General features: G+C 43.0%; 47 protein-coding genes and 2 pseudogenes (1 of these 49 running past the window's edge). 21 read left to right on the plus strand and 28 right to left on the minus strand.

Going from position 1 to position 57,671, the window contains the following annotated elements; translation table 11 throughout:
- The first annotated feature begins 259 nt into the window (after positions 1 to 259).
- The gene (locus tag AM228_RS07590) at positions 260 to 943 is read left to right on the plus strand and encodes a HEAT repeat domain-containing protein (RefSeq protein WP_054465530.1); all 684 of its coding nucleotides are present in this window, start codon (positions 260 to 262) and stop codon (positions 941 to 943) included.
- A gap of 86 nt (positions 944 to 1,029) precedes the next feature.
- Positions 1,030 to 1,569 carry a phycobiliprotein lyase gene (locus AM228_RS07595; RefSeq protein WP_054465531.1) on the plus strand — a complete coding sequence of 180 codons (540 nt, stop codon included), beginning with the start codon at positions 1,030 to 1,032 and terminating at the stop codon, positions 1,567 to 1,569.
- A 57-nt stretch (positions 1,570 to 1,626) separates the two neighbouring features.
- Here AM228_RS07595 and AM228_RS07600 read toward each other — a convergent pair whose 3' ends face one another.
- The 3 genes from AM228_RS07600 to AM228_RS29350 form a co-directional block, all read right to left on the minus strand.
- A complete protein-coding gene (locus AM228_RS07600) occupies positions 1,627 to 2,739 on the minus strand; it encodes a hypothetical protein (RefSeq protein ID WP_054465532.1) in 1,113 nt (370 codons plus the stop codon).
- A 41-nt stretch (positions 2,740 to 2,780) separates the two neighbouring features.
- Positions 2,781 to 5,084, minus strand: coding sequence for a DUF3769 domain-containing protein (locus tag AM228_RS07605; protein ID WP_054465533.1), 2,304 nt, complete (start codon positions 5,082 to 5,084; stop codon positions 2,781 to 2,783).
- Positions 5,085 to 5,302: 218 nt separating this feature from the next.
- Positions 5,303 to 5,419: a photosystem II reaction center protein I gene (locus AM228_RS29350; RefSeq protein ID WP_072160708.1), complete on the minus strand. Its 117-nt coding sequence runs from the start codon at positions 5,417 to 5,419 to the stop codon at positions 5,303 to 5,305.
- A 332-nt stretch (positions 5,420 to 5,751) separates the two neighbouring features.
- Here AM228_RS29350 and AM228_RS07610 point away from each other — a divergent pair, with 332 nt between their 5' ends.
- The 3 genes from AM228_RS07610 to AM228_RS34990 all read left to right on the plus strand — a co-directional run bounded on the left by AM228_RS07610 (position 5,752) and on the right by AM228_RS34990 (position 7,627).
- Positions 5,752 to 6,948 carry a DNA cytosine methyltransferase gene (locus AM228_RS07610; protein WP_054465534.1) on the plus strand — a complete coding sequence of 399 codons (1,197 nt, stop codon included), beginning with the start codon at positions 5,752 to 5,754 and terminating at the stop codon, positions 6,946 to 6,948.
- 19 nt (positions 6,949 to 6,967) lie between these two features.
- On the plus strand, positions 6,968 to 7,093 hold the full coding sequence (locus AM228_RS36070) for a hypothetical protein (RefSeq protein WP_255353164.1): 126 nt from the start codon (positions 6,968 to 6,970) through the stop codon (positions 7,091 to 7,093).
- Between the two features lie 294 nt (positions 7,094 to 7,387).
- Positions 7,388 to 7,627, plus strand: coding sequence for a hypothetical protein (locus AM228_RS34990; RefSeq protein ID WP_231636691.1), 240 nt, complete (start codon positions 7,388 to 7,390; stop codon positions 7,625 to 7,627).
- 150 nt (positions 7,628 to 7,777) lie between these two features.
- On the opposite strand, the gene AM228_RS07620 is transcribed toward AM228_RS34990, so the two are convergent.
- The 7 genes from AM228_RS07620 to AM228_RS07650 form a co-directional block, all read right to left on the minus strand.
- Positions 7,778 to 8,275: an HNH endonuclease gene (locus AM228_RS07620; protein ID WP_054465607.1), complete on the minus strand. Its 498-nt coding sequence runs from the start codon at positions 8,273 to 8,275 to the stop codon at positions 7,778 to 7,780.
- 120 nt (positions 8,276 to 8,395) lie between these two features.
- Positions 8,396 to 9,925 carry a CHAT domain-containing protein gene (locus AM228_RS07625; RefSeq protein ID WP_054465535.1) on the minus strand — a complete coding sequence of 510 codons (1,530 nt, stop codon included), beginning with the start codon at positions 9,923 to 9,925 and terminating at the stop codon, positions 8,396 to 8,398.
- Positions 9,926 to 10,494: 569 nt separating this feature from the next.
- Entirely contained in the window at positions 10,495 to 14,100 is a 3,606-nt protein-coding gene (locus AM228_RS07630; protein WP_054465536.1) for a PAS domain-containing hybrid sensor histidine kinase/response regulator, read from the minus strand.
- Between the two features lie 415 nt (positions 14,101 to 14,515).
- A complete protein-coding gene (locus AM228_RS34995) occupies positions 14,516 to 18,835 on the minus strand; it encodes a PAS domain S-box protein (RefSeq protein WP_231636692.1) in 4,320 nt (1,439 codons plus the stop codon).
- A 275-nt stretch (positions 18,836 to 19,110) separates the two neighbouring features.
- The gene (locus AM228_RS07640) at positions 19,111 to 21,276 is read right to left on the minus strand and encodes an EAL domain-containing protein (protein ID WP_054465537.1); all 2,166 of its coding nucleotides are present in this window, start codon (positions 21,274 to 21,276) and stop codon (positions 19,111 to 19,113) included.
- A gap of 136 nt (positions 21,277 to 21,412) precedes the next feature.
- Positions 21,413 to 22,237, minus strand: a complete 825-nt coding sequence (locus AM228_RS07645) for an A24 family peptidase (protein WP_054465538.1) — start codon at positions 22,235 to 22,237, stop codon at positions 21,413 to 21,415.
- A 41-nt stretch (positions 22,238 to 22,278) separates the two neighbouring features.
- A complete protein-coding gene (locus AM228_RS07650) occupies positions 22,279 to 22,545 on the minus strand; it encodes a hypothetical protein (protein WP_054465539.1) in 267 nt (88 codons plus the stop codon).
- A gap of 276 nt (positions 22,546 to 22,821) precedes the next feature.
- Here AM228_RS07650 and cydB point away from each other — a divergent pair, with 276 nt between their 5' ends.
- The 3 genes from cydB (at position 22,822) to hypD (ending at position 26,232) form a co-directional block, all read left to right on the plus strand.
- A complete protein-coding gene (cydB, locus tag AM228_RS07655) occupies positions 22,822 to 23,835 on the plus strand; it encodes a cytochrome d ubiquinol oxidase subunit II (RefSeq protein WP_054465540.1) in 1,014 nt (337 codons plus the stop codon).
- A 257-nt stretch (positions 23,836 to 24,092) separates the two neighbouring features.
- Entirely contained in the window at positions 24,093 to 25,031 is a 939-nt protein-coding gene (locus AM228_RS07660; protein WP_054465541.1) for an NAD(P)-dependent alcohol dehydrogenase, read from the plus strand.
- An 85-nt stretch (positions 25,032 to 25,116) separates the two neighbouring features.
- On the plus strand, positions 25,117 to 26,232 hold the full coding sequence (gene hypD / locus AM228_RS07665; protein ID WP_054465542.1) for a hydrogenase formation protein HypD: 1,116 nt from the start codon (positions 25,117 to 25,119) through the stop codon (positions 26,230 to 26,232).
- 283 nt (positions 26,233 to 26,515) lie between these two features.
- Here hypD and AM228_RS07670 read toward each other — a convergent pair whose 3' ends face one another.
- From AM228_RS07670 to xseA, 3 genes are all read right to left on the minus strand, one after another.
- Positions 26,516 to 26,887 (minus strand): SH3 domain-containing protein, encoded by a 372-nt coding sequence (locus AM228_RS07670; RefSeq protein WP_197285243.1) that lies wholly within the window; start codon positions 26,885 to 26,887, stop codon positions 26,516 to 26,518.
- Positions 26,888 to 27,305: 418 nt separating this feature from the next.
- A complete protein-coding gene (gene xseB / locus AM228_RS07675) occupies positions 27,306 to 27,545 on the minus strand; it encodes an exodeoxyribonuclease VII small subunit (protein ID WP_054465544.1) in 240 nt (79 codons plus the stop codon).
- 29 nt (positions 27,546 to 27,574) lie between these two features.
- The gene (xseA, locus tag AM228_RS07680; RefSeq protein ID WP_054465545.1) at positions 27,575 to 28,759 is read right to left on the minus strand and encodes an exodeoxyribonuclease VII large subunit; all 1,185 of its coding nucleotides are present in this window, start codon (positions 28,757 to 28,759) and stop codon (positions 27,575 to 27,577) included.
- A 206-nt stretch (positions 28,760 to 28,965) separates the two neighbouring features.
- Between xseA and recA the strand changes: the two genes are divergently transcribed.
- Complete coding sequence (gene recA, locus AM228_RS07685) at positions 28,966 to 30,051, plus strand: recombinase RecA (RefSeq protein WP_054465546.1); 1,086 nt, start codon at positions 28,966 to 28,968, stop codon at positions 30,049 to 30,051.
- A gap of 543 nt (positions 30,052 to 30,594) precedes the next feature.
- On the opposite strand, the gene minE is transcribed toward recA, so the two are convergent.
- The 4 genes from minE to AM228_RS07710 all read right to left on the minus strand — a co-directional run bounded on the left by minE (position 30,595) and on the right by AM228_RS07710 (position 33,668).
- The gene (gene minE / locus AM228_RS30775; protein WP_082348790.1) at positions 30,595 to 31,155 is read right to left on the minus strand and encodes a cell division topological specificity factor MinE; all 561 of its coding nucleotides are present in this window, start codon (positions 31,153 to 31,155) and stop codon (positions 30,595 to 30,597) included.
- A gap of 24 nt (positions 31,156 to 31,179) precedes the next feature.
- Entirely contained in the window at positions 31,180 to 31,986 is an 807-nt protein-coding gene (gene minD, locus AM228_RS07700; RefSeq protein WP_054465548.1) for a septum site-determining protein MinD, read from the minus strand.
- A 207-nt stretch (positions 31,987 to 32,193) separates the two neighbouring features.
- Positions 32,194 to 33,123, minus strand: coding sequence for a septum site-determining protein MinC (gene minC, locus AM228_RS07705; RefSeq protein ID WP_082348791.1), 930 nt, complete (start codon positions 33,121 to 33,123; stop codon positions 32,194 to 32,196).
- A 305-nt stretch (positions 33,124 to 33,428) separates the two neighbouring features.
- Positions 33,429 to 33,668, minus strand: a complete 240-nt coding sequence (locus AM228_RS07710) for an ISAs1 family transposase (RefSeq protein WP_054465549.1) — start codon at positions 33,666 to 33,668, stop codon at positions 33,429 to 33,431.
- A gap of 149 nt (positions 33,669 to 33,817) precedes the next feature.
- Here AM228_RS07710 and AM228_RS35000 point away from each other — a divergent pair.
- Positions 33,818 to 34,523: pseudogene (locus tag AM228_RS35000) on the plus strand (ISAs1 family transposase); the annotation flags it as partial.
- Positions 34,524 to 34,991: 468 nt separating this feature from the next.
- Here the strand turns inward: AM228_RS35000 and AM228_RS29375 are convergent.
- The 3 genes and pseudogenes from AM228_RS29375 to AM228_RS07735 form a co-directional block, all read right to left on the minus strand.
- A pseudogene (locus AM228_RS29375) lies at positions 34,992 to 35,153 on the minus strand (reverse transcriptase domain-containing protein); the annotation flags it as partial.
- A 120-nt stretch (positions 35,154 to 35,273) separates the two neighbouring features.
- Positions 35,274 to 35,555, minus strand: coding sequence for a hypothetical protein (locus AM228_RS07730; protein ID WP_156331613.1), 282 nt, complete (start codon positions 35,553 to 35,555; stop codon positions 35,274 to 35,276).
- 42 nt (positions 35,556 to 35,597) lie between these two features.
- Positions 35,598 to 35,921: a helix-turn-helix domain-containing protein gene (locus AM228_RS07735; RefSeq protein WP_054465554.1), complete on the minus strand. Its 324-nt coding sequence runs from the start codon at positions 35,919 to 35,921 to the stop codon at positions 35,598 to 35,600.
- A gap of 343 nt (positions 35,922 to 36,264) precedes the next feature.
- On the opposite strand from AM228_RS07735, the gene AM228_RS07740 reads away from it, so the two are divergent.
- On the plus strand, positions 36,265 to 37,704 hold the full coding sequence (locus AM228_RS07740; protein ID WP_054465555.1) for a DUF2157 domain-containing protein: 1,440 nt from the start codon (positions 36,265 to 36,267) through the stop codon (positions 37,702 to 37,704).
- A gap of 125 nt (positions 37,705 to 37,829) precedes the next feature.
- The gene (locus AM228_RS07745; protein ID WP_082348793.1) at positions 37,830 to 38,501 is read left to right on the plus strand and encodes a GDYXXLXY domain-containing protein; all 672 of its coding nucleotides are present in this window, start codon (positions 37,830 to 37,832) and stop codon (positions 38,499 to 38,501) included.
- Positions 38,502 to 38,838: 337 nt separating this feature from the next.
- On the opposite strand, the gene AM228_RS07750 is transcribed toward AM228_RS07745, so the two are convergent.
- The 3 genes from AM228_RS07750 to AM228_RS07755 form a co-directional block, all read right to left on the minus strand.
- Entirely contained in the window at positions 38,839 to 39,267 is a 429-nt protein-coding gene (locus AM228_RS07750) for a response regulator (RefSeq protein ID WP_054465556.1), read from the minus strand.
- Between the two features lie 192 nt (positions 39,268 to 39,459).
- The gene (locus AM228_RS32060) at positions 39,460 to 39,696 is read right to left on the minus strand and encodes a hypothetical protein (RefSeq protein WP_156331614.1); all 237 of its coding nucleotides are present in this window, start codon (positions 39,694 to 39,696) and stop codon (positions 39,460 to 39,462) included.
- A 50-nt stretch (positions 39,697 to 39,746) separates the two neighbouring features.
- Positions 39,747 to 40,703, minus strand: a complete 957-nt coding sequence (locus tag AM228_RS07755) for a DUF3153 domain-containing protein (protein ID WP_231636693.1) — start codon at positions 40,701 to 40,703, stop codon at positions 39,747 to 39,749.
- A gap of 422 nt (positions 40,704 to 41,125) precedes the next feature.
- Here AM228_RS07755 and AM228_RS07760 point away from each other — a divergent pair, with 422 nt between their 5' ends.
- A complete protein-coding gene (locus AM228_RS07760; protein ID WP_072160710.1) occupies positions 41,126 to 42,856 on the plus strand; it encodes a Na/Pi cotransporter family protein in 1,731 nt (576 codons plus the stop codon).
- Between the two features lie 81 nt (positions 42,857 to 42,937).
- Here AM228_RS07760 and AM228_RS07765 read toward each other — a convergent pair whose 3' ends face one another.
- From AM228_RS07765 to AM228_RS07775, 3 genes are all read right to left on the minus strand, one after another.
- Positions 42,938 to 43,645 (minus strand): ROK family protein, encoded by a 708-nt coding sequence (locus tag AM228_RS07765; RefSeq protein WP_054465558.1) that lies wholly within the window; start codon positions 43,643 to 43,645, stop codon positions 42,938 to 42,940.
- Positions 43,646 to 43,873: 228 nt separating this feature from the next.
- A complete protein-coding gene (locus AM228_RS07770) occupies positions 43,874 to 45,190 on the minus strand; it encodes a dihydrolipoamide acetyltransferase family protein (RefSeq protein ID WP_054465559.1) in 1,317 nt (438 codons plus the stop codon).
- Positions 45,191 to 45,536: 346 nt separating this feature from the next.
- Positions 45,537 to 45,986, minus strand: a complete 450-nt coding sequence (locus tag AM228_RS07775) for a YlqD family protein (protein WP_054465560.1) — start codon at positions 45,984 to 45,986, stop codon at positions 45,537 to 45,539.
- Positions 45,987 to 46,458: 472 nt separating this feature from the next.
- On the opposite strand from AM228_RS07775, the gene AM228_RS07780 reads away from it, so the two are divergent.
- The 3 genes from AM228_RS07780 to bchE all read left to right on the plus strand — a co-directional run bounded on the left by AM228_RS07780 (position 46,459) and on the right by bchE (position 50,522).
- Entirely contained in the window at positions 46,459 to 47,178 is a 720-nt protein-coding gene (locus AM228_RS07780) for a heme oxygenase (biliverdin-producing) (protein ID WP_054465561.1), read from the plus strand.
- Between the two features lie 156 nt (positions 47,179 to 47,334).
- Complete coding sequence (gene hemN, locus AM228_RS07785; RefSeq protein WP_054465562.1) at positions 47,335 to 48,720, plus strand: oxygen-independent coproporphyrinogen III oxidase; 1,386 nt, start codon at positions 47,335 to 47,337, stop codon at positions 48,718 to 48,720.
- Between the two features lie 203 nt (positions 48,721 to 48,923).
- The gene (bchE, locus tag AM228_RS07790; RefSeq protein WP_231636694.1) at positions 48,924 to 50,522 is read left to right on the plus strand and encodes a magnesium-protoporphyrin IX monomethyl ester anaerobic oxidative cyclase; all 1,599 of its coding nucleotides are present in this window, start codon (positions 48,924 to 48,926) and stop codon (positions 50,520 to 50,522) included.
- Between the two features lie 330 nt (positions 50,523 to 50,852).
- Here bchE and AM228_RS07795 read toward each other — a convergent pair whose 3' ends face one another.
- Complete coding sequence (locus AM228_RS07795; protein ID WP_054465564.1) at positions 50,853 to 51,242, minus strand: type II toxin-antitoxin system VapC family toxin; 390 nt, start codon at positions 51,240 to 51,242, stop codon at positions 50,853 to 50,855.
- Position 51,243: 1 nt separating this feature from the next.
- Entirely contained in the window at positions 51,244 to 51,489 is a 246-nt protein-coding gene (locus tag AM228_RS07800; RefSeq protein ID WP_054465611.1) for a DUF2281 domain-containing protein, read from the minus strand.
- Between the two features lie 596 nt (positions 51,490 to 52,085).
- Here AM228_RS07800 and psbA point away from each other — a divergent pair.
- From psbA to AM228_RS07825, 5 genes are all read left to right on the plus strand, one after another.
- Entirely contained in the window at positions 52,086 to 53,168 is a 1,083-nt protein-coding gene (psbA, locus tag AM228_RS07805) for a photosystem II q(b) protein (protein ID WP_054465565.1), read from the plus strand.
- A 201-nt stretch (positions 53,169 to 53,369) separates the two neighbouring features.
- Complete coding sequence (locus AM228_RS07810) at positions 53,370 to 55,766, plus strand: GUN4 domain-containing protein (protein ID WP_054465566.1); 2,397 nt, start codon at positions 53,370 to 53,372, stop codon at positions 55,764 to 55,766.
- Between the two features lie 233 nt (positions 55,767 to 55,999).
- Positions 56,000 to 56,305, plus strand: coding sequence for a hypothetical protein (locus tag AM228_RS07815; RefSeq protein ID WP_054465567.1), 306 nt, complete (start codon positions 56,000 to 56,002; stop codon positions 56,303 to 56,305).
- Positions 56,306 to 56,315: 10 nt separating this feature from the next.
- A complete protein-coding gene (locus tag AM228_RS07820; protein ID WP_054465568.1) occupies positions 56,316 to 57,074 on the plus strand; it encodes a GDSL-type esterase/lipase family protein in 759 nt (252 codons plus the stop codon).
- A 134-nt stretch (positions 57,075 to 57,208) separates the two neighbouring features.
- Positions 57,209 to 57,671 carry the 5' end (the start) of a TIR domain-containing protein gene (locus tag AM228_RS07825; protein ID WP_054465569.1) on the plus strand. It continues 4,346 nt past the right edge of the window, so only the first 463 of its 4,809 coding nucleotides appear in the window; it begins with the start codon at positions 57,209 to 57,211; the stop codon falls past the right edge of the window.

Below are 57,671 nucleotides of genomic sequence, written 5' to 3' on the forward strand. Positions count from 1 at the left end.
AAAACTTAATAGAATACAATGGTCTCAGGCTCGCACTTGAGGCCGCTTGCTTTCTTGATAAATTCTTTCTAGAAGTCTTTGGGTTTCTGGACTTAAATTCTGAATAAATCTCACTGTAGTGCCAAGCACCGGGGGATTTTCCCTGTCCTATTATACACGAATCACAAACAATGTGCAATTTATTTTACACCAGTGCTTACCACTTTGGCGGCATTCTGCTTATAATAGAAACACGGTAATGTAAACTTTTGTAAAGAAAATGAGTGCTTTAATGACCTTAGAAGAAATTTCTGCCAAGTTGGACAGCCCAAAAGTGGCCGATCGCATGGTGGCATTGGCGCATCTGCGGGATGTGGCGCCGGAAGATGCCATGCCTTTAATTAAGAAAGTTTTAGATGATGAAAGTCTGCAAGTGCGGGCAATGGCCGCGTTTGCGGTGGGACTGAAGCCCACCGACGAAAGTTATCCGATTTTGGTGCAACGGCTGGAAAGCGAACCGGACTACAGTGTGCGGGCAAATGTGGCGGGGGCTTTGGGTTACTTGGAAGACCCGCGAGCATTTCAGCCATTAGTCCGGGCATTTTATGAGGATACGGAATGGTTGGTGCGCTTTAGTGCCGCAGTCGCTTTGGGCAATTTGAAAGATCCCCGCGCCCGTGATGTGCTGATTTCTGCCCTGGATAGCCCAGAAGTGGTGGTGCAACAAGCGGCGATCGCGGCATTAGGGGAAATTCAATCCGTAGAATCCGTGGATCGGATTCTCCGGTTTATCCAATCCGAAGATTGGTTGGTGCGTCAGCGTTTGGCGGAAGCTTTGGGAAATCTGCCTACGGAGAAAAGTCTCTCAGCCTTGAAATTCTTAGAAAAAGATAGCCATCCCCAAGTGGCAGCGGCGGCTTGCTTATCCCTGGAACGTTTGGGCAAAATCAAAAATCAATCTTGATTCTTAATCTTGATTCTTTTTGATCCCCCAATAACTTGTACCATAGACCGATAGATATAAATATAGCGATCGAATTGCTTTAATTGATGGACATTATTGAGTTTTTTGAGCAGAGTGCTGGTAAATGGTTTTCTCAGCGCACCAGTCAACATATGGCAGAAACCAAATCTGTGGCAGATAGCACGGATCTATGGATTGACTCCTTAGAGAAAAATGACCAAGAGGTGCTGCAACTTTGTCAGGATCACAAAGTTAACCCCTCTTTGGCTTTATGTGCGGTGCGGGTACGTTGGGAAAATAAACCCTTGTACAAGGAACCGAAAAAGATGGGGTCTACGGTTTTGGTAGCGATCGCCTCCGACCCTCACGCCAAAGAAGGCAAGTTATTGAGAAAACCAGGCCCAGGAATCAGCGATCGCGCTGGCAATGTTAGTCGGTTTGCGATCGGCAATGATAACGCTGTCACCATTACTACCGAGTCCGATTCTTTGTTTGCGGAAGAAAGGCTCTGGTTTGCTGGAGATAATTTACGCTTGCGTACCAGTGCGGTAAAAGACGAAACCGGCTATAGTTTATTGTCATTTTGTAGCGAAATTCGCATGGGTGGAGTTAAGCCCAAGGAATGATCGGATCCCCCCAACCCCCCGATCCTCGGGGGGCTTTCGATTATCTGATTTAATCGTCTAATTTGATTTTTTCCGAGGTCGAGAGCGTCTTTTTCGCGGTTCTTCTTCGGGATGCTCTAACTTATTTTCTAACACCGCTTTTAGCTTCATATAAAACTCTGAAGCGGCTACATCTGGAGTAAATTGATGAATCGGCGGACGAGTTTCTTGCCAATTAAATTCAGAATTCACCGGGGCTGAGGGTAGTTGATCTGAGTCAAGGTTTAGGACTGTTTGCCAATCAAATGTTGGCAAATCAGAAGAACTCATAGAAGCATCGATCGCCGCATTAGCGGCATTGATAGAATCATTGAAAGAGGAATTTGTCGAAACATTGAGAATGCTTTGAATCGTCGCTTCATCTTCCTCATCTAGCCAAGGATCTTGGAGTAAATTATTAATGATTTGACGCTGAATTTCTTCGGTAGATAACTTTTCTTTTTCATCAGCTTTTGACTGAGCTTTTGAGTTAGCGCTATTCTCAGAAATCAAGGGCAAAGAATGAGCGGCATTTGATTCAAATGATTCAACCTCCGGGGAGGCGATGCCGTTTTTTTCCCCAGAATTTTCAGAGTTTTCAGAATTTTCAGCGGCAGATAGCAAAGCCACTGCGGGGGATTGTTCCGCAGTATCCACCATGATTCTCGGGACAGTTTCCCCGGTGGTTGGCAGGCTCAAATCAGGCTTATACTTAGCAATTATGGGGTGGATCGCGGGGTTATTTGTCAATAATTTATCCGGTTCCTCAATAATTGTATCGGGGATATTTTCTGCCAATTCAGGGGCTTCAAGCAGCGCCGATTGATGAGTCACTTGAACATCTTGTTCGGGAATATTTGCTTCTGGCAATTTCCCACAAATTAACTGCTCAAATTCCCAGTTAAAGTGATAAATTGGCCTAGATCGCCGCTGCCAGCAGGCTAAAATTTGTTCTACAGAAATGCTTTTATAACGGCCTTGATATAACGCTTCAATAATCGCTAACCGTAACCAGCGGGATGGATAATCTTGCAGCCATTTATGAATTAATTCTGCTGCGGTCCAATGACTCAGATCAAAACTATAGTGAACCAGCAGCGTTTCAGCAGTCATCGCTGCTGCATCATTATTTTTTGGATCTGGTCTAGTCATTTTTTTTGCAGAATTTCACCCATTATTTGTAATTGTCGGATTTACTGAATTTCTTGGTTAACTCGCCGGATCCCACCATCCACCGATCGCACTTCTGAGCGAGAAAAAGGTTCACCTCCACCCCTCCAGTTAAAGTCACTGATCCGCAAAGACAGAGAACCGAGTTGTTGTTCAGGATTATAGCGAATCGCTAGACCGTAACTACGCCGACTGTACTCCAGAATTAAATCAGTATTAATCGCTTCCTTGGTATCAAGATTAATCAGAGTTTGTACCCCGAAGCGAATTGGCCCATAAATTTGTTGGGTCAATCCGAGGGCAAGTACCTTAGAGTCAGCAATTCTATCAAATAAAAAGGGAGAAGCACCATCTTTCCAAATCCGGGATAAACTTACGCTCCAACCCGTATAGTCTAACCAACGACGGGAAAAATGACCAAATTGCCCTTGGATGCCAATACTTCCAGAGACAAAGTTTTGGGTATCGCCATTACTGTAGCCAGTCAAAGTGCCGTTGAGTCCCGTGAACAAGCGAATATATGGAATGACAGGACTGGGACTATATCGTAGTCCCTCTTGGGGATTCGCCGGTAACGGGGTTCCTTGCCAAAGTAAAAAGCCACGACTTAAAGCCGCACCCCCTTGAAATCGGGTTAAGCTGGTGCGATTATGCTCCCGGATCGGTTCGAGTAAGTCGATTTGATCGGTGTCCGCATTGATGGATTGAATGCTGCCTTCATAGCTGAGGTTGATGCCGGTTTTGCCCAAGGGGATAATGGGAGAATTTAATAGGACGCCCAGACTTTGTTGCACGGTTCTAAAGCCAAGAGAACCGTTGAAAATGCGATCGCGATAGGCGTATTCCCCTGTCAGAGAATGGGTGCCAATTTGTTGCCTTAGTAGTAGATTGGCTCTAGTTTTATCGTCAATAGTGTCAGGGTTGAGGGTGGTAAATGTGGCTCGTCCTTCTAGGTTGGTGGTGGGACTGAGTTTGCCATTGACTCTGGTTTTGAAGCCAAACAGGTCAGAAATGCTATCGGGGCCGGCGATCGCCTTTTGAATATAGAATTGGGGGCTAATGCTGAATTGGAATCGGTCATTGACGATGGGCTCTAAAGGCGTTTCGGCATAAAATCCCCCGCGATCGCCCCCATCATAGCCGAAACGAATTAAAGACGGGTCGCGTTCCCGGCGATCGATAATCACTCGTTCCCGCAACAGCGGAATCGATACTTTATTCTCGAAAACTAACCGAGGTCGTCGGGCAATCACTTCATCCTGTTCCGGGGACAACCGTCGCACCGTCACATGACGGGAGCGTAATTCTAATTCTGGGGGAGAATATGGATCGTTGGTAATTCTAACATTCGTCCCCTGCCAATCTTCCCCGGTAAAGGTCAGGTCATCGCTTTCAAACCGCAGCCGGTTGATGGTGCCTCCGGTAGTGGGCAGACCCACCCCTTGATTTAGTCCAGCCCCCACGCCGATCACTAGACCCCCTGTGTTCCTAACTCGGCGCGGCGGTTCTCCCGCCCGCAGTCTTTCCGTGAGCGCCCGTTCTTGTCCAGCCCCCGCCGTCACATCCGTGGGTAAGGTGGTGGCAACCGTCGAGGTCGCTTCATTCAAAACAATCTGACCTTTAGCCTGCTGCATTCCCCCTTGGTTTCTGACCACATCGTATTCCAAGCGATCGCCCTCGATCACCTGAGTGCCATTGGTTAAAAGCACTTGCCCTTGGGCTACGGCAAACCGGCTGAGTAAATTCATTTGCAGCCATTGGGAATTTAATACCGTATTCCCCAACCGCATAAACACATCGCCTTCCGCCGTCACCACCTGACGTTGCTCGTTATATTCCTGGCGATCGGAATTAATTTTTACTACATCCTCTGCACTCAACGGCAGAGGCGTTCCCTCCGTGGGTTGTGGGTTGGGGGTCACGGCTTCTCCTGGGGCCGGGGTTGGGGCTGGGGTGACTTGACCCGCTTGACTAATATTAATTTCTGAAAAGTTATTTTCTGAACAGTTAATTTTTGGAAAGTTAATCTCTGAAAAATTAATTTCTGACAGTTTTGGGGTCAGTTCGGAGGGCGATCGCTCCTTTGTTGATAAAGGCCAACTCACTTCTAAAGGCCCACCGAGTAAAAAAGCTTGCGGCGGTATTGCCCCATTAGCATCAGGGACAACTGGCAGCGCCGTTAAGCGATCGGCATCAACATTAAATAACCGCTGTGCTGGAGGTGCAATAGAAAAATTTTCTGCCGTAGTCAACTCCGAATCCTGGATTGGCGGCATTTGGTATTCAATGATCGCAGGCGGTTCAGAAGGGGGAACCGGATAGGACATATTTAATCACAACAGATATAAATAATCGTGGCAATTTACCCAAATCTCAGATAAAACTGCCAGCTTAAAACAATAGTTTCCAGGAGATTCATCTGAGAGGATAAGTTCCCAGGCAATTGACAATCATTATTATCCGGCATTATCCGGCAACTCTCCCCATTCGTGACAAACCCCCACTTAAGCGCGGGGGTTCAATCTTGGGATATTTCTTCCCTGAATTATTCCAAGTCGCGACGACCGGGGTTCCGGGATGGGTCAGAAGACAAAAATCCAAACACAAATAAGCCCACAAAGAACAGAACCACGATATTGACAACGATTTTCAACGTAACCATGAAAAAATCTCCGAATATATAGCAAAAGATAACAACAAAACCATCATCGATGGTTTAAGCATCCTTATCATATCGAAATCTGGTCATTTTTGAGCGCTGAATTTTCTCAAAATAAATTCGTTATTTGTTATTCGTTATTTATTGGATATTTATTGTTTATATGTTATATGTTATATGCGATAATATAAAATATGCAACCACCAACCAACAACCACCAACCACCAACCACCAACGAATAACCAACAACCACCAACCAACAACTTTTTTGGTAAAATCAGCACCGACGACCTGAGACAATCGTCAAGCATAAAGAGGATAAATGAGGCATTTCTGTGAGTGAAAAGACACAATTAAAAGCCATTGAATTATTTGCCGGGATAGGCGGTTTTCGCCTAGGCATGGCAGCGGCGAATATTTCTACAATTTGGGCTAATGATAGCAGTGAATTATCCAGTCAAGTTTATCGGAGTAACTTTGGCAAAAATTCTTTAGTTTTAGGCGATATTAGGGAAATTAATCTAGAAGAAATTCCCTGCCATGATATTTTAACTGCCGGATTTCCTTGTCAACCTTTTAGTCCCGCAGGAAAAAAGCAGGGAGTTCGCGATCGCATTCGGGGAACTCTGTTTGAACGGATTATAGAAATTTTGCATCATAGAAAACCGCAGTATTTCTTTTTAGAAAATGTTAAGCGTTTGTTGACAATGGAATCCGGTTATCACTTTCGCGCGATTTTAGATGCCCTGTCAGCTTTGGATTATTTTATAGAATGGAGAATAATTAATACTGTCAGCTTTGGTTTACCCCAGAATCGCGAGCGCATCTTTATTTTTGGCACTAGGATTAACCAAACAAACAGCCCGGAAATGCTAGAAATGCTAAAAATGCTAAAAATGCTAGAAAAATATTCCGTCTTTTTAACCCATGAAGATTTAAACTTCCTAGAAATTAATCCATCATTTACGGATAATTTAACGCCAATTATCCGCAGTCACAGCAAACCGGGAAATTGGGGAATTGCCTATCAGAAAAAAATCTACTCTAAGCAGATTCCTCCGTTACCAGACATCCAACCGAGAAAGAAACTCAGAGATATTCTGGAAAATGAATCCGATGTCGATCCGCAGTTTGATTTTACCACCGATACTGGGGAAAGAATCAAACAAAGTAAAGCCGTGAATCGCTATTGTAATGGAGTCGAAATCCTTTATAATCAAGGAGGAGGAGCGAGACTCGGTTATACTATTTTTGGGATTAATGGCATTACTTCAACCCTAACCGCTTCTACTTCCAGACATTATGAACGGTATCAAGTAGGGGATAAATATCGACGGTTAACCCCAGTGGAATATGCCCGATTGATGGGATTTCCCGATGATTGGTGTCGCGTTGCCAGAATTTACGATCGCTATGCATTATTTGGCAATGCGATCGCTCCTCCTTGTGTGGCATGGGTAGCCAATCGAATCGGTAAAAATAACCTTATCTTAAATCAGCCAAGTTTTCAGCAACTAACCTTAGCTTTGTAACCAGGATTAGCCTGAATCAATGCAACGATTAACCTTGACTAAATTAAAGACAGAAGTCCAAAAATTTGCCAGACAAATCAGTGATACTCCGATTCCAAGCTTATACGGAATTACTGACGAAAAAGCAGTCGAAACTTATGTATAAGCTGCCTTTAATCAATATTTAATTCGTCAATATTCTTACAGCAGCGGAAGTGCCGCCAGTGGCATAGATTTTCCCGATTTAAATGTTGATTTAAAAGTAACATCCATTCGACAGCCTCAGTCTTCCTGTCCATTTCGCGATGCCAGTCAGAAAGTATTTGGACTGGGGTATCATCTCCTGGTTTTAGTCTATGAAAAAACCGACGATAGAGCCTCTCATACTTGTGATCTAAAATTTTTACACATTGTTTTCTTAGAACAAAAACACACCGCTGATTATCAAACCACTTATGGATTGCGAGAAATTATACGGCGTCATGGTAATAAAGATGATATCATTGCGTTTTTAGAAGAACGGAATCTCCCTCTAGATGAGATAGGCCGTGAAATTTTAGCCGATCGCATAATCAGCCACCCTCCAGAACAGGGTTTCTTAACGATTTCAAATGCCTTGCAGTGGAGATTGCAATATAGAAGAATTATTGATCTAGCCAATTTGAGCACAACAGAAGGCGTAGAAAATTTACTAATCTAACCCAAAGATATAGCACCGCCCTGGATTAACTTGTGTTAATCCTTGTGTTAATACTTCAATTAAGAAACCAGGTTTATGAGTTTCTGGAAACCTGGTTTCTTTTCTGTGCGTAAGCAAAAACCCCTAGCACTTGAACTCATGCTAGGGGTTTTAACTGCCAATCACATACTTTTTCCATTCTTGATGCAAGCCACTCTTGACGTGCTTGTTCACCTCAAAGTAGAGGCTGCTGTGCGGTTTGCGCGGATGATGACTTAGAGGCATATTAGCTTCTTGGGGGGTACGATTTCCTTTTTTAACGTTGCAACGAATACAGGCAGTCACGAGATTGTCCCAGGTATCTCCACCGTGGCGCGATCGCGGCAGGACGTGATCCAGGGTCAAATCATCCCCAGAATATCCACAGTATTGACAAGTATGGTTATCTCGGTAATATATATTAGGGCGAGTCAGTGGGATATCTTTGTAAGGCACCCGGACGTATTGCCGCAACCGAATCACCGTGGGCAAAGGAAACTCAGCATAAACATATTTACCGTTATGTTCTACTTGCTCGGCTTTGCCTTTGAGCAATAAAACCACCGCTCTTCGCCAGTTGGTGATATTGAGCGGTTCGTAAGAAGCGTTAAGAACCAGAACCTTACTCATTGATTTGGGGGATTTGGAGATTAATTTTAGGGATTTTAAAAGCAAGTTTTCCCCCGATGCTAACACAAGTTGCAATTTTCGGCTGTTTTATCTCGGACTAGGGCCGCCCGATCGCCTGAATCAAGGTGCAGGGTGCAGTGCAGCACAACCAAAGAGAGTAAACCCTGCCCAATATCTAGGTTCTGGGAATTTTTCCCTGGTCGAGAGCATGGCTTGACGTAAAGATTGGGCTTTATCTCCAGTGCCTTGAAAATCTTGATAAAACTGTTTCATTAGTATGGGGCTGGAGTCGGTGGGGGGCAGCCACAGAGAGATGATTAATGTATTCGCTCCCGCGACTAAAAAAGCTTGGCTGAGTCGAAACACCCCGTCACCCCAAATCTGACCCCGGGCAATATCACAGGCACTCAAGCAAACCAGATCCGCTGATAAGGGCAGTTGGTGGCGATCGCTGCTTAAATGAAAAATATCTCGCAGGGTCAAAAAACCATTTTTTCCTTGGGAATTGGGTGCTAAGGCAACGACTCCTTCCATGCATTCCGTGGAACCCAGCCACCCATGAGTAGCTAAGTGAATAATTCTGGCTTTGGGCATTTGCTCCAAAACCACAGTTCTTGTAGCAGCATCATTGGTCAGGGGTGCCACATTCAGTACATCAGCCACCGCTTTAGCTTCGATTTCCGCTCCTGGTAAGCGGGTCATATAGACGGGAACCTCCCCAAATTGTAGGGAAAAACTGGGCATGGTGGGATTTCCCAAGACTAATGCCGGATAAAGAGTCAGGGGTAATTTAGCGGTCGGATCTGAGAGGCGAAGGAGCTCCGCTCCGCTGCCGCGATCGCTGCTTTTGGGGGTCAAAGAACTGCTGAGGGATTGATCGGGGGGGAGATCCTGCGGGACAAATGAGTGTTTTTGTCTTTTCCGAATCAGTTCGATCGCCTGCAAACTTGGCGCACTCAATAAAGTATGTTTTTCGATCAAATATTGACCATTTTGATCTTTCAGAGCGCCAAAGGGAAGTAAAAATAGGAAATCTTGGGGAATAATCATCACCCGTGAACTGGGATCCCTCGGCAACCAATCCGCGATCGGCGAAATCAAAAACCGATACAGTAATTGTAATTGTTCGTCCAGGGAATAGCGGCGAAACATTTGCGGTAACGTGGACAAATAATCTTTGCCAACGGCGATCGCCTCTCGCACCGTTCGCACCAAATTCGCCAAAGAAGTCTGATATTCTTCCAGCAAAGGTGTTAAGTCAACTTCTTGAAACCAAATCTGACCTTTGGGGGACACCACCCAAATCAGTAACTTCGTTGCATAAGCATAAATATCAGGGATGCCCCAATGAGTAGAACGAGTAGAACTTCCCTGATAAAACTGGTTGTAATCATAAATCAGGGAATATTCCACTAAAGTAGATGCCTGAGATTTGGCAATTTGTTTAATCTGGTAAATACTTAGGGGAGAAACCGATGGCAAAAAGGGCGATCGCATCCCTATATGGTTGGTCAAAAAATCCACAAATCCTTTCGCTCTGCCTTGTTCTGATACCTCCAAGGCTTTATCAACTCTTTGCTGCTCGATTAAAACCCGTTCAAATCCGCGATAAATATCGGGAAGCCCCTGGTCTTTGATATATAAATTCATTGTTTTGCCTACCCATTCCTATCAATTATTCTACGTCTTCAGTAGTCAGAGATCGGCGATCGGTCGTACCCATGCAAAAAAATTTTGTCAGCATTCAGCATTGACAGCGGCCAGTTCTCACCCATGAGCCTTGGGTTCCGAGCCTCAAGGTTAACGACTCACGGGTTGATGTAGAGAGGATAAATTGCTGCTCTTTACAAGCTAACCACTAATCCCTATAAATTATTTGATCCTTTATATATTCTTTACATATTATAGTTTATCTTATTCCTGAGAAACTGACCATTTTTTTGAGAAAATTTCCGCCCGAATTTAGCCCTAAAATTTGTTCCATAATCTTAAATTATTGTGAAATTATTTAAGTTTATTTAAAAAGCCACAAACTGCGCGAAATCTTTTAGCATAAAATAATCGCTATTTGTTAACAGGTATTCATTATTTGTTATTCGTTATATAATATTTGCTATTTAATAAAGCCAATGCCTACGCAAGCTTAATTTTCCCCCCTATTTCCCCTATCTCCCCTATCTCCCCTTATCATCTTCACAAGGTTGACAATGCCCACCCGACTACTTTTCAAGTAAAGCACGAGTTAATTGCATAACAATATCCGTATTAAAATTAATCACTAACTCTCTCAAGGCATTTGCTAAATTGGCTTCTGAATCAGGGATTTGTCTAATTAATTCCAGCATCACATCCGCATCCAAACAGTAAGCGGCTTGATACATTTCTTCTAGCCATTCCGGGGACATCACCCCTAAAGCTTCTGGGGATAAATTAGCCCCTGCAAAAGCTGGCTGTATAGGGGATGGAGTTTCATAAATATACTGCACCCCTAAATATTGAGAAATTTTGGCAAAAATCACCGATTCTTGGAAAGGTTTTCTCACCATATCGTCACAACCTGTCGCGAGAATTGCTTCCTGTTGTTCTTCCCAAACACTTGCGGTTAAAGCAATAATCACAGGTTTTTGTGTACCAGCAGCTTCGGTAATTCGTTGAGTGGCTTCATAGCCATTCATAATCGGCATCCTCAGATCCATCCAAATCAAATGGGGCGACCAAATTTCCCATAAAGCCACAGCTTCAGCGCCATTTGTGGCTTCTTTCACCTCAAAACCGATCGCCCGCAGCAGTTCAACCAATAAGCAACGACTTTCCCAAAGATCCTCCACAACTAAAATGCGATAATTCGGCTGTCCTGGGGCTAGTCCGACCACGGTTTGAGTCAATTTTTCCGGTTCACTTTTCGAGGCTAAACCTAATTGAACCGGAATAGCAAAGGAAAAAATAGTGCCTTCTCCTAAGACACTTGCAACTTGGATTTTACCGCCCATCAATTGCACAAGTTTTTGCGAAATCGCTAAACCCAGCCCCGCGCCTTGATTTAAATTTTTTCCCGCTTCTCCTTGCAAGAAAATTTCAAATAAACTGTCAATCTCATCCTGAGCAATTCCCACTCCGGTATCTTCTACGGCAAAGCATAGAGAGAAAGGGCAATAGTCATCAGTCATCAGTGAATCATTCGCCAGATTATTCGCCGGATTGATTTCATTTTCCCCTAGGCTAACGCTAACTCTTAAAGTCACGCTGCCTCGATCGGTAAATTTAATCGCATTAGTTAATAAATTAATTAAGACCTGACGCAATTTTTTCTCATCGATTTGAACCCACTGAGGCAGATCGAAAGCCCGGTCGAAAATTAAATTTAATCCTTTGGCTTGCGCTTTAGAGCGTAACATTTCTTCAACGGTGAGTAATAACCAGTGCAAGTCACAATCATTCCGGGCTAAACTCATTTGTCCCGTTTCAATTTTGGATAACTCTAAAATATCATCAATTAATCCGAGTAAATGTTCCCCGCTGCGATTAATAATCTGTAACCTTTCTTGATGATAAGCACTTAAAGAGCGATCGCGCCCTAAAAGTTGGGTAAAGCCCAAAATAGCATTTAAGGGAGTCCGCAGTTCATGGCTCATATTCGCCAAAAACATACTTTTAGATTGGTTCGCTAATTCGGCTTTTTCTTTGGCTTGTTTTAATTCTAACTCCGCTTGTTTGCGCTCCGTAATATCAAAAATAGTAGAGCGACTCATTAAGAAATTACCGGCGGCATCTTTCTGGGCTGTACCATTTAAACTCACCGAAAAAACTGTCCCATCAGAGCGAGTCATTTCCAAGTCTAAGTTATTGATAAAACCGCGCTGTTTAAATATGGGAAAATTTTCTTTAAAGATTTCAACACTTTCGGGGGTAAAGCATTGAGTAATGTTCATCTTTCCCACAACTTCTGCTCGCCTATAACCTAACCATTTCAGTTCAGTATCATTAATTTGAATAATTCTGCCCTGACTATCTAAGGAATGGTAGCCACAGGGGGCATTATTGTATAAATCCGTAATCTCTTCCGCATATTTTTGTAATTTTTTTTCAGCGTTTTTGCGCTGAGTGATATCTCTAATCACCACCATAAAACCAATGATCTGATTTTCACTATTTTTCACCATTGTCCCAATGGTTTCAGCCAGAATCATTCCCCCATCTTGGCGGCGAAACTCAATTTCCGATCGTTTTGGTTCGTCGGTTGCCGTCGGACTATAATACTTTTTCCAATGGGCATAATACATATCGGGTGTTTCATAAAGAAATTGGGGAGTTTTTCCCAACACCCGTTCGGCAGGATACCCTAATATTTTAGTAAATGCCGGATTAACTTTCCTAATTTTGCGACTGACATTGGTAAAGATAATTGGATCGGGAATCGCTAAAAAAATTGCTTCAATTTCCGCTTTCTTATTTTCTAAGCTCCGTTGAAACTGATGCCTCTTGATTAATTCTGCTTGTAGTTGATGATTCAGAGTTTGTAATTCCAGGGTTCTTTCCGCCACTCGGTTTTCTAAATTATGATTAGTTTCCCTTAATTCAAGTTCTAAATTTTTTCGATAGGTGATATCTTTGAGAATGCCAAGCATCTGTACTGCCGATCCGGTTTCGTCATACAAAAATTTACCGCTTGAGACAACCCAACGCTCCTTGCCAGTCGGATCAATAATTTCATGATCCATCAGCCAGGGAGTAGCGTTTAACCGGGATATTTCCAAGGAATTGGTAATCGCATCGAGGTCGCTATGATGGAGTAAGTTAATAAAGGCTTCATAAGTTCCCGGAAAACTGCCCGCCGCCAAACCTAACAGCCTTTCGCTTTGAGGAGATAATATGAGACTTCCGGTGATTAAATCCCATTGCCATGTTCCTAATTCCGCCGCTTCTACCGCTTGTTTAAAATGTTGTTGTGTCTGTTGAAGGGACTGGTTAGCCTCGGTGCGATCGCGCTCTATTTGATTTAACCAATAGCCATTCCAACAAACAATCACTAAAAAACAAACAATGGTAAACGTTACTTGAATGCCATAAGCCGCTTTCAGATCGTACCAGCCGAAATCATATCCTTCAAACACCAAAAAATTGAGAACTAGAGGAAATAAAATTACCCAAGGAATGAGCCAACGCACCATCAAACCACCGATAAAGGGACTGACAATGATTTCCATCAATCCGGCTTCGGGATTGGTCAACAAAATTCCACCATAGAGAAGCAAAAAAGCCAGAGCAGTATGGATTGCTTGAGTGGTTGAATAGGCGATCAAAGTAGCCAGAACACCCACATTAAACAAATGTCCCAATAAAGCCAAAAGAGAAATAATAGCGGCCACACTACTGAAAAATTGCGCCAACCAAATGCCACGATTGGTTTTGTTTCCCACCAACCATAAAGCTATTCCCATTAAGACAAAATTCAGGGCTGTATTAAACCCCATTCTCCCCGGAAAAGTTGTGGTAATTGCAGGGCTGACATCCTGAAAAAGCCACTCATCAATGCCTAAATTTATTTTCAAATAATATTGAATTATATTGACTACTCCCAGCAGGCTTACCAATAACGCTAACCCTTGGGCGATGCGATATTGCAGTCGGGTAATTCTTTGATATTGGAGAATTCTTAAGGATATTCCAGCTAATAAAAAAGCCAAAGCGGTGTTAGCTTTCATGGTTGATATACTACCGGGAAAACCTGTTTTGAGTAAAGGAATATCCCAGTACCAACCTAGAAGCACCAGACCGCCTATGGCCATGACCAAAAAACTCAAAAATTGACCGATTCGTTTGTTCATAAGTTTAACCAAGGGTAAATTTTGTATAACTGTATAACATAGACAAGAAAGCTTTTATACCAATCTTGATCCCCCCCAACCCCCCTTAAAACCGCCATCGGCTTTTTATACCAATCTCGATCCCCCCCAACCCCCGCTTCCAAGCTATTCTTTTAGGGGTTTGGAAACCCCGAAAAATCGTTCAACAGAAGATCGTTATTTCGTGTAGGGGCGAAGCATTCCCGTACAAAATTTACGCTTCTAACCATAAACTATCGGCGGGAATGCTTCGCCCCTACGGATCCCCGATGGATCCGACCAATATTTGTGGTCTATTCAATTGAAAAGTAAAATAACGATTTTTGAAGACAGGATTTCCCAAACCCTACAAGATTAGCTAAAAAAGGGGGTGTTTTTGATAATTTTGCAGTCTTGTCTAATAATTCACCTCCTTTAAAATTTTCAATAATTGACTAATGGTGTAAGGCTTTAACAAAAAGGCTTGGGCATCAGCTTGTAAAGCCAGTTGTTTATTGTCCAGGATGCCGCTGGTGGCAATAATCTTAACTGCTAGGTTCATTTTTTTCAGAGTGCGGATGGCGGTAAATCCATCTAAATTGGGCATCATCATATCCATTAAAACCACACTGATTTCTGCTTGATTTTTGGCATATATGGCCAGGGCTTCAATCCCATCACTCGCCAGCAGTATTCTGTAATTATACTTCTCTAAGGCAGTTTTGGTAATTTCTTGAATCGAGCTTTCATCCTCCACAATTAGAATTAACTCTCCGTTCCCGGAGGGCATTTCTTCTTCTAAGGTGGTCGTAATGATTTCTCCCTGAATAGCCGGTAAGAAAACTTCAAATTCTGTCCCCTTACCCAACTCACTTGTCACCCGGATAAAACCGCCATGATTTTTCACAATTCCCATCACCGTAGATAATCCCAGTCCGGTGCCTTTTCCCACTTCCTTAGTGGTGAAAAATGGGTCAAAAATTCGCTCTAATAGTTCCGACGGAATGCCGGATCCTGTATCAGAAACCGTAACCACCACATAAGGCCCCGGTTTGGCTTCTAAATTCAGCAGGGCATAATGTTCGTCTAAATAGCGATTTTCGGCACTTATGGTTAAACTACCTCCTTCGGGCATGGCATCCCGCGCATTAATCATCAGATTCATAAATACCTGATCCATTTGAGTGCGATCGGCGGAAATTGTCCAGAGTTCTCTGGTGGGGCTTTGATCGGAAATTTCTATCGATTTGGGAAAAGTCTGTTTGGCAATTCCGATCAATTCTCGAAACAGATACCTGAGTTGGAAGACAACGAATTCACCGTCACTGGCGCGACTAAACAGCAGAATTTGCTTGACCAAATTCACCGCCCGTCGGGTACTTGTAGTCAGGGTACTCAACAATTCTTGTGTCTTTTGATCAACATTCGTGAGTCGGAGAGGCAAGAGTTGACTAATTCCCAAGATGGGAGTCAGGATGTTATTAAAATCATGGGCAATGCCACTGGCTAAGGTGCCGATACTTTCTAAACGCTGGACATGGTAAAACTGTTTTTCCAGTTGTTTTTTCTCTGTAATATCGCTGTTGACGCTCAGGATTGATTTCGGTTGGCCTGATTCATTTTTTACCAATGTCCAGCGACTAGCTAGGATGATTTTTTTATTGCTTTTAGTCCCTTGTGCGATTTCCCCTTGCCAACTGCCCTGTTTCATTGTGATTTGTAAAGCTTGATTCAGGGCATCATCTTGATTAAATAGGGTTTGAGTTTTTTGCCCGATCGCTTCAGCGGTTGTCCAACCATATAACCGTTCAGCCCCTTGATTCCAGAAAACAATTTGCTGTTCTAGGTCTTGGACAAAAATCCCATCAGTGGCAATATCAATTAAGACTGCTTGTTCAGCAATTTTGCGCTCGGCTTTTTGCCGATCTAATAATTCTTGACGAGTTTTTTCATACAATTCTGATTGTTGAATGGCAATCCCTACCTGAATCGCTAATTGTTGCAGTAATTCAATTTCTGTGGTTTGCCATTGCCGGGGGGCAGAACATTGATGGACAATTAATAATCCCCATAAGCGATCGCCTTCCAAAAGCGGAACGGCTAAATTAGCCCTGGCTTGAAAAGATGCCATTAGTTCGCGATAACAGGGTTGAATGTCATCCGCATAAAAATCGCTGCGGTTGGTGACAATTCCCTGACGATAGGGTTCGATATATTTGTTCGCAAAGCAGGGATCGTAAATATGCCTGGACAGAATAGCAGGATAATCACTTAGCACCGATTCTGTAATCACTACACCAGTCCAATCCGGTTGAAAACGAAAAATAATCACGCGATCGGCGGTGAGAAATTCCCGCACTTGATCCACGGTTCTTTGTAATACTTGATTGAGATCCAAGGTTTGACGAATGTTTTGCGTGATATTGGTGATTAATCGCTCCCGTGCCATTCGTTCTTTTAAGGCGATTTCTGCCTGTTTGCGCTCTGTAATATCAAGATTTACACCTCCTCCATAGAGAGGTTTTCCATTTTCGTCAAAATAAAAACGTCCATAAGCCGCCATCCAGTGAATACTTCCATCTGGCCACTGAACACGCACTTCAAAATCGAGTTTACCCGTTTTCATGGCACGAGCAAAGGCATCATCCCAAATTTTCCGGTCAGCTTCCAAAATGTGCCGTCTAGCAATGGCTTCTCCCCACTCTATTTGGGGCGTATCATAACCAAAAATCTGGTCATGGCGTAGCGATCGCACCGAGGAAACATCATTAATTAAATCCAGATACCATGTACCCATTTGGGCGGCTTCAATGGCAATCATTAAACTCTCTTGAGTCTCTTGTAAAGCCATTTCTGCTTGTTTGCGCTCTGTAATATCGTCAACAAAAATCAGAATTCCTCCCACTTCCTCCGTATCAAGTCGCCAGGGTAAAATTTCCCATTTCAACCATTGCACAGAGCCATCAGGTAGGATAAAAGAGTCTTGATCGCATTTTTGCGTAGCACCTGCTAAACATTCTTGATGGATCTGTTTCCAAGTATCAGGAATATTCGGGAATACTTCATAGTGAGAGCGCCCTAATATCGCTGCCATAGAATCTAATTGATACAATTCTAGCCAGCGTTGACTGACATTCAGATAACGCATTTCGCGATCGAACATGGCCACACTGACAGGAGCATATCTCACAAACAAACTTAATTTTTTTTGCTCTTCCCTTAAGGCAATTTCCGATCGTTTGCGATCGCTGATGTCAATAATAGTCCCCATCATCCGCACAGCTTTTCCCGTTTGATCATAAATTCCTTGTCCTTTGCCTAACAGCCAATGGACAGAGCCATCTGAATGTATAACCCGATATTCTGCGGTGTAAACTGTGTGATTTTCTTGTGCTTGTAGGAGTTTCTTTTCTGTCTCAGTCACATCATCGGGATGAAGACGACATCGCCACGCTTCATAATCCGATATCACTTCCCCTGGTTGATAGCCTAATAAGGTATAATGACTCGGATTCCATTGAATAATTCCGGTGGTTATATCCCAAGTCCAAATACCAGTTTTAGTTAATTCTAATGCTAATCGGAATTGTTCTTGTTGTTGCTTGATAATATTTTCCGCTTCTTTCAGCGCTATTTCTGAATTTTTCCGTTGGGTAATATCCGTTAAAACCCCAGTTAAGAACCAACAATTATGAGTTGGCTCCCATTCAGAAAACAGGGAAGCGGAAATCCAGTGCCAAGTACCATCTTTGTGGCGGAAGCGATACTCTACATGGCTGATGGGTTTCACCCGATCTTCTTCAGTAATTTGAGCAAACAGGGGGTCTAAATCTTCAGGATGGATATTGTTTTTCCAGAGATTTGGATCGGCGATGAGTTCTTCTGCGGTATAGCCGAACAGGATTTCGCATCCCGGAGACCAATAATCATAAATACAAGTGCGATCGGGAAATGTTCGATAACTGGTAATCGCCGCGATCGCCCGATTCAAAATATTATTCAGTTTCGCTTCTTCCTGGCGCTTATAATCGGTGATATCTTTAAACACGATCGCCGCCCCAATCACCTGACCTTGGCTATCTTGAATCGGGGAGACTGAATCATCAATAGGAAATTGCTGGCCATTCCGGGCAATCAATATAGTATTTGGCGGCAGATTGACAATTTTAACTTGCTCTAAGGCTTGGATAATCGGATTTTTTACGGGTTCTTTTGTAATAGCATTAATAATCTGAAATACTTCAAATAAATGTAACCCTTGCGCCTCCTTTTGATGCCAACCCGTTAAAGATTCGGCGATCGGATTGAGATAGGTGACATAACCCTGGGCATCGGTGGTAATCACCGCATCCCCAATGGATTTGAGGGTGACTTGGGCTAATTCTTTTTCATAGAATAAGGCCGCTTGGGTGCGCTGATGTTCGGCGATTTCTTGCTGCAACCGTAAATTTTTTGCTTCTAGACTTTTTTGCAGGCGCTGAATGGATAAATGAGTTTCTACGCGGGCTAAAACTTCTTCAATTTGGAAAGGTTTGGTGATATAATCCGCCCCCCCAACGGCAAATCCTTGCACTTTATCTAAGGTACTATTCAGGGCACTTAAAAAGATTACGGGAATATGGGCCGTTTTCTCATCGGCTTTTAATTGACGACAAACTTCATAGCCATCATAATCAGGTAGTTTGATATCCAGTAAAATCAAGTCTGTCGCCGCCGCTTTCGCCCCTCTTAAAGCCATTGCCCCATTGGTACAGGAACGAAATAGCCTTCTGCTTGTAATGTGTCTCTCAGAACGCGCAGATTATCCGGTAAGTCGTCAACGATTAAAATACTCCTATGACCCATGTCATTTTTCATTAGATATCTCCAATATTTGTGATTATTTTGTGATAATTAGTCCTGCCATTATAGGTTGGAGCCTGGGAACATAATACCATGACTCATGTCATTTTTTTGCCCTCGTTCCCAGGCTAGATATGGGGGGAGAACGAGAAAACCATCAACGATTAACCATTAACCATTAACAAATGTTTTCCCAAAATCAAAAGGAGCAGGCTTTGAGATTTCATAGCCTTGAGCATAATCTACACCGATCGCCCCGATTTTATCTAAAATTGCGGCATTTTCCACAAACTCAGCGATGGTTTGCAAATTCATCACCTGCCCAATGCGATTAAAACTTTCCACAATTGCCAGATCGATCTCACTATTGACAAGATTCTTGACAAAACTGCCATCAATTTTCAAATAATCCACCGGAAAATGTTTAATATAATCGAAAGAGTTCAGGCCATGACCAAAATCATCTAAGGCAAAACAACAGCCCAATTGCTTCAGTTCATTAATTAATTTAATGGCTTGGTCAAAATTAGCGATCGCAGTAGTTTCGGTAATTTCCAAACAAATCGTCTGCGGTGGGACTTCCGCTTGCTGTAATTGCTCCTTGAAAAAATCAAGAAATTGCGGCTGATTAATACTAGATCCAGAAATATTCAGCGCATATAAATTATGCGTCTCATCAACCCGGTCAAAATTTTGCTGGTAGTAATGGCGATATTGACTGAAGAAAGTCTGAATGACCCAACGATCTATGGTTGGCATCAATCCATAGCGTTCTCCAGCGGGCAGAAACACTGCCGGGGAGAATAGTTGGCCATTTTCACTTAAGAAACGCAATAAAATTTCATAGTAAATCGGCTTATTTTGACCTTGAATGGGAGTAACTTTTTGATAATAGAGACAAAAGCGATTTTCCTGTAATGCCTGATTAATTTGGACAACCCATTGTCTTTCTTTCCGTTGTCTGACTAACTCATAATCATTATCTTGATAGACTTGAATACAGTTACGCCCTCGGTTTTTTGCCGCATAACAACAGGCATCGGCAATACTCAAAACCGTATTTTTATCTTTGGTATGCTGGTCGATCGCCACTACGCCGATACTCACCCCAATCTTAAAGGTTTTATTCTGCCAATAAAAGCGAAATTTTTCAACTTTTTGGCGATAAGATTCGGCGACTTCAATTCCTTTTTCCAGGGAACATTGATGAAGTAAAAAAGCAAATTCATCTCCGCCTAAACGAGCTAAAGTATCCGTAGACCGGATGCGCTGCTGCAATAATTGAGTCACTTGACGTAATAACTCATCTCCCGCTGCATGACCACAAGTATCATTCACCACCTTAAACTGATCTAAGTCTAAATAGCATAAAATATGGTTGTGTTGCTCATTTTTGGCAGAGGCGATCGCCTCCTCGAGTTCTTGTTCAAATTTCCGGCGATTCATTAATCCGGTTAAGGCATCGTGGCTGGCTTGCCAAGACAATTGACGGGTAAAATTATAGGATTCGGTGATATCCCGAAACACAATCACTGCCCCAATGACATTACCTTGACGATCTTGAATCGGCGCCGCTGAGTCATCAATCGGAAATTCTCGCCCATCCCGCGCTATTAACATCGTATTTTTAGCGAGATTAACTATTTTAACTTGCTCTAACGCCTCAAAAATCGGATTTTCCACGATTTTTTTCGTGAATTCGTTAACAATATTAAAAACTTCAAATAAATGTAACCCTTGAGCCTCTTTTTCATTCCAGCCGGTTAAATATTCGGCCATCGGATTGAGATAGGTGACAAAACCATGAGCATCGGTGGTAATCACCGCATCCCCAATGGATTTTAAGGTGACTTGAGCTAATTCTTTTTCAAAGAATAATGCTTCTTGGGTGCGCTGATGGTCGGCGATTTCTTGCCTTAAAAGCAAATTTTTTTCCTGGAGAATTTTTTGCAGGCGCTGAATGGATAAATGAGTTTCTACGCGGGCTAATACTTCTTCGATTTGAAAGGGTTTGGTGATATAATCCGCCCCACCCACGGCAAATCCCAGGATTTTATCGAAAGTATTCGCCAGCGCACTCAAGAAAATGATCGGAATTTGGGCAGTTTGCTCATCGGCTTTTAATTGACGACAAACTTCATAGCCATCATAATCAGGTAGCTTAATATCCAGTAAAATTAAATCTGTCTCCGCCGCTTTCGCCCCTCTTAAAGCCATTGCCCCGGTTGTACAGGAACGAACTTTATAGCCTTGTCCTTGTAATGTGTCTCTCAGAAGTCGAAGATTATCGGGTAAATCGTCAACGATCAAAATGCTACCTTTAGTACAGGAAGTCATGGTGATATCTCCCTAGGGAATATGGGGAAATTAGCTTAACTTTAGCAGAAACCCGATGAAAAATTACCCTAGGGCAGTCCAAGGGCATTTGATTCAGGGGAAAACCCCTTTCCGTTGGTATTTATTCCCGGTTGGATTAGCTGGGAAAAAATAACCGTAAATAACTGGATAAAATCACATCACCCCAAATGGCGCTGATGGCTCCACCGATCGCCAAAAATGGGCCAAAGGGCATGGGTTGTCGGCGATCCAACCAACCCAGAGCGATCGCCCCTCCGCCGAGAAATGCGCCCATGATACAAGCCAGAAAACCCGCCACGAGCATATATTTCCAGCCCAACCAAGCTCCCATCATAGCCATCAGTTTGGCATCTCCTGCGCCCATTGCCGCTTGTCCAAAGGCGATCGACCCCACCACGCCAATAATATCTAATAACCAAATTCCCAAGACCATGCCGATAATTCCTGGCATCAAATAATCGTGGAGTCCGGCGGCAAAATTCGGGGCTTGCAAAAAACACCGGGCTACCTGAAACCCCAAACCCACAACTAAACCTGATTTCGTGAGGACATTGGGCAGGGTCATGGTATCCAAATCGATCAGAGATAGGGCGAGTAACCAGCTAAAAAATGCCCAATTTGCCACCATGTCCAAGGGAGTCGCCAAAGAAGTTAAGCAAATGAAGACAAATAATAAACCTGTGGCGGCTTCTACCAAGGGATATCGGATAGAAATTGGACTGCGACAGTGGCCACAGCGTCCCCGCAATCGGATCCAACCCCAGACCGGAATATTTTCGGTCTTGCCCAGTTTATGCAAACATTGGGGACAACGGGACGGAGGCCAAAGAATTGATAAGCCAGCAGGCACCCGATAGACGACGACGTTGAGAAAACTGCCAATGGACGAACCCAAGATAAACACGATCGCGATCGCTGGCAAATAGTAGATCCATTCCATGTGAGTTTAAATTTTTCCTGATAAGATGCCCGAATCTTCAATTAATAAAGTCCCGATTCAATTTGCTCAAACGGGACAAAAGATTCAGTAAATAATAAGATCGGTTTGCGTTGGAAAATTAGCTGTCCCCGATAACTCAACCGATCAATTGCCACCCCCACAGGGCGATCCATCCGTTCTCGATGAACTTCTTTATAAGCACGATAAAACAGTCTTGCTGCTCTGAGCAAGGTTGGATCGAGTAATTGGGGTGACTGTGTAGAATAACTCGCCATTTGTTCTGGCCATTGCTGTGCCGCGTTTACCACGGACCCACTCCAATGCTGAAAATTTTCTCGATTGTAGCTGATTTTGTTAATCAGCGATCGCGGTGATGGAATTGCCAGAAAATTACCCCCGTTGCCAAACGTGGCGATCGGGGCAGTATCGCTCTCAAGGATATCCCGTTATAATCTCTATGGAACGTCTGTTTAACCAAAGAGTATCAATGCTCTGGACTATCTACAGTCAGCGTGTTGATCTCTGACCTGTTGGGTCGCCACACTTTCTGCTCGATTTCCTGTTGTGAACTTTTACAAACGCTTATGGAAACCTTAGATCAATTTCTCCCACAAGTTTGGTTTGTCATTTTAGCCTTGTTCCTTTTCCTTTATGTTATGCTGGATGGCTTTGACTTAGGGGTGGGAATTTTATCTCTGACCGCTTCTACGGAAAAACGGCGAGGTATTTTGATGACAAGCTTAAGCAATGTTTGGGATGCGAATGAAACCTGGTTAGTGCTGATGGGTGGTGCTCTTTTTGGCGCTTTTCCCTTGGCATATAGCACTATTCTCAATGCCCTATATATCCCGATTTTGATGATGATTTTCGGGTTTATATTTCGGGCGGTGGCCTTTGAATTTCGCGAACATTCTCGCCGCAAAGTATTGTGGAATTTTGCTTTTGGTGCCGGTAGTTTCTTGGCCGCCCTTGGTCAAGGATTTGCCCTAGGGGGTGTTTTGCAAGGTATTGCCGTTGATGAAGCAGGACATTTTGTGGGCAATACTTGGGACTGGTTAAGTTTGTCTTCTTTGTTGGTGGCGTTGACTTTAATTCAAGGTTACGTTTTAATCGGTTCTACTTATCTGATTCTGAAAACTTCCGGAGAGTTGCAAACTACCCATTTCCGCACTGCCAAAATCGCCGCTTGGACAACATTATTGGGCGCGGGATTAATTACGATTACCACGCCGCTATTTTTTGCCCAAATCCGCGATCGCCTATTTAATCCCCCGCAAGTGTATATTTTTGCCCTGATTCCTTTCTTAGGCATTTTGTTAATCGGTTTATTGATTAATAGCCTGAACCAGCGACAAGAAAAAACCCCGTTTATATGGACAATCGGCATTTTCCTACTCACGTTTTTTGGATTAGCTTTGATTGTGTTTCCCTACATCATCCCCATCCAAATTACTATATATGATGCCGCCGCTGCCACCAGTTCCCTGGTGTTTATGATTGTCTTCATTGGTTTTTTAATCCCGATTATGTTGTTTTACAATATTTATCAATATATTGTGTTCCGGGGAAAAGTCATTACCGACAATTATGGCGATTAAGAGGATTAATTCGCGGTTGGCTAGGTTAGGGGGCGATCGCACCTGTTTTCTTTTGCCAAATTAATCTAATTGATAATTGACAATTGATAATTGACAATTGATAATTGATATTTTTTAGCGATCGATCAATTATGAATTATCAATTGTTAATTAATTGTTAATTATTTTACCCGTTCCCCGTTCCCCGTTCCCAGTTCCCCAACCACCAACCACCAACCATAGAATCCCTACCCACCAACCATCAACCATAAATTATTATGAAAGCAGCCATCATCAATCAATACGGTTCCTCGGAAGTATTACAAATCGCCGAAGTTGCCAAACCTACTCCCAAAAATAATCAAATTTTGCTCAAAGTTCACGCAGCCAGCATTAATCCAATTGATTGGAAAACCAGAAAAGGAATGCTGAAATTTTTAATTAACCAAAAATTTCCCTTAATTTTAGGATTTGATGTGTGTGGGGAAGTGATAGAAATCGGCAGCAAAGTCACCAAATTTAAACCCGGAGATTTAGTTTACGGAATGGTCGATTTTCCCGGTGGGGCTTATGCGGAATATGCAGTAGTTTCAGAAACCGCTGCGGCATTTAAACCGAACAATATGACCGCCGAAGAAACTGCCGCTTTACCTGTTGCTGCCCTAACCGCTTTACAATCTTTACGAGACTTAGGGGGAATTCAGCCCGGACAAAAAGTGCTGATTAATGGCGGTTCTGGAGGGGTAGGTACTTATGCCATCCAAATTGCCAAAGCCTATCAAGCCCATGTCACCGCTGTATGCAGTACCAAAAACTTAGAATTAGTCAAAAGTTTAGGCGCAGATCGCGCGATCGACTATACGCAACAAGATTTTACAATTTCTTCAGAAACTTATGATATTATTTTTGATACAATTGCTCATAAATCTTTAGGAAAATGTAATAAAATTTTACACAAAAACGGAGTTTATATTACCACTTTGCCCATATTACCTTGCTTATTAGAAAGTTTCCTAACTCTGTTATTGCCCGGAAAAAAATGTAAAATTATTTTGGCTAAACCTAGTGGTGAAGATATGGCTACCTTGAAAGACCTGGTTTCTGCGGGTAAACTACGCAGTATTATCGATCGCACCTACCCCCTTTGGCAAATTGCCCAAGCCCATCAACACAGCGAAGCCGGCCATGTAGTGGGTAAGATAGTGATAACCGTCTAGAGAGTAGTTTGCCACCAGGGGCTGGGAGTCCGCGATCGGCGGTCAGCTAAATTTGGCAATAACTAAACATAAAGGATCAAAGATTATGAAATTTGTGGATGAGTACCGAGATGCGAAGGCTGCACAAGACTATGCTCTGGCGATCGCCAAAATTGTCACCAAACCTTGGACAATTATGGAAATCTGCGGCGGACAAACCCACTCGATCGTCAAATATGGCATTGATGAACTTTTACCCAAAGAAATTACCCTCATTCACGGGCCTGGTTGTCCGGTTTGTGTCACTTCTATTGAGTTAATCGATCAGGCGATCGCCCTAGCACAACGTCCAGAAGTTATCCTCTGTTCTTTTGGGGATATGTTACGAGTTCCTGGCACAGAAAAAGACTTGTTAAGTGTAAAAGCAACCGGGGCAGATGTGCGGATCGTGTATTCTCCCGTAGATGCTTTAAAAGTTGCGCGGGATAATCCTGACAAAGAAGTGGTATTTTTTGCTGTCGGATTTGAAACCACTGCCCCAGCCACATCAATGGCCATATTTCGGGCAGAACAACAAGAACTAAAGAATTTCTCCATGTTAGTTTCTCATGTGTTAGTGCCCCCGGCAATGGAAGCGATCTTAGCCTCACCCAACTGTCAAGTTCAAGGCTTTTTAGCGGCGGGTCATGTTTGCACCGTCATGGGTTACACCGAATATTATCCCATTGCCGAAAAATATCAATGTCCCATCATCGTCACCGGATTTGAACCTGTGGATATTCTCCAAGGAATTTATCTTTGCGTGCAGCAGTTAGAAGCAGGGAAAGCCGAAGTAGAAAATCAGTATAAACGTTCCGTAGAAGAACAAGGAAATATTCCGGCTCAACAGTTAATTCGAGAAGTGTTTGAAGTGACTTCACGAGACTGGCGCGGCATTGGGGAAATTCCCCGCAGCGGCTTAAAACTCCGGGATAAATATGGCCAATTTGATGCCCAAAAACGCTTTAATTTGCAGAGTATCCCGTCAGCTTTCGCCGAACCATCACCATGTATTAGTGGGGAAATTATGCAAGGAGTTAAAAAGCCTCATCAGTGTCCGGCTTTTAGCGGCGAATGTACTCCAGAGCATCCTTTAGGTGCGCCGATGGTTTCTTCCGAAGGGGCTTGTGCTGCTTATTATCGCTATCGCCAACAGTCCAATCAAACCTCACAAAAAAGTTAAAGGAGTGGCTTGATTGTGTCTCATCAGAATGCTAAATCATCAGTTTATTAGCCGGGCAGAGAAAAGAAACCGGGTTTTTTCCGAACCACCCACATTTTTGGAAAAAACAGCAAAAACCCGGTTTCTCTAATCCCGATAATAAATTTTGCCGTTAAGTTTGCCGTTAAGTTTGCCGTTAAGTTTGCCGTTAAGTTTGCCGTTAAGTTTGCCGTTAAGTTTGCCGTTAAGTTTGCCGTTAATTTTGTTGATAATTTTGCCGTTAATTTTGCCGTTAATTTTGCCGTTAATTTTGTTGATAAAAATCCCAGCTAGGCAGAATGAAAGCTGAGTGAGAACGCACAAAACAAGATTGATTATTATCGACGATTACTTCTACCCAAGGATCTCGATCCTTATCTAATTTGACTTCGCGGGATGATACCGGAGCAATCTGTGTTAAAAAACGAAATCTTCTGAGAATGTTATAATTAGTCCCCGGCCCTTGACGACAATTTAAACCGTTGGGATCTCGGTCAACCACCCGCCAAGATTGCCAGTTTACATTTCTAAAGTTTCCCCGATTATCCGGTTGTGGCTGTGCATGAACCCCAAAGGAAGTGGTGGTGATGGCTGAGGAGATCGCGATCGCGAAAATATTTCTCAACATCTTAGACATCTCCTAAATTAATTTGCTACGGCTGAATAGCACTTTCATTCATTCACAGCCGCCATCAATCAGGAAGGTGAGAGAGAAAATAAGAGAGAAAATCTTTGCCTTACAGCAGTTTTCAGATTGGTCAACCACAAATATCCGTAGGGGCGAAGGAAGGATTCCGGCAGTCTAAGGGCACGATCTTTCCGGCAGTTAATTTATTGCTTAAAATATTAATTTAACTGCCGGAAAGATCGTGCCCCTACTGCTTAAAATTTTGATATTTGATGGTTGACGGTGGACTGTTCACAGACAACGGGCAAACGAGGACTAGGAACTAATGAGCGATCGCCAAAAAGAAAGCAGAAATAACTAGGGACTAAGGACTAAGGACTAGGAACAAATAACCAAGGACAAAAGCCATAAGTGGTTGGTTAAAAAATTAAAATTCTGCCTCATCTTCTAAGGTTTCAATTAATAAATTCATTTGCTTTTTTTTCTCGGACAAAAAAACCTCGCATTCCTGTAACGCTGCTACAGCCCAGGCAAATTTATCAAAGACTTCCGCCAGGTCTAACTGGCCTGATTCAATTTCATCAATAATCGTTTCTAGGTTAGCTACGGTAGCTTCATAATTCCAATTTTTAGCTTTAGCGGACTTGGTAGTAGTAGATTTTTTCATAGGGCGTTACTATTAGCTGTACTATTCATTTAATCAGATAAAATTTCGGTAATTTTAACTTTAATCTGTCCTTCGCCTAACTGAATGATTAACCCTTGATCTAAGGATAAATCAGCGGTAGACCGGGCAATTGCCCCAGCTTCGGTTTTGGCGATCGCATAGCCGCGTTTTAACACCGCATTAGGGTCAAGGGCAGCCAATTTTTGCCGCAATAAATCACAGGTTTGGTCAGCTTTTTGCAAACTGCGGCTAGTTTGGGGAAGCTGAAGCAGGCGCGATCGCATAAAGGCTAAATTTTCCCTAGCCTCTTCCCACTGTTGTGTCACGGAACGATAAAGCGCCGTCATCCGCTGACGATGTTCCGCCTCCAGAACCCGGAAACTGGGCACGGCAATTTCTGCCGCAGCGGTCGGGGTGTGAGCGCAAACATCCGCCGCTAAATCCGCCAAAGACTGATCTCGTTGATGCCCAATGCCTGTAATCACCGGAATCGAACAATCAGCGATCGCTCGCACCACTCTTTCATCATCAAAACAGACCAAATCCTCCGTAGCGCCACCACCTCGCGCCAAAATCAACACCTCAGCGCGACCATCTGCCTCAACCCGCTGAATCGCCTGAACAATCGAACTTGGGGCTTGTTGACCCTGAACCGTTGCCGGGGAGAACAAGACCTCTAACCCTGGATAGCGTTGGCTGAGAGTTCGTTGAATATCGCCCCAAGCGGCGGCTTGCGGCGAAGTCACCACCGCAATGGTTTGGGGATGAACTGGCAAAGGTCGCTTTTTCTCCGGGTCAAACAACCCCTCTGCTTCCAGACGCGATCGCAGTTGGCGGTAACGCAACGCCTGCAACCCTTCTCCGGCTGGCAACGCTTGCCAAATCGTCAACTGATAATCTCCCCGCTGGGGATAAAGGCGAATACTGCCCAAAACGAGCAACTGTTCCCCAGTCACAGGCTGTTGCACCAACTTTCCCCGCTGACTATTCCAAGTCACACAGCGAATGGCAGCCCCCTCATCTTGCAGGGTAAAAAATATCCCACTGGCATGATGTCGTGTACTTGACACCTCTCCCATCACCCAAATTTGGCGTAAAAGCGGATCCTTCTGTAAAACTGCCTGAATATAAGCAGTCAATCCAGACACCGACACCACGGAGATATCGGCTAGATCCGCATCGGCAAGTTGAAAATCGGGCAAATCGGCAGTCATAAGCAACGAGTCAGCAGCGATCGCGACGAGCAGTCAGAGGTTTAATTTACCAGAAAACTTAGTTGACTTAAAAGTCAATATATCCTATAGTGGGTTTAAAGCCCGGAGAGAGCAATCCTAGGGCTTTTCCTTGCTGACCACAAATTTTCAGGCAAGCAAGCTAAAATAAAAGCTCTCGAAAACCCTGACAACTCTTGAGGCTAGGCATGGCTACTCAAACCTCTACGAATAGCGAAAAAGACAAAGCCCTGAAAATGGTGCTGACCCAGATTGAGCGAAACTTTGGCAAAGGCTCAATCGTGCGCCTGGGAGACGCCACCCGGATGAAAGTGGAAACCATCCCCAGTGGAGCCTTGACCCTGGATTTAGCCCTGGGAGGCGGCTTACCAAAAGGGCGGGTGATTGAAATTTACGGCCCTGAGAGTTCGGGTAAAACCACCGTCGCACTCCATGCCATCTCCGAAATTCAAAAATCTGGGGGAATTGCCGCGTTTGTCGATGCGGAACACGCTCTCGACCCGACTTATGCCGCTAACCTGGGCGTGGATATTGAAAATTTACTCGTTTCCCAACCAGATACGGGAGAAATGGGTTTAGAAATTGTGGATCAACTGGTGCGATCGACCGCTGTAGATATTGTAGTGATCGACTCTGTGGCGGCGTTGGTGCCTAGGGCAGAAATCGAAGGACAAATGGGAGAATCTCAAATAGGCTTACAAGCCCGTTTAATGAGCCATGCCCTCAGAAAAATTACTGGAAATATTGGTAAATCTGGTTGTACGGTGGTATTCCTCAACCAACTCCGGCAAAAAATTGGCGTCACCTATGGGAATCCAGAAGTGACAACCGGAGGACAAGCCCTGAAGTTTTATGCTTCTGTCAGATTAGATATCCGCCGGATTCAAACCTTGAAAAAAGGCTCAGAAGAATATGGAATTCGGGCAAAAGTGAAAGTGGCGAAAAATAAGGTTGCGCCCCCGTTCCGCATTGCCGAATTTGATATTTTATTTGGTAAAGGGATTTCTCGCTACGGCTGTATTTTGGATCTGGCCGAAGAAACTGGCGTGATTACTCGCAAAGGTACTTGGTATAACTACAACGATAATAACATTGGGCAAGGACGGGATAATGCCTCGAAGTATCTCGAAGAAAATCCCCAAATGGCGGCAGATGTTGAGAAAAAAGTGCGCGAACAATTAGAACTGGGTGCCCTGGTTTCTGCTAATTCCGTGGGACATCCTCACGATGAGGATTCTGCGGAAGAATATTCTGAAGAATATTCTGAAGATTAATGCCGATTAGAGGTTAATAAATCTCTGATAAATCAGCACAAAACCTCGGCTTCATTGTCGAGGTTTTTTTGGGCGCGATCGCATCCCCCACATTTAATTTATTGACTGCTAAATCATCATCGATTGTGTAGTTTATAGTAATTTTAAATTTAAATGAGACATTTAATCGTAGTAGGGGCGGTTCGCGAACCGCCCCTACATACGCCCCTACATAATTAATAATTGCGCGAACCGCCCCTACATAATTATATTAATCTTAATTGCAATAACTATAATATCTATTTCATCTATTTCCCGGATTATTTCCCGGATTATTTCCCGGATTATTTCCCGGATTATTTCCCGGATTATTTCTCGGATAATTTCTCGGATAATTTCCCACCATTGAAATAAAATTTCGCTGGTGAAATCCAGAGAAACAGGGATTCTCCCTCCCAGAGATTGATACACGCGGTTGGCAAAATAGACCCGCCCCGCAGAAAATGCGCGTTAGGATCTCAAAGGTTTCTCACTTCCGGTCGTTCGATCAATTTTTGGTTCTGATTAATCCCGGTCTGAATCTGGTTTTTTTTCTAGTTGTTTTGGCTCTAAATTTATATTGGGATTGGCTTCTAATCCTAATTGTAATTTAAGTTCAGGTGTGGACTTAGATGCCGTTTCTAGTTCGGCATCGATTTCCGATTCAGAATCAATGTCTAGATCGTTTTCCAGATCTATTTCCGATTCAATTTCCGGTGCTGATAGAGGAGAAATTAAGTCTCCATCGGCTGTAAATTGAGGGTAATTTGACGGCAAATCTAAGGACATTCCAGATTTAGATTTTGCCGAAGATTCTACCTGTGTTTTCATTCGCCGAATGGGAAAATTGGCAATCAACGCCGTGGCGCGATCGCTATTTTCCAGGGATAAATTAAATCCTTCGGAGTCTAATTCTACATATCGAGAAACCACTTCCAGGATTTCTTGTCGCATCGCCTCAAAGGTATCTGGAGTGATATCAGCGCGATCGTACGCCAACACCAGTTTGAGGCGGCGCTTGACTTCTAGGCGACTACTGTCAGGCCCAGATCGAGGAAACAATCTTTCGAGAAGTTCGCTAATCATGTAGCTTGCAAAAATGGTAGAGGCTTACATTATTTTGGTAAAGAACAATTTGCGGATGCGGGAAAAGAAGTTGTCTGAAGGTAGACTTAAATCTAATAACTCTACTTTTTCTCCTTCTAAACGACGGGCAATATTATCAAACGCTTTGCCAGCGAGTGTTTGCTCCTCCCCTAATACTAAGGGTTCCCCACGATTGGTAGAAACAATCACCCGTTCATCATCTGGAATCACTCCAATCAGAGGAATAGCCAGAATTTCTTGGACATCCGCTACTGACATCATGTCATTAGCTTCTACCATTTGTGGTTTAAGTCGATTCACAATTAAATGAATTTGCCGCACTCCGTGGGCTTCCAGCAAACCAATCACCCGGTCAGCATCACGCACTGCGGCAATTTCCGGCGTGGTGACAATTAAGGCTTCTCTCGCGGCGGCGATCGCATTTTGAAACCCCTGTTCAATTCCCGCCGGTGAGTCAATCAGCACATAATGATATTTCTGCAACAGTTGCTGAACAATCTGTTTCATTTGATCTGGGGTCACGGCATCTTTCATGCGATTTTGTGCTGCGGGCAGAAGTGCGAGTCCCGGTTGACGCTTGTCTTTAACCAAGGCTTGTTCTAACCGACATTGACCGGCAATCACTTCTACCGCTGTGTAAACGATGCGATTTTCTAACCCAAGAAGTAAATCAAGATTTCTTAGGCCAAAATCAGCATCGATTAAAGCTACTTTGCGACCTCGTTTAGCCAGTGCCATGCCGAGATTCGCTGTAGAGGTGGTTTTTCCCACCCCGCCTTTACCAGAAGTGATGACAATAATGCGACTCATAAATAAAATTGACTATGAGATTGCGGGTGAATGGATGGGTTATTTTTATTTACCAGCGATAAAGCTGATCAGAGTTGGACTGCCGATTTAGTTAATCGATTGGTAGCCGATTTACTTTACCATAGTGTGCTGCGTTGGTCCGAGGAACACTTCGGACTCAACCGAGAAATTTTGGTGTTTTTAACAGGGAAAGAGCAGAAATAGCAGTTATAATTCCGTTGCCGAGGAAGAAGATTTGGCAAAATCCAGAGCTCCAGCGATGCGAATACCCTCTGGGGATACATACGCCACTTCTGGATAGAATTCCGGGGGACTTTCTGGAGAACGGGCAACATAATCGCCAATTCTAATTTGGGTGGGCTCCATTTCCAAGGCCATAATGATTGATTCATTATTGCCCCGCGCTCCTGCATGGACAATGCCCCGCAAACGGCCCCAGACTAAGATATCTCCATCAGCGACCACGGAACCCCCCGGATTGACATCCCCGCGAATCACCACGGTTCCTTCATGGCGAATTTCTACCCCAGAACGAATGGTCGTTTCTAGATAAAGAGGATCGGCGAGGGCTTGGACTGGGGCATTGTTGCTGGGATTAAAGGCCGCTAGGTTGATGCGCTGTTCGACGGAATAGCCAGCGGTTGCCGCTGCCACAGCGGTTTGACGGCGAGCAGTGTAAACCCGACTGAGGTTTAATTGCACTTCAGAAAGGGCATCGGCGATCGCCTGCAATTGTCGCACATCTAGCAACCGATCCTGAGCCATCAAATAGACGGAGGTATTGGCTTGCCAGAAGCGATCGCCCCCATTTAATCGGTGTTTTAGGGCTTGCCACATCTCCATCCAATCATTCAATGGTGTATCGCCATCTTTTGCTCGGATTTCTCGGGGCAGAATTAGCAAGAGTTTTCCATCCTTGGTGGTAAATCGAGGCTGCAAGTTCGGATCGATCGCAATGAAGAAATCTGGCTCCTCCGCTGATTTATCCTCAGTCACTTGCTCCTCCGTCGAGGAGGTCTCCGGTTGCTCCAGTTCTTTCTCTGGAGGGGTTTCGGCAGAGATGTTGGTGGCTGGGATGTTGGTAGAGTTTTCCTGGGAAATGGTTTCCGACAATGGAACAGAAGTATCAGAAGTCATGCGGCAAACACAGGCGCATTAAGGCTTTGAATAGTTTAACAAAATTATAGACATACCTAGACAAAAATTGAAAACTCTTTTTGATTTATAGGAGAATATCCGCTATGAGGCGGAAACGAAATGCAGCTAGTCGAGAGGCATCTAATCAAGAAGACACATGAGGATTGGCAAGAATGCGATTCTTTATGCTTTAAAGCCAAGAATCTTTACAACCTCTGCAACTACTACATAAGGCAACGGTTCTTCGAGACTGGCAAGGTCTGGCCTAATACTAAGTTGTATCACTTGGTAGCCGAATCTTATGCCTATAAACATTCGATATCTTCCCACCCCTGATCACCGCCAATCACAGCTAAAATAGCAATGACTAAAATATCTTTAAGGTTGTGTTTTTGGGTTCTTGCCACTCTCGGATCGGGAACAGAAGCTACATAATTTAATAAATTGGCTTGGATTTCGTTTAGAGAAGTTAAGGTTGGTTGGTCAGATATTCTAGGTTGAGGGGGTTGAGGAAGTTGATCTGCCGATGCAAAACCCTTTGTCATTGCCTTTGACTCCGTTTCAAATTGATTGACTATCACTGAGATTCAAATTCAAAATTGATTATAGGTTTAACTTCGGTGACTCGAACCCATTACATATTTTGACAAATTTATCAAGGACATTTTTTACTAAATTAGATGAGCTTACCCTGAGTGAACAACGTCTAGTATTAGCGCAAGTCAAAGTCGAAGACCATTAAACATGAAATTACTGCAAATTACTGCAATTCCCGCTCTATTGGCATTATTAGATATTCAAGAGGCAATTATTACCATTGATCCGATGGTAACCCAGACTGATATTGTCCGACTCCTTAGAGAGAAAAAAGCCGATTATGTGTTGACACTCAAAGGGAATCATCCAACTCTTTACACCCAAGTAAAAAACTGGTTTATCCAGGCTCAAAGCAACCATTTTGAATGCCTTGATGTTAGTTATGTATGACCAACGCATTGACAAAGGGCATCATCGTGTTGAAAAGCGTCACGTTTGGGCTGTACCACTGTCAGCTTTTGGTGGTCTTTATCAACAGGAGCAATGGGAACGGACTTCAATGTGTCGTCATGGTTGAGAGAGTCCGTCATCTGTGGAACAAAACTACTCGTGACGTTCACTTTTATCTGTCTTCTTTACCTGCTGATGCCCAACATCTTGGTCGTGTGATTCGCCAGCACTGGGGCATTGAAAATCAAGTTCACTGGACAATAGACGTTACTTTTAAAGAAGATCAATGCCGGATCCGCTTTGGTCATAGTCCTCGTAATTTCGCCTTTCTCAGACGTCTGGCTCTTAATCTCCTTAATCAAGAAAAAACTTTCAAGAGCAGTGTGCGTCAAAAAAGTAAACGGGCTTCCATGAAGATGAGTGCCATATGTGGTGGGGATATCTGTGTAGGTATGTATGGGGTAAAACAGACGAACGGATTTCAGTCCCCATCACGAATGAGAGACAGAAGCAGACCTACTATGGAGCGGTGGATTTATATACCCAGCAGTGTCTAATTCAAGTCGTTAAGAAGGGGAATTCTGAGTCAGGCGATAGCCTTCATTAAATATTTGTTAGACCAATATCCTCAGAGTAGGATTGCCATCATTTGGGATGGTGCAACGTATCATCGTTCTCAGGCCGTCAAAGATGATCTAAAGTCGGTCAATCAAGAACTCGATGAATCTCACTGGAAAGTGACTTGTATTAGCTTTGCTGCCAATGATCCAACTCAGAATCCCATTGAGGATATTTGGTTTGAAGCGCTTGGTGTGTCTTCCTGAGTGGTTGTTTCTGAACTTGTTGAAACATTGTTCAATTGCATCTTGGCAGCTTCTTCAGGGTCTGAAGCCATAGGAGTTTGCTTCAAACACGGCTTCCCATTCAGGTTCCATTACATTTTTGACTATTGCTTGTGCGACTCTATCCTTGATGGTGGGAATCCCTAGAGGACGTTTCTTGCCATTGGATTTGGGTATATATACCCGTTTTGTGGGTTTTGCTGAAAGGCATCACAGCAATTCTCATTTTGGAAATTTAACTGCTAGCTCGTTGAGTCCTTTCTGTGAGGGCTAGGGGTGGAAATCCCTATAAGGTTCGGAACCTTGTTTCAAATGACCATTTCAGGTCGCGCCCGTGTGAACGAATCGCACTGAACTTTTCAAAGTAATTGTTTCCCCCGGCAATTGCCATCCATAAGGGATAACAGGAGTCAGGCTAAACCCAACTTCATCTAAATACCTTAAGTCTATGTCGCCTTTTTCATCAAGGTTTTTTAAGACTGATAATTTTTCTAGCTTCAGATCATATTCCCACTCAAAGGGTGACCCGTTGAGACTTATGATCATTCTTTTCCTGGTCATGCCGAATTCTTTTACCACTTTTTTTAGGGTAGATTTACTCACTTTGATTCCCCAGGATTCTTCTACCTGATTTATCACTTTTTTTCAAGTTTTCGGCTCCGACTTCACCCACTCTTTCACTTGTTCCTTTTGGGATGATGACAACTTGGGTTTTCTGCCTCGGCCTGCCCGGTCATACAATCCTACTAATTTTTGAGTTTCCCACTTCTGAAACCAATAGTGTATGGTACGGCGGCTGACTCCGAATATGTCGATGAGTTGCTCTCTCCTGAAACCGCTAAAACTTAATAGAATACAATGGGCTCGGGCTCGCACTTGAGTCCGCTTGCTTTCTTGATAAATTCTTTCTAGAAGTCTTTGGGTTTCTGGACTTAAATTCTGAATAAATCTCACTTTAGTACCAAGCACCGGTGGATTTTCCCTATGCTATTATACACGAATCACAAACAATGTGCAATTTATTTTACACCAGTGCTTATCAGCCGCTTAAACTGAGCATTAACACCGTCGATCGCGGTGCTTGATGCGTGTGGTAGTAGGGGGCAATTTATCAACTGTCCCACAGCCAACGGAACCAAAATTCAGTTGTGTTACAAAAAAGTTGTTCGTTCATATCCCAGTTGATTAACTGGCATATCATCAACGGAATTAGCCACCGGGGGTCCAGAATCCCCAATAGATCGGGAGGCTGATTCATTTTTCCTTTAAGACTTTTTTCCTTTGAGACTTCTCTTTAAGGCTAGTTTTGATTATGGTTTCAGAAAAATTTCGCCATGAATTACGCAAAGAATCTCAGCAATGGCAAGCGGAAGGATTGATTAGTTCCCGGCAATATGAGGAATTATCCCAACGCTATAGATTTAATCAGTTAGACTCCGCCGCCAGCGATCGCTTTATTAGTATCTTAATTGGTTTAGGATGTATTCTCCTGGGTTTAGGGGCGATCACATTTGTCGCCGCAAATTGGCAAGATTGGTCACGAAACTTTCGGGTTATATTACTGTTGGCCGTATTTTTGACCGTGAATATCAGCGGCTTCTATCTTTGGCGACAACCGACCCGTAACCCTGGAAAAAAACGCTTGGGTCATGGATTATTACTGTTCGGGTCGCTAATTTTAGGGGCAAATATAGCCCTAATGTCCCAGCTTTTTCACCAAAGCGGCCCCATTTACGAGCTATTTTTATATTGGTCATTAGGTGTCTTACCAATGGCTTTTGCTCTCCGGTTAACTTCTTTAGGAGTTTTCGCCCAAATTCTCCTGGGAATCAGCTATTTTTCAGAACTGACAGATTACGGTCGAATCGAAGAGTTTGGTTTCTCGCAAATACTGATAAATCATTTGCCGATCGCCCTCAGTTTATTATTTGTTCCGTTAGCTTATTGGTGTGGTTCGCGGGTAATTTTTGCCTTAGCCAGTATTGGCATTACCCTCAGTTTTATGATCGGTATTAATCCCTTTGCCTTGGGTACGAACGGCGGGGGTATTTTGGCCGCGATCGCCTTTACTATACCGCCCGCTTTATTATGGGGTTATCGCGATGATTTATGGAAATTTACCAGAATCTGGATCGCCAGGATGCCTGCTTTAAATGAATATTCTTTTCAGGCCATTTCACGAGCGATCGCCCTTTGCTTTTTCGCCATATTTTTATATTTCTTTTCCTTTCACGGAGTTTGGGATCGTTGGTTGTGGAGTGATCCTAGTGTCACAGAAATCGAAAAGTTTCGCCAATTTTTACCCGATGTATTCTTGTTGAGCGTCTTTGCCTTCATGGGATGGCTGCAAATTTTCAAACAGCCTCAAAATCTGAATCCATTTCAGACCCTTAACATTAACAATGGGATGATTCTCATATTGATGAGCGTCATCAATATCTTATTGATCGTCCACCTGAATATTACGCCGATTCTGCCAATTGCCACCATCGCCATTAACATTTTATTAGCCTGGTTCGCTATTGGGTTAATTCGGGATGCCTTAACCTTAGTCAAACGCACAACCTTTTGGTATGGCATGGTGCTGTTAGTCTTGCAAATTACCAGTCGGATGTTTGAATATGACACAGAATTGCTGTTAAAAGCCATCGTCTTTGTTATCTGTGGTGTGGCCATTATTGCGGCGGGTTTGTGGTTTGAACGTCAGCTTAAAGCCGCGAAAGCTAAAGCATCTTTACCTGAATCAATTTAGGAAAAATGGATAAAGGGGAATATAGCAAAAATTATTTATAGTCACATTCCCCTATATTTTTCCATGTTTTTTCCAACAACAACGATTAATTCATTTTTGTCAAATTCGTTAAAGGAATTCAGCCCATGATATCACCGAAAGAAAATCACCAAAATCCTGAATCAGAACCCAAAGAATATCAGCCAATTGCTGAGGCTAAAAATTCTGGAAAATGGTGGAAATTCGCCGTAATCCTGGTATTACAAACCGGATTAATTTTAGCGGTTCCCGCTCAAGCGGTTTATACTCATTTAACCGGAACCACAGTTATTTTGGAAACTAGACCCGTCGATCCTTACGATCCGATGCGGGGTTACTACCAAACTTTATCCTATAAAATTTCTGATACCGATACTTTGAAGAAGTTACCCGGTTGGGAAGAAATCACCCCGCAGAGAAATTATGCCGCCAATTATCAGTCAAACTCTCAGACTTTTTATATTGTGATGGAACAACCAGCAAATCCAAAAAGCACCCTCACGCCAAGTCCTTGGCAACCGATTAAAATTAGTCGCGATCGCCCCCAAGATTTGGCCGCGAATCAAGTGGCTATCCAGGGAGAATATATCAATGAATGGCAGATTCTCTATGGCATAGAAACTTATTATATGCCCGAAGACCAAGGAGAAAAAATTAATAATGAAATTGCTCAAGCTCAACGACAACCACAGGCTTTTGTAGTGGAAATTAAAGTGGATCGATCGGGGAATTCGGTGCCTGTCAGTTTGTGGGTGCGCGATCGCAACTATAAATTTTAAAATTAGCTAAAATCAGCTAAACTCAGCTAAACTCAGCTAAACTCAGCTAAAATCAGCCAATCATATGAAGTCTTATGAAGTCATAATTAAGCAGCCGCTAGAGGCGATCGCTAAATAAGATTAAAATAGGGTTTGATTGGCTTGAGATATTCTGGAGGCGCGACCCTCGCTGAATTGCTGAATTAATTAGTTTTTGCCCGTTGATTAGTTTTTGCCCGTTGATTCACGGGAAAAAATAGGTTAAAAATAGCTTAATTTGGCTGAAGTGGGTCGGCCTCTATAAAGCCGAAGATAGAATAGCCGATAGAGAATCGCTGGTGATGTTAAATCTCTCAAATTATTTGATCTTTGACCGTTGCTCCACTGTCTCTTCAGAATTCGCATGAATACTCAGAAAAGTTTTCACCACTTGACACAACTGTTCACTTTGAAACGGTTTGGTTAAATACTCCGTGGCTCCGGCTAATCGTCCCTGCACTTTATCAAACATTCCATCACGGGCGGTTAACATAATAATCGGCAGTTCTTGAAACTGTGGAATGTTACGCACCGTGCGACAGAGTTCAAGACCGTCAATTCCTGGCATGGTTACGTCGAGCAATAATAGTGCAATCTGATCGTGGTAAATAATTGATAAAGCGTCCACGGCGTTATCGGCGACCAGCACCCGATATTCACTGGATAAAGCCCTTTTTACCAGGTCTTGCATCACTGGACTATCATCTACCGCTAAGATTGTCGGGCTTTGATTCTCATTTGACGACATTTTTTCCCTCCAGTTTTACTTTCAAAGTACCCTGACTGCAAAATTTGTTGATTCAGTTTTGATTCTGACAACGGTTTTGTTTATGTTGGCATCTAGTTGGCATCTAGTTGACATCTCACTCCAGTTTGTCTGAATTATGGTTTTTTTCTAGGAAATCTACCAGACTCCTACTATCACTTTAGCTTATTCTCGTCAACAGTTGCGAAGGTTCCCAATTAATATTACCGCCATCAATACTACCGTCATAAATATTCCTGAGACGATCGCCTGGCGGTGGGTTCCGGTTGCAGTCCGGGAAAAAAGCGATCGCGGCTTTCCCTGGATCCTTTGTTTGATGGGGGCGATCGCTTCAGGATCCGACAGGGACTTAAGTCCCTGTCGGATGCGAAACTTGACGTTAAGCCTGCCCCCGCGAGGGGGGGTTGACACCAATGCCAAGCGGAACCGCCCCTCGATCGGTAGGGTGCGTTACGCTGCCGCTAACTCACCCTACCGATCGAGGGGTTGCTTAAGTCCTGTTCTGGTTTTGAAGCGATCGCACCAGAGTTGGGGTCTTCTGTTGACCGTTCCTCTGTTGACCCCTGTGGGGGTGACAACAGATTTTTCGCATACATACTGATGCCAATAAATAAAGCAATCATTCCCGCCCCAATACCAATCGGACTTGGCACCCAGAAAGTCACCTCAATATGGTTCAGTTGTCCTGGTTGTAAATGCCAAATAAAGGTTTTTCCCTGGTCTATAATTTCGGGAATTAGCGGTGCATTTTGACTTATTTTTGCTTCTAATTCACTCTCTGGAGTAACGGCAGCATCGGTAATAACTTCACCTCCCCAAGGAGTTTGCAACGCAAATTTTAAATCCAGCAAAGCCCCTGGGCTAATTAACAGGTTACCATTGGTAGAAATGACACCGAGCGATCGCAAATCCAAATCATAAATTAAGCGATTCCGCAAAGCAAACAACCAATTATTTTGGGTCACGGTCATTGCTGCGGAAATTGGCGGCAGGTCTGGGTCTAATTCTTTTTTCGCTCCAGAACCCGGTTGACCACCGGGATTCATAAATTGATTAATTTTATCGGCTAATTCAACCCCATTATTAAACGGAATCTTTACCACAATTTCTTGGTCAGAAATTTTCTGAGTTTTTCCGCCTAAATCACGAGTACGCCGCTTAATACTCTCTAGCCATAATCTAGCGGTTTCGCTGCTAAATGAACTCAGCCGTTCTCCAATTTGAATATGTTGAATAATCTCCCCATGAGTTTGACTGGCAAAATTAATTCCTAAATCATATTTAACACAGCCACTCAATAGCATTAAACTACAAGCCATAAGCATCACGACTAAACTCCGGGACTGTCTGAATGATCCACGCAGTTTTTTACTCAAGTCTGTCATCGGATTTAACCCTAACATGATTGTTTCTTTCAAATTATTATCTCCTAATTATCTCCTAATTCTTTCCTGATTCTCTCCTGGAAAAATTGCCCTCTGAGTGAGCGATCGCCCTCCCAGGTATCAATCACAACTAAGTCTATTTTAAGACCGATGATGTCTAATCTGGTTTTATTGTTATAAATAATAACATATCTGTTATATAGGATAAAATCAAGCCGGTTTTTCCGGTTGACTATTTTCGGCGGAATGCTGACCCCCGATCCGGGCATTCTCCCGACCCCAGAGAAATCAAAAATTTTAACCAGCTTTAAACAGGAAAAAAGTGACTTAGACAACTGGGGATCAACTAAAAAATGTTTTTAATTGATTTTATAAAAGAGTTAATATTAAATAAGTAGACCATTAAAAGTTTAATGGCTTTTAATGGCTTAATTTTCTCTGAAGGTTGACAAAAAATGACAGTCACAAACACAATTAGTCTTTTAGAACTCGGTAAAATTACCGTGGGTCTTTGTGGAGGTCTGGCCTTTTTTCTCTATGGACTGGAACAAATGACCGAGGCATTAAAACAAGTTGCCGGTAAATCCATGAAGCTTATGCTGGCTAAACTGACCTCGAATCATTTTAATGGCTTGATGGTGGGAGCATTTGTCACCGCTGTGATCCAGTCCTCAACGGTGACAACGGTTTTGGTAGTGGGTTTTGTCTCTGCTGGTTTGATGACGATGCCCCAATCCATTGGGGTGATTATGGGGGCGAATATTGGCTCCACGATTACCGCTCAAATTATTGCTTTCAATATTACTCGTTCCGCCTTAGTGTTTTTTGCCCTGGGTTTTGGTTTGCAACTGATTTCTAAACGACGATACTTTCGCCTGTATGGTGTTTTGTTAATGGGCTTAGGTCTGATGTTTTATGGGATGGAGTTAATGAAGATCGCCACAACTCCACTTCAGACTTATCCCCCGTTTATTGAATGGATGCAGCAAGTGCAAAATCCTTGGTTGGGCATAACTTTGGCGGCGGTTTTTACGGCGTTAGTGCATAGTTCGGCGGTGACAACTAGCTTGGTGATTGTGCTGGCTAGTCAAGGTTTATTGAGTCTGGAAGCCGGAATTGTTTTAGTGTTTGGCGCAAATATTGGCACTTGTGTCACGGCAACTTTGGCATCATTGGGCAAACCTTCAGCGGCTTTTCAGGCAGCGATCGCCCATGTGTTGTTTAATACTTTGGGTGTGATTCTCTGGATTGGGTTTATCGACCAACTAGCTGATGTAATTCGCTGGATCACTCCGGTTTCATCATCCTTGGAAGGTATGGGTAAACTGGCGGTAGAAACGCCCCGACAAATTGCTAATGCCCATACTTTTTTTAATGTGGCAAATGCATTTATTTTTATTTGGTTTGTCCCGCTTTTCGCTAGGTTTTTACAATGGTTAGTCCCCGATCGCTCTCTGGAGAAAGCACAATGGCAACCAAAATATCTGGATGACCTTTTGCTGACTACCCCAGCTTTGGCCTTAGATCGGGTGCGTTTGGAGTTAGCTGAACTGGGAAAAATTACCCTTCAGATGGTGCGGAGTTCCCTGCAAACCGTTGAGCAAGGAAACAACGATCAGGTGACAGCCCTGAGAACGATGGATGATGATGTGGATCGACTCCATGAGGCGATCGTTGCTTATTTAAGTCAGCTAAGTTTACAAAGGTTAGTCCCGCCCCAATCTCAGTTAATCTCAATGTATTTGGATATTGCCGGTTATATTGAAAATATTGGCGATACCATTGAGACAAATATGGTGGAACTGGGTTATCAGCGGCTGCGCCATGAGATTAAATTAAGTGATTCGACGCAACAGGTTTTAAAGTCACTGCATGAGGAGGTTTGTTTAGCGGTGGAACAGGCGATCGCCTCTGTGGTTTCTGGCGATCAAAAATTAGCCGCCGAAGTTGTGGCTATGAAGCCGCATATTAATCAGTTAGCTGACCAAGCTCATCATCATCTAGCGATGCGTTTAAAAGCTAACCAATCTAATGGCTTAGTAGCATTTCGCGTCGAATCCGATTTTATTGAATATTTGAAGCGATTATTTTATTTTGCCAAGCGAATCGCTAAACTGATGGCGGAAATGAATGTAGAAATTAATGGTAATGGTCAAACCCATTATGATTTAAAGCTTGATTTTTAATCCCCAGCAAATCTGGGTTGATTAACCCGGATTTGCTATCAGATGGGCAAAATATTGCCAATTTTCGCTCGATCTATATCTTTAATCTTTCCACAGGGCAATGCCACCCAATAAGCCGTGAATATTGGGGATAATTGTGACATTTTCTGGTAAGTCGATCGCAATTTTTTTGGCTTCGCCCCCACCGATATAGATGCGATCGCAGTTAAACATATTTTGCCAAGATTCTAGGGCTTTTTCTAATCGTTTATTCCAGCGTTTTTTGCCAATTTCGTCTAAGGCAGTTCGGCTTAATTGTTGTTCGTAGGTTTCGCCTTTTCTAAATGGATGATGTCCCCCTTCCAAATTCGGGACTAATTTACCATCCACAAACAAAGCTGTACCAAATCCAGTGCCGAGAGTAATCACTAATTCTACTCCCACACCAGCGATCGCGCCTAACCCTTGTATATCCGCATCATTACAAACTCGCACGGGTTTTCCTAACCGTTCAGATAGGACAGTTGCTAAATTAAACTTCACCCAATCGGGGTGTAAATTCACTGCGGTGTAAATCACTCCATGCCGCACCACTCCGGGAAAACCCACCGATACTCGGTCAAATTCTCCTTGTTCACTGGCTAAAGAGGCGATCGCTTGAATCACTGGTTCTGGTTGTGCGGGATTGGGAGTCGGCACCCGGTTGCGTTCCGTCAAAGGTTCTCCCGCTTCATCTAATACAATGGTTTTAATCCCACTGCCGCCAATATCAACTGCTAATGTTCTAATATGCTGCTTTTTTTTCGTCATTTTTTCACCTCAAATAAACTTAAATTAACAATAATTAATCAAAAATTTAGGGAGCGATTTAATCTGAATTAATCTAAATTATTCTCAATAATATTCAATTAAATTTTTCCCATACAATTCGCCCACCGAACCAAAAAAAGCGATCGCCATAACCATATAGAAACCGGGTTTTAGGGCAACAATTAGAAGCTTTTTCCCCTAAGTTAACCCAGAAACCCGGTTTCTTGATTACATCGTCAAAGACTCAGGCTTAGTCTCAATTAATTGCGCCAAATCTTGCAAGAAAGCAGCGGCATGAGCGCCATAAATCACCCGATGATCGCAAGTAACATTCACCTGCATCTGACGCTTCACCCCGAACATTCCATCGTCAGTGGCTACTACTTGCGGACGGGAAGCACCGATCGCCATAATCGCCCCTTGACCGGGTGACAACACCGCATCAAAACGGTCTACCCCAAACATCCCTAAATTAGAGATGGTGAAAGTGCCGCTGTTGTATTCTGGGGGTTGCAGTTTCTTAGCTCTAGCCCGTTCCACCAAATCCTGCCAAACTCGCGACAGAGAATAAATATCCAACTGGTCAGCATTTTGCAGCACTGGGGTAATTAAACCGCCATCAGGCATCGCCACACCGACTGCAATGTTAATCGCACTACTATAGGCGATCGCCCCATCCCGATAACTGGCATTCATAATCGGATGTTTCTGCAACGTATTCGCCACCGCCTTAGCCAACAAAGCAGTCATGGTCACGCCCTTGGGCTTCAGTTGCTTATAGAGTCGATCCAGATTATCCGTAGTAATCGTATAGCCAACGCGGAACACCGGCATCTCCAGGCTGGCGTTCATATTCGCCACCACTGCTTTTTGCAGGGTATTTAACGGCACCACTTGACCGGGGGCTGACGGGGCTGGAGTCACCACGGGGGTCACGGTTCGAGTCACGGTGGGGACTGGTGACGGGGCGACGGGAGCAACGGGGGCAACGGGAGCAACGGGAGCAACAACCGGAGTCGCCACGGCAGCGGCTGGTTGCAACCCGGCGGCTGCTTCCACATCTCCCGCCACAATCCGACCATGCGGGCCACTACCCTTTAAGGTGTCTAAATTAACTTTGAGTTCTTTGGCCAACTTTTTCGCACGGGGGGAGGCAACGGTGCGACCATTGTCCACAGTGGCAGGTACGGCAGGTGTACTCGTTGCGGCTGCTTTGGGCGCTGGGGCGCTGGCTGGTGCAGCACTGGTGCTGGCAGCGGGTTGCGACAGATTTTTCGCCTTCTGTTTTGCTACTTCGATTTCCGCTTCCGTTTCCGCGAGAAAGGCGATCGCCTCTCCTACTGGGGCTGTACCACCGGCAGGGACAATAATCGTCGCCAAATACCCGGAATAAAAGGACTCTACGTCCATATCAGCCTTATCCGACTCGACAATTAAAACGGTTTCCCCTTTTTCCACCTTGTCCCCTGGGGCTTTTTCCCAGGAAACAATTTTACCTTCGGTCATTGTGGAGCTCAGGGCGGGCATGAAAACTTCGTGAATCATGGGGAGAAAGTTTCCGACTAGACGCTAAAATAAAACAAAATGTACGCCGATCGATCCGCCGATCGATCTGGTCGATAGAATCAACCACCGCGATCGGCAGATCCCCTACAAATAAATATGCATAGGGATGCGTAAGTCCTAATCAAAATTAGGTCAAATGGCATTGTACCGTGATGCTGGACACCACGGATACAATTCGCCCAATTTTCGCCAAATTTTTGCCAAATTATTTTACTGGCATTATGGGTCTGGCATTATGAGCCTGACATCATGGGTCTGACATTATCGGCCTGACATTATCGGCCTGACATTATCGGCCTCACATTATGGGCGATCGGTCATACCCTTATAGATCCCCGCGAATTTCTTCCACGATCCCATCCCGTAATAAAATTTCCACTTGCATTTTTTTAATCAGATTCTCACCCAGTTCAACGGTAAAAAAGCTTTCAACCTGAGTTTGGGTGACTTCTGTTTCCAGTTCCAAGGTCTGCACTTGTTGCAAGTTTTGCAAAATTTGATTTTTCTGATCCAGCAGCTTACGTTGCTGATTATTAACCTGAGATTGAATACTTTCCATCTGTTGCTGGATTTGTGCGCCACCGACACTAGCACTCTGTCTTTGCAAATCACTCATCGCTCGGTTCGCCTGGATTTCGATCTGCTGTAACTGAGTATCCAGTTGGTTAATTTGCGCTTGTAATTGTTGTTGGACTTCTTCTTTCCATCGTGGCGTCACAACGGCTTTCACGATTACATTGCGCTTCAGGAAGAGTTGTGAATTCGATAAATCCATGTATTTCTCCGTAATTATTAGAGTATCGGAACCTATTGCATATTAGTGCAGAAGCTAAAAAATCGGGGAACGGGGAAGAGAGGGTGTAGGGTGTAGGGTGTAGGGTGTAGGGAAGAGTGAATAGTCAATAGTCAATAGTGATATTTATGCATAACTTTTCAATGCATCACTTTTAACTTTTCACTTCTCCCCCCGATGGCGGCCCTACACCGATGGCGGCCCTACACCGATGGCGGCCTTACACCCTACACCGATGGCGGCCTCAACCAACAACCAACAACCAACAACCAACAACCAACAACCAACCTATTGTGAATTTTTATTAAACTGACTATACTTAAAAGCTACATCACTATAGAGTAATAAAAAGATTAAGACACCGGGTTTCGCGTAAGTATTATTACTGAGAAACCTTTTTCCCTCAGAAACTTTCTGATTCAGGCACCCGATTACAAACCATTAACAATTCAGCATGAGCAGTCAACTAGCCGCAAAGCTTCGGGAAGGAACAAAAAAGCCTCATAGCACAGCCGAAAACACGGGTTTTGTGCTGTGTTTAATCAAAGGGGTTATCGAACCCATCTCCTTGAGAAAATTTCTTAGCTACTTATATTTTGTCTACAGTGCATTAGAACAAAATCTAGAAAAATATCGGCAACATCCGGTGGTTGGGCCGATGTATTTTCCCGAACTGAATCGCACCGCAAATTTACAAGAAGATTTAGCCTATTTTTATGGCGAAAATTGGCGCGATCAAATCACTACCTCAGAACATTGCGATGTTTTTGTAGCGCGGATTCATGCCGTATCAGTCACTCATCCAGAATTATTAGTGGCTCATGCTTACACTCGCTATTTAGGCGATTTATCCGGCGGTCAAGCATTTCGGAAAATTTTTCGCAATGCTTTAAAATTACCGGCAGACAAAGGCACAAGATTTTATGAATTTGATGCCATTTCTGATATCCCAGCCTTTAAAGATCGCTATCGCGATGCTTTAAATTATTTGGTAGTCAGCGATGAAATTGCCGATAAAATTGTCGCTGAAGCAAATGAATCATTTTATCTCAGTCGCAGTCTATTTAAAGGACTAGAAGTTGATTTAATTAAAGTCATTGGCCAAGCAGAATACGATCGCATTGCCAGCCAAACCCACCCCGGAAGTACGGAAACCGTAGGGGCTAGATCGTAGCCTAAATCTGCCAAAACGGGCGATCGACCGGGTTGCTAAATAAATCTTGTTTTGATCTCTTGTTCTAATTTCAGACATAAAAATAACCCGGGTTTTTAACCAATTTTTGTCCCACTCTTACTTGATTCCACTCTTAAAATTTCAGAAATAACGACTATGAAATTATTAACCCAAGACGTAAAATTTGACCACGATTTGATTGTCAAGTACGATCGCACCAGCGCCCGTTATACCAGCTATCCCACTGCCCATGCCTTAAGCAGTGAATTTACCGAGACAGCTTTACACGACTGTATCGCCCGGAGTAATGAAAAAAAATCGCCCCTATCCCTTTATTTTCATATTCCTTTTTGTCAAAGTGCTTGCTATTTCTGTGGTTGTAATGTGATTGTCACCCAAACCCAGAAAGCTATTGAACCTTATTTGAATTATTTATATCAAAATATTGCCAACGTTTCTGGGTTAATTGACAAAGACCGGAAAGTTTCTCAACTTCACTGGGGTGGGGGAACTCCGAATTATTTAAGTCTGCATCAAGTGGAAGCCCTCTGGACTAAAATTAATCAACATTTTACTTTTGCAGACAATGCCGAAATTTCTATAGAAGTCAATCCCCGCTATGTCGATCGCAACTATATTTTTCTCTTACGGGAATTAGGCTTTAATCGGATTAGCTTTGGGATTCAAGATTTTAATCCCCAAGTTCAAGCGGCAGTGAACCGAGTTCAGCCAGAAGAATTGCTGTTTAACGTGATGAGTTGGATTCGGGAAGCGGGGTTTGAAAGTGCAAATGTGGACTTAATTTATGGGTTGCCTTTCCAAAGTCTGAGTACCTTTACCGAGACGATTGAAAAAACCATTAAACTCGATCCAGAACGGGTGGCGGTGTTTAATTTTGCCTATCTGCCCAGCATGAAACCTGTACAAAAAAATATTGCGGAAAAAGACTTGCCGCAAGCAGAGGAAAAACTGGCAATTTTACAAATGGCGATCGAAAAGTTAACCAGCAATGGTTATGTATTTATTGGCATGGATCACTTTGCCAAACCGAATAATGAGTTAGCGATCGCCCAACGGGAAGGGGAACTGCACCGCAACTTCCAAGGCTATACCACCTTACCTGGGGCCGACTTATTTGGCTTTGGCATTACTTCCATTAGTATGCTCGATGATGTTTACTTCCAAAATCATAAACGCCTGAAAGATTATTACCAAGCCATTGATGCAAAACAACTGCCGGTAGAAAAAGCAGTATTTCTGGATTTTGATGATATGCTGCGTCGGGAAGTAATCATGGAACTGATGTGTCAGTTCAACTTATCCAAACGTCAGATAGAAGCCAAATATGATCTGAATTTTGAGCAATATTTTGCTTGGGAACAAGAGCATTTACACGCCCTAGAAAAAGATGGACTGGTACAGGTGGACGCGGAAAAAATCCAAGTTACCCCAGTGGGTCGGTTACTCATCCGCAATATTGCCACAATTTTTGATGCTCATAGCCGCCAAAATCAGGTAAGAATACTTTCCCGATCTATTTAATAAAGTAACCACAAAGCAACCACAAAGACACAAAAGACCATTAGCATAATTACGGAAAAAAACCACCAAAAACCCTGAAAAATGGGGCTTAGGGAGGGATGTAAAAAGCATAAATATTTTCTTCTGCGTTTGTGTCCTTTGTGTCCTTTGTGTCTTTGTGGTAAATCTGTTTATAATCTGCTTATTTTTATCAGGAGAAAAATATGATGAAAATAATGATGGTTCAACCGAATTATCACTCTGGTGGGGCGGAAATTGCCGGAAATTGGCCGCCAAGTTGGGTGCCTTATGTGGGGGGCGCGTTGAAAACCGCAGGGTTTAAGAATATTCGCTTCGTAGACGCGATGACAAATAATATCTCTGACGATATTTTAAGGGAAATTATTGAGAGAAATCAGCCGGATGTGGTGCTGGCAACGGCAATTACCCCGATGATTTATCAATCGCAGAAAACTCTGAAGATGGTGAAAGAAGTTTGCCCCCAAGCGAAGACGATTATGGGGGGAATTCACCCCACTTATATGTATGCAGAAGTTTTGACGGAATCCCCTTGGGTGGATTATATTATTCGGGGTGAAGGGGAAGAGATTACGGTGAATTTGATGCGGGCGATCGCTGCGGGAACGGATATGAGCGATCGCCACCAAATTAAAGGGATTGCATTTTTAGAAAATGGCCAAATTTTCGCCACACCAGCCCACGATCCAATTGCCAATCTGGATACATTAACCCCGGATTGGAGTTTATTAGAATGGGATAAATATATTTATATTCCCTTAAATGTGCGGGTAGCGGTGCCCAACTACGCTAGGGGTTGTCCGTTTACCTGCCGGTTCTGTTCTCAGTGGAAATTTTGGCGCAATTATCGCATCCGCACGCCAAAATTATTCGTGGATGAAATTGAAACCCTGGTGAAAGAACACAATGTAGGTTTCTTTATTTTAGCTGATGAAGAACCGACGATTAATCGGAAACAATTTATCGCCTTATGTGAGGAATTAATCGATCGCAACTTGGGGGTTCACTGGGGAATTAATACTCGCGTCACCGATATTTTACGGGATGCAGAGTTACTGCCTCTCTATCGGAAAGCGGGATTAGTTCATGTGTCCCTGGGCACGGAAGCAGCCGCCCAATTAAACCTGAATGTGTTTCGCAAACAAACCACCATTGAAGATAATCACCGGGCGGTGCAATTGCTGAAAGAAAATGGCATTGTGGCCGAAGCCCAATTTATTATGGGTTTAGAAAATGAAACCCCGGAAACCATTGAAGAAACCTATAATATGGCGCTGAAATGGAATCCAGATATGGTGAACTGGAATATATTTACTCCTTGGCCATTTTCTGAATTATTCCAAGAAATCGGCGATCGCGTCGAAGTGCGGGACTACTCTCAATATAACTTTGTCACCCCAATTATTAAACCCAACAACATGGAACGAGAAGAGGTACTCAAAGGGGTACTACATAACTATGCTCGTTTCTATATGCGGAAAACATTTGAGTATTGGTTAATCAAAGATAGCTTTAAGCGGAAATATATGTTGGGCTGCTTAAAAGCCTTTGCCAAAGCAACTTTAAATAAGCGCTTTTATAACCTTAACCGCGTCAAACAAAAAGGGCTACATACGGAAATTGATTTAGGGTTCGATCAATCCAAAATTTACACCAGAGAAGAAATCGCCAAACGGAAACAAGAACATCCCGAACTGGCCGCAGATATCAATTTTGCGGGCACCGCTTGCACCCAATTTGAGGACAATTCATCAAATTCTGACTCCTCCGCTTGTTGTTTATAAGTTATACCGTTTTCAAAATTGTAGCCATAATTTTTGAAATTAGTATTAAATATAGGGTTGGCAATGCCCCCCTAATAATTTTATCCTTTGGTAAATATATCTGTAGGGGCGAAGCATTCGCGGAGACTTACCCGCGAATGCTTCGCCCTTAAACTGAAAAGCGGCGATAATTTCTCGGTTGGTAGTGGAGATTAGACATATTAGACAAGAATGCTTCGCTTTTAAAGACCTATTTGTACAATCGGGAGCTTCCCAGTTTTATTTCTATAAGTTGTCAAATAAAACCGATTTTATTGGGTTTTTTTCTGGGGAATTCCTGGGTATACAAATTCATTTCCAGATTCGTTGAATTGAATAAGAATTAAATTTAGTATCGCCACTCAACAGCAGCAGCGATCGGTTCATAGCTTGAGTGACTAAAATGCGATCGAATGGATCTCGATGACCGGGGATAACCGGCAAACTTGCGTAAGTTTGAGTATCTTCAACGGTTATGGGCAAAATTTCCGCATCGATCGTCACCACCTCCTGAAATAGCTCTTGAACTGGTCGATTAATTTCTAGTTTTCCCACGTTTAATTTAATGGAAATTTCCCATAAACTAACGATACTGAAATACAAACCAGTCTTGGAATCGATGATTTGTCTGGCTTCATTAATGAGTCTGGGATCTCCTAGTAAATACCAGAGGAATACATGAGTATCTAAGAGAAATTTCATGCTACATATAGTCCTTTAAATCTTCCAGGGGTTCGTCAAAATCATCGGACATAATGATTTGTCCAGCCCAACTCCCATAACCATGAGATTTTTCCAGGTCTTGTTGGTTCTCCTCTTTGCCGTTTGGTCGAGATGCTCCCGTCGAATTGACATATTTTTCTAACAAAAACTCGATATAGTGACCGACTTCGGTTTTGAGTGACTCTGGCAATGCCTCGTATTTTTCTAAAATTTTTGCTTGTGTCATTGGTGTTTCTCCTAGCTGTTTTTCCAGTTTATTCATTAGTATTAGGGACGATTTGGGGGCAATTACTACCCGATTAGACTAATTTTTACAGCGGTTTTCAGATTACTAAACCACGATTGGGCGAAGCATTCCGGCAGTCAGGTTAATACTCTAAGCAATAATTTATCTGCCGGAATGCTTCGCCCCTACAGATATTTCTGGTTTACTCGCGGAGAAAATTGCTGTAAACCAATTAATTATATCACTCAGATATATTTGGTTGTTGGTGGTTGGGTGTTGGTGGTTGGTGGTTGGTGGTTGGTGGTTGGTGGTTGGTGGTTGGTGGTTGCTGGTTGCTGGTTAATGGTTGCTGGTTAGTTACTGATTACTTGTTGCTTGTCAATGACAAAGAACTAAAGACCATCAACCAACAACCAAGAACCAAGAACAAAACCCATACACAGTAAAGCTTTCAGGAAATAAAAAAATTTTTTCAAAAAACATTTAACAACTAAACACTTATATAGTTATTTAAATATATAAACAGGCAAAACCTCAAATCAAATTTGATGATGAGGATGAGGATGTCGGGAAAAATACTAGCCATCATCAAAACTATGACCACTACTTTTCAAGAACGCCAAAGTAACAGTCTTTGGGAACGCTTTTGTAGCTGGATTACCAGCACCGACAACCGTCTATATATTGGCTGGTTTGGTGTGTTGTTAATTCCCACAGCTTTAACCGCAGCAATTGTATTTATTCTGGCAATGGTTGCGGCTCCTCCGGTAGATTTGGATGGCATTCGTGAGCCTGTTTCCGGTTCTTTGCTGTATGGAAATAACATTATTACGGCAACTGTTGTTCCCTCTTCTGCGGCGATCGGGTTGCATTTATATCCAATCTGGCAAGCAGCTTCTTTGGATGAATGGCTTTACAATGGTGGCCCTTATCAACTGATTGTGTTGCACTTCTTAATCGCTATCTATGCTTACATGGGTCGCGAATGGGAATTAAGCTACCGTTTAGGAATGCGTCCTTGGATTGCTGTTGCTTTTTCCGGTCCAGTGGCGGCAGCGACTGCGGTACTGTTGGTTTATCCGATTGGACAAGGCAGCTTTTCTGATGGTTTGATGTTAGGAATTTGTGGAACCTTCAACTTTATGATTGTGTTCCAAGCTGAACATAATATTCTGATGCATCCTTTCCATATGCTTGGTGTTATCGGGGTATTTGGCGGCGCTTTATTCTCCGCAATGCACGGTTCTTTGGTGACTTCTAGCTTGATTCGTGAAACCAGTGAGGAAGAATCTCAAAATGCTGGTTACAAGTTTGGCCAAGAAAAAGAAACTTACAATATTGTTGCCGCTCACGGTTACTTTGGTCGCTTGATTTTCCAATATGCCAGCTTTAATAACGGTCGTTCTTTGCACTTTTTACTCGCCGCTTGGCCTGTGATTGGTATCTGGTTCACTTCTCTCGGTGTTAGCACAATGGCCTTCAATTTGAATGGGTTTAATTTCAACCAATCTGTCTTAGATTCTGAAGGACGAGTGATTAATACTTGGGCTGATGTGATCAACCGGGCGAATTTGGGAATTGAAGTGATTCACGAGCGCAATGCTCACAACTTCCCCTTAGATTTAGCTGCTGGTGAATCTCAACCAGTTGCGATCGCGGCTCCCGCTATCCAAGGTTAATCTGACGATTTTGCATCAATGAGCGTCAATCTCTTCTGCTTATCCTCAACATAAAAATACCGTCCCTTAGTTACTCCCAGCTAAGGGCGGTTTTTTTATTAGTTCATTTTTGGAGATAGATCGCGCATTTTGGGAAAAATAGGATATAAAAGGGATGAGGCATTCCCTATTGATGCCCTATTGATACCCAATTTCCCACCCATGAGTGATTACGCTTACCAAGTCGGCGGTAGCTTGCCGGTAGATGCTCCCAGCTATGTGCAACGGCAGGCAGATGAAGACCTTTATCAAGGGTTAAAAGCGAGAGAGTTTTGCTATGTGCTGAATTCCCGACAAATGGGTAAATCTTCGTTGCGGGTGCGGACGATGCAACGGTTACAAGCAGAGGGAATTCTTTGTGCTTCCATTGATTTAACAGCGATCGGCACTTCAGAAATTACCCCAGAAGAATGGTATGCGGGGGTAATTGACAGTATTGTGGGCAGCTTAGATTTATATAATGTGTTTGATTTAGATGAATGGTGGGAAACCCAGGGACGGTTGTCAAATTTACGCCGCTTCAGTAAATTTATTGAGCAAATTCTGATCCATCAAATTCAGCAACCTCTGGTGATTTTTATTGATGAAATTGATAGTGTTTTGAGTTTAAATTTTAAAGTTGATGATTTTTTTGCGGCGATTCGGGCTTGCTATAATAAACGGGCAGAACAGCCCGCATTAGGGCGACTGACTTTCTGTATTTTGGGGGTGACTACTCCTTATGATTTAATTCAGGATAGAAATCGCAGTACCCCATTTAATATTGGCAGAGCGATCGCCCTCACCGGATTTCAGTTCCATGAGGCAGCACCTTTAGTCCAAGGATTACGGCAAAAATTTGCCCATTTTGCCCATGCGGATCTTATTTTAAAAGAGGTGTTGTCTTGGACGGGAGGACAGCCTTTTTTAACGCAAAAAGTTTGTCGAATGTTGGGCAATGCCACCCCGCCCACCACGGAGAAAAATCTGGCGGATTGGGTGGAAAAAATTATCCGTCAGCAGGTGATTTATAATTGGGAATCCCAGGATGAACCGGAACATTTACGCACTATTCGCGATCGCCTACTTTGGCGGGGCGATCGACAAGGGAAAATCCTGCGACTCTATCAGCAAATATTACGCCAAGGGTCAATTAGAGCACAGCAAAAGCCCGAATATTTAGATTTGCAACTCACCGGCTTAGTGGTGAAACACAATAGTAGATTAAAAATATATAACCGCATCTATGGTGAAGTTTTTAATCAAACTTGGTTATCATATGTTTTAAAAGAAACTTTTACGAAAAATCATCCCCTAAATCCGTTCAATGATGTGACAATTGACTACAGCAAACTCCGGGATTTTTTGGCGGCTAAACAGTGGCAAGCAGCGGATCAAGAAACCGCAGCAATTATGCTGAAAATCGCTGGTAAAGAATCCGCCAGTCGGTTGACAGGTCAGGATATCCAAAAATTTCCTTGTGAGGAACTTGGCAGAATTAACCAATTGTGGTTGGATTTTAGTGATGGGCGGTTTGGCTTTACGGTACAAAAACAGATTTGGGAACAAGTGGGGGGATTGGTCAATTCAGATGATTCTGAAACCTACAGTCGTTTTGCCGATCGCGTTGGTTGGCGCAAAAATGGTTCTTGGTTGGACTATTCCCAACTGAGGTTTAATAGCAATTCTCACAGCACTTCTCCCCTGGGACATCTTCCTCGCGTTATGGTAGTTTTTTGGCCGACTGTTGCCGGTGATGAGACTTTCAAAGAAAGGGATTTTTTAGAGGCGATCGCGCAAGCGGAAAACTGGACAGAAGAAGAAATTGGCGATTTATTTGAAGGATGTGTTTATCTATTTTCTCGGCTGAAGGATTGTAATTTAGAATCTAGTTCAGAGTTAGCAGAAAATCCGCGCCTATCTTCATCACCTTCCCTTGCCGATGCCCCCAAAGTAAAATCAAAAAATATTGTCGTTAATTCACAAAAAACAATGAATCGTGTTCCATTAATTTCTGCCCAAGATCGGAATTTAAACTCAAATTTTTTATATGAATCGATGATTCATAATTGTTGGCTGAGAATCTATCTAGGAGATATTACTGATTTAGTCGTTGATGTGATCGTCAGTTCTGATGACATATATCTGACAATGGGCGGAGGAGTATCGGCCAAAATCAGACGAGTGGGCGGCGATGAAATTAAAAAAGAAGCTCAACTATTAACTCCTTTATCTTTAGGTGATATTGCCATTACCACCGCTGGAAATTTGGCGGCAAAAAAAATATTTCATGCAGCGGTGCTTGATTGGCAGCCCCTACAAAAGCCAACGGAAGATCCGATCAAAAAATCAGTGGTAAATTGCCTGGATTGTGCGAATTATTTAAAACTTAAAACCATTGCTTTTCCTTTGTTGGGAACTGGTAAAGCCCGGTTTACTTCTCTGCAAGTTTTTGATATTATGGTAAATGAGATTATCGCCAAAATTGGCACCGACAATCAAAGTATTGAGGAAGTAGCGATCGTCATTTTTGGTGATATATCTCTCGCGGAATATTTAATTTCAACGCTAAAAAAATAGTGATTGATTAATTAATTAGTTATATAAGCAGTTATCTAGGAGGTGTCGATAGTCGATAAATAACCATAATTTACAGGCTGTTTACAGCATTTTAACCATAAAGATTAAGAGTAAACAATAAGCATCACCACTTATTGCCGATTATTTTGCCAGAAATAAATTACTAAAACGCTTCGCCCTGACAGAATTGTTTTATTATAATCAAATAATGAGATGTTGCCATAAATCCAATTATGAAGTTGAAAAATATAAATTTAATTGCCTTTGTCCTCATATTCCTCTTATCTTTCAGCATTGCCCAACCAGCGGCAGCAGCCTTTTGCCGGAATTACAAAGGAAATAGTATTTGTATTCTGAGTATTGAACGCAGTGCTAAATATTATTGGGAATATCGGGCAGCGGTCAAAGTGAATGGCGCAACTCGTCCGGTGGAAATTTATAATTGCCGCGATCGCACTCGGACAAAAGCAGATGGCAAAATCGTCTCATTCGAGAAAAATGGGGCAGGCAATTTGATTTGTACCGTGCTGAATCAGTAAAAGTTTTATTATGAAAAAAAGGCAAATTTTAGTTTTATTAAATATTGCTTTATTTGCTGTTTTATTCATTTCTATAATACTGAATTTTATCCTCTACAAACGAGGAATTCAGTATTATATAGACTTGAATCAGACTCGCTTAGATCCTTTTCAGGTAAGCACCTATCCCCCAGAGGCAAAACCGCCCAAAAATCCGCAAGCTTTATCAAAGCGAGTGGTATTTTTTGGAGACTCTAGAGTCCTGAGTTGGCCAGCGCCCAACTTGCCCAACTATGAATTTATTAATCGGGGAATTGGGGGACAAACTTCGGTGCAAATTAAAGGACGCTTTGACCAGCATATCCGTCCCCTGCAACCGGATATTGTGGTACTGCAACTAGGGATTAATGATTTAAAAACCATTGGCTTATTTCCCGAAAAAAAAGCGGAAATTATTGCCAATTGTCGAGAAAATATTCGAGAAATCGTCAAAAAATCTCAAGCCTTGGGAGCGGTGGTGATCGTCACGACAATTTTTCCTTTTGGGGATATTCCTATCACCCGGCAACCTTTATGGTCTGATGATATTTTGCCTGCGGTTCAAGAAATTAATGCCCATATTGCCAGTTTAGAGGATGAGGGGATTATTATATTTGATTCTTTTTCCATTCTCGCGGATGACCGGGGCATGATGCCAGCGTCTTATCGCATTGATGAGTTACACTATAACCAGCGGGGATATCAGAAAATTAATCAAGAGTTTACTGAGTTATTCAAAACCATTGATTAAATAATGATTATCTCTGCCTCTAAAAAAACCCGGTTTCTTAAAAAACTCCTAGGTTTATGAAGAAAACCTCAGTTTCTTCAAGAAACCTGGGTTCTATCCCCGGCATATCTATTCCCAGCAATTATTAACAAATTATGTCTGAATTGTACCATGCCTTTATTTCCTATGGCCGCGCCGATAGCAAAGAATTTGCCATCAAACTTTACAATTGCCTCACAAACCTTGGCTTTAATATCTGGTTTGACCAACATGATATCCCCTTGGCGGTAGATTTTCAAAATCAAATCGATGATGGCATTGCCAAAGCGGATAATTTTCTGTTTATTATTTCCCCCCATGCGGTGAATTCCTCCTATTGCCAGAAAGAGATTAATCTGGCATTAAAATACCATAAGCGGATAATTCCCTTACTGCACGTGGAACAAATTACCCAAGAAACTTGGCAAAGCAGAAATCCCCTGGGTACTGAAGCCGAATGGCAAGATTATCAAGCTAAATGGTTACATTCTAGCTTTGTCAATATGCCCCCAGAGATTGCAAAAATTAACTGGGTTTACTTTCGGGAAAATATTGATAGTTTTGATGAGTCTTTAGGCG

It is taken from the genome of Planktothricoides sp. SR001, from assembly GCF_001276715.1.
Taxonomy (GTDB): Bacteria; Cyanobacteriota; Cyanobacteriia; order Cyanobacteriales; family Laspinemataceae; genus Planktothricoides; species Planktothricoides raciborskii.

Bases quoted from the DNA above. Each gene is read 5' to 3' on its own strand.
- AM228_RS07815 (WP_054465567.1), top strand. From the start codon at position 56,000: ATGAAGTTGAAAAATATAAATTTAATTGCCTTTGTCCTCATATTCCTC.
- xseB (WP_054465544.1), bottom strand. From the start codon at position 27,545: ATGAAAAAATCTACTACTACCAAGTCCGCTAAAGCTAAAAATTGGAAT.
- psbA (WP_054465565.1), top strand. From the start codon at position 52,086: ATGACCACTACTTTTCAAGAACGCCAAAGTAACAGTCTTTGGGAACGC.
- AM228_RS34995 (WP_231636692.1), bottom strand. From the start codon at position 18,835: ATGGCTTTAAGAGGGGCGAAAGCGGCGGCGACAGACTTGATTTTACTG.
- AM228_RS07750 (WP_054465556.1), bottom strand. From the start codon at position 39,267: ATGTCGTCAAATGAGAATCAAAGCCCGACAATCTTAGCGGTAGATGAT.
- AM228_RS07740 (WP_054465555.1), top strand. From the start codon at position 36,265: ATGGTTTCAGAAAAATTTCGCCATGAATTACGCAAAGAATCTCAGCAA.
- AM228_RS07775 (WP_054465560.1), bottom strand. From the start codon at position 45,986: ATGGATTTATCGAATTCACAACTCTTCCTGAAGCGCAATGTAATCGTG.
- hemN (WP_054465562.1), top strand. From the start codon at position 47,335: ATGAAATTATTAACCCAAGACGTAAAATTTGACCACGATTTGATTGTC.
- AM228_RS07590 (WP_054465530.1), top strand. From the start codon at position 260: ATGAGTGCTTTAATGACCTTAGAAGAAATTTCTGCCAAGTTGGACAGC.
- AM228_RS07625 (WP_054465535.1), bottom strand. From the start codon at position 9,925: ATGAATTTATATATCAAAGACCAGGGGCTTCCCGATATTTATCGCGGA.
- AM228_RS07620 (WP_054465607.1), bottom strand. From the start codon at position 8,275: ATGAGTAAGGTTCTGGTTCTTAACGCTTCTTACGAACCGCTCAATATC.
- AM228_RS29350 (WP_072160708.1), bottom strand. From the start codon at position 5,419: ATGGTTACGTTGAAAATCGTTGTCAATATCGTGGTTCTGTTCTTTGTG.
- AM228_RS07770 (WP_054465559.1), bottom strand. From the start codon at position 45,190: ATGATTCACGAAGTTTTCATGCCCGCCCTGAGCTCCACAATGACCGAA.
- AM228_RS07595 (WP_054465531.1), top strand. From the start codon at position 1,030: ATGGACATTATTGAGTTTTTTGAGCAGAGTGCTGGTAAATGGTTTTCT.
- AM228_RS07670 (WP_197285243.1), bottom strand. From the start codon at position 26,887: ATGTCTAAGATGTTGAGAAATATTTTCGCGATCGCGATCTCCTCAGCC.
- AM228_RS07710 (WP_054465549.1), bottom strand. From the start codon at position 33,668: ATGACAAAGGGTTTTGCATCGGCAGATCAACTTCCTCAACCCCCTCAA.
- minC (WP_082348791.1), bottom strand. From the start codon at position 33,123: ATGACTTCTGATACTTCTGTTCCATTGTCGGAAACCATTTCCCAGGAA.
- AM228_RS07600 (WP_054465532.1), bottom strand. From the start codon at position 2,739: ATGACTAGACCAGATCCAAAAAATAATGATGCAGCAGCGATGACTGCT.
- AM228_RS07645 (WP_054465538.1), bottom strand. From the start codon at position 22,237: ATGGAATGGATCTACTATTTGCCAGCGATCGCGATCGTGTTTATCTTG.
- bchE (WP_231636694.1), top strand. From the start codon at position 48,924: ATGATGAAAATAATGATGGTTCAACCGAATTATCACTCTGGTGGGGCG.
- AM228_RS07745 (WP_082348793.1), top strand. From the start codon at position 37,830: ATGATATCACCGAAAGAAAATCACCAAAATCCTGAATCAGAACCCAAA.
- AM228_RS07780 (WP_054465561.1), top strand. From the start codon at position 46,459: ATGAGCAGTCAACTAGCCGCAAAGCTTCGGGAAGGAACAAAAAAGCCT.
- AM228_RS07760 (WP_072160710.1), top strand. From the start codon at position 41,126: ATGACAGTCACAAACACAATTAGTCTTTTAGAACTCGGTAAAATTACC.
- AM228_RS07820 (WP_054465568.1), top strand. From the start codon at position 56,316: ATGAAAAAAAGGCAAATTTTAGTTTTATTAAATATTGCTTTATTTGCT.
- AM228_RS07800 (WP_054465611.1), bottom strand. From the start codon at position 51,489: ATGACACAAGCAAAAATTTTAGAAAAATACGAGGCATTGCCAGAGTCA.
- xseA (WP_054465545.1), bottom strand. From the start codon at position 28,759: ATGACTGCCGATTTGCCCGATTTTCAACTTGCCGATGCGGATCTAGCC.
- AM228_RS07660 (WP_054465541.1), top strand. From the start codon at position 24,093: ATGAAAGCAGCCATCATCAATCAATACGGTTCCTCGGAAGTATTACAA.
- AM228_RS07765 (WP_054465558.1), bottom strand. From the start codon at position 43,645: ATGACGAAAAAAAAGCAGCATATTAGAACATTAGCAGTTGATATTGGC.
- AM228_RS07810 (WP_054465566.1), top strand. From the start codon at position 53,370: ATGAGTGATTACGCTTACCAAGTCGGCGGTAGCTTGCCGGTAGATGCT.
- cydB (WP_054465540.1), top strand. From the start codon at position 22,822: ATGGAAACCTTAGATCAATTTCTCCCACAAGTTTGGTTTGTCATTTTA.
- AM228_RS07640 (WP_054465537.1), bottom strand. From the start codon at position 21,276: ATGACTTCCTGTACTAAAGGTAGCATTTTGATCGTTGACGATTTACCC.
- hypD (WP_054465542.1), top strand. From the start codon at position 25,117: ATGAAATTTGTGGATGAGTACCGAGATGCGAAGGCTGCACAAGACTAT.
- minE (WP_082348790.1), bottom strand. From the start codon at position 31,155: ATGATTAGCGAACTTCTCGAAAGATTGTTTCCTCGATCTGGGCCTGAC.
- minD (WP_054465548.1), bottom strand. From the start codon at position 31,986: ATGAGTCGCATTATTGTCATCACTTCTGGTAAAGGCGGGGTGGGAAAA.
- recA (WP_054465546.1), top strand. From the start codon at position 28,966: ATGGCTACTCAAACCTCTACGAATAGCGAAAAAGACAAAGCCCTGAAA.
- AM228_RS07795 (WP_054465564.1), bottom strand. From the start codon at position 51,242: ATGAAATTTCTCTTAGATACTCATGTATTCCTCTGGTATTTACTAGGA.
- AM228_RS36070 (WP_255353164.1), top strand. From the start codon at position 6,968: ATGCAACGATTAACCTTGACTAAATTAAAGACAGAAGTCCAAAAATTT.
- AM228_RS07630 (WP_054465536.1), bottom strand. From the start codon at position 14,100: ATGAACAAACGAATCGGTCAATTTTTGAGTTTTTTGGTCATGGCCATA.
- AM228_RS07605 (WP_054465533.1), bottom strand. From the start codon at position 5,084: ATGTCCTATCCGGTTCCCCCTTCTGAACCGCCTGCGATCATTGAATAC.